We start from the raw sequence: 57,671 nt of genomic DNA, 5'->3' as shown, positions 1-57,671 counted from the left end.
GCCGACGAGGGCCCGGCGACCGACTCGCCCGGGGAGGTCGCCGAACCGGCCCGGAACGCCGCCGGCCTGCCGCGGCAGGTGACCGACCTGCCGGCCTACCCCTGGCAGCGGCAGCGGTACGCCCCCGGCCGCCCCTCCACGTACGAGATCGGCTGGGCTGTCCGGGAGGTCGCGGCGTCGGTCGACACCGCCGCCGTGACGCTGTCGGGAGACGACCGCGAACTCCTCGGCCTGATCGAGTCGGCGTGTCCCGACGCCGTCCGCGCCGACGCCGGCGGACCGGTGCTCCTGGCGATGCGGGCGTCGCCGATGCCGGCGGGGGCCGATCTCTGCGCCGCCGTCACCGCCGAGGTGCGCGAGCTGGCGGCGCGACGGCCGGGCCGCCGGGTGTACGTGGTGACCCGCGCCGCCCTGCGCACGAGCGAGCGCGACCACGTCCCGGCCACGGACCACGGTCTCCTGCACGGCCTGGCGCCCGTGCTGGGGCTGGAGTTCGGCGACGCCTGGGGCGGCGTCGTGGACCTGCCCGGCGAGCCCACCCCCGAGGACGCGCGGGCCCTGGTCGAGTTCGCCGCCGCCGGCGGCGACGAGGACCTCGCGGCCGTCCGCGACGGACGCGTCCTGGTGGCCCGGCTGCGGCCGGCGGACCGGCAGCCGTCGCACCTGACCGTCCGGGACGACGCCACCTACGTCGTCACCGGCGGGCTCGGCGCCGTGGGCCGGGAACTGGTCGGCGACCTCGTCCGGCGCGGCGCCCGGCATCTCCTCGTCGTCGGCCGCCGCGCGCCCGGCGAGCTGACCGGGGAGGGCTCGGCCCTGCTGGCCCGGCTGCGGCGCGACGGGGTGCGCGTCGTCTACCGGGGCGGAGGCTGCGACACCCCCGAGGCCCTGGCCGCGGCCTGCGCGCCGCTGGGCGACATGCCCGCCGTGCGGGGAGTGATCCACGCGGCAGGCACGCTCGGCCGCGCCCCGGCGGCCGACCTGCGGGCCGCGGACTTCGAGGCGGCGCTGCGGCACAAGTACGGCGGAGCCTGGTGGCTGCACCAGGCCGCCCGCGTCTGGCCGCTGGATTTCTTCGTCCTGGTCTCGTCGGTCTCCGCCGTGTGGGGCACCAAGGGCTGCGCCGCGTACGCCGCCGCCAACGGCGGCCTGGACGCCCTGGCCGCCCACCGGCTGTCCATCGGGCTGCCCGCCGTGAGCATCGCGTACGGCCCGTGGGCCCTTGACGGCGCCGGACTGGCGGACGACGTCACGCGTGAGCGCTCGGCCCGGGTGGGGGTCGGCGAGCTGGACCCGGGGGCGGGCTGTGCGGCGCTGGCCGACCGGGTCTCCGGGCCGGCCGGGCACCTGGTGGCCTGCCCGCTCGACGTGGACCGCTTCGGGCGCACCATGTCGGGCCTGCGCCCGCGCGGCCTGTTCGCGGAGCTGGCCGGGGGCGCCGCCCGGCGGGAGGCGGCCTCCGGACCGGCGCCGGAGGCACCGGAGGCACCCGAGACAGCGGAGACGGAGGAGGCGCGGAGGGCGGGGGGCCTGCCGGACCTGCGCGGCCTGCCGGAGCGTGAACGGGAGAGCGTGGTCCGGGCCCACGTCGCGCGGCTGCTCGCCGTGCAGCTCGGGCACGACGACCCCGCGGCGCTCCGGGACGACGCCGGGTTCCTCTCCCTCGGGCTCGACTCGATCATGGCGGCCGACCTGGCCGTCACGCTGTCGCGGGTGTTCGGGACGCCGGTGCGCCCGGCGGACCTGTTCGACCACCCCACCATCGCCGAACTGTCCGGCTTCCTTCTCGGCGACGGTGACGGCGACGGCCGGTCCGCCGCGGACCCGGCGCCTGCACCCCGGGACGTACGGCCGCACCCCGTCATCCATCCCGCCGCCGTCTCCACCGAGCCGGATCCGGTCACCGAGCCCATCGCCATCGTCGGCATGGCGGGACGCTTCCCCCAGGCCGACTCGGTGGACGAGCTGTGGGAGCTGCTGCGCGAGGGGCGCGACGGCGTCACCACCGCACCCGAGGACCGCTGGGACGCGGCCGCGCGCGGCCGGATGACCACCGACCAGGGCGGCTTCCTGCGTGACATCACCCGCTTCGACGCGGCGTTCTTCGGCATCCCGGCCCGGGAGGCCGACAACCTGGACCCGCAGCAACGGCTGCTGCTCGAGTCGGCCTGGCATGCCCTGGAAGACGGCGGCATCGACCCGCGGACCCTGCGGAACACCCGCACCGGCGTGTTCGTCGGCATCAGCTACGGCGACTACGCGCGTGTCCTGGCGGCGGGCGGCGCCGAGGCGGTGGACGCCTACTACGGCACCGGCACGGCGCTGAACGCCGCGGCCGGGCGCGTCGCCTACACGCTGGGGCTGACCGGGCCCGCCCTCGCCGTCGACACGGCGTGTTCCTCGTCCCTGGTGGCCGTGCACCTCGCGGTCAGGTCCCTGCGCTCCGGAGAGTCCGACACGGCCCTCGCGGGCGGCGTCAACGTGCTGCTCGATCCCATGTCCTCGGTCGCGGTGAGCCAGGCCCACATGCTCGCGCCGGACGGCCGCTGCCGGTCGTTCTCCGCCGACGGGAAGGGGTTCGTCCGGGCCGAGGGATGCGGCGTCCTCGTCCTCAAACGGCTGAGCGACGCGCGTCGCGACGGCGACCCGGTGTACGCCGTGATCCGGGGCACGGCGGTGAACCAGGACGGAGCGTCGTCCGGGCTGACCGCGCCGAACGGAACGGCGCAGGAGGCGCTGCTGACCGCGGCCCTCGCCGACGCCGGAACCGACGGCGCCGATGTGTCCTATCTGGAGGCGCACGGCACCGGGACGCCGCTGGGCGACCCGATCGAGCTGGGCGCGGCCTGGCGGGTCCTCGGACGGCGGCGGTCCGGTCCGCTCCACGTGGGCTCGGTGAAGAGCAACATCGGCCACAGCGAGTCGGCCGCCGGTGTGATCGCCGTCATCAAGACCGTCCTCGCCCTGCGGCACGGCACCATCCCCGCGAACCTGCACTTCAGCGCGCCCAACCCGCAGATCGCCTGGTCGGAGACGGACCTGCGGGTCGTCGCGGCCCCGACCCCGTGGCCCCGCGGAGAGCGCCCGAGGGTGGCGGGGATCTCGGGGTTCGGCTTCACCGGGACCAACGCGCACGTGATCGTCTCCGACGCCCCGCCGGACGGCGAGCCCGTCCCGCTCCCGTCGTCCGGCCCCCATCTGATCCCACTGTCCGCGCCGGACGCGGCGGGCCTCGCGAGGCTGTCGTCGCTGTGGGAGCGCCGCCTGTCGGCCGCGGCCGACGGGGAACTGCCCGCGCTCGCCGCGGCGGCGGGCGCCGGGCGCGCCCACTTCCCCCACCGCCGCGTCCTGCTGGGCGGCGGCCGGGAGGAGCTCCTCGCGGCGCTCCGGGAGGACCCGCCCGCCGCGCCGGCCACCCGGCCGCCCCGCGTCGCGTTCCTCTTCTCGGGGCAGGGCAGCCAGTACTTCGGCATGGGCCGCGACCTCTACGAGACCGAGCCGGTCTTCCGGCGCGTCTTCGACTCCTGCGACCGCACCCTGCGGCCGGTCCTCGGCGTCTCCCTCGCCGAGGCGATGTTCCACGGTGACGACCGGCGGCTGCTCGACGAGACCAGGATCACCCAGCCCGCCCTCGTCACCCTGGAACTCGCCCTCGCGGCCCTGTGGGAGTCCTTCGGCGTCACCCCCGCCGTGGTCATGGGACACAGCGTCGGGGAGATCGCGGCCGCCGTCCACGCGGGCGTGCTGGAGCGCTCGGCGGGCCTGCTGCTCGTCGCCGACCGCGCCCGGCTGATGCAGGCGACCCCGCGTGGCGCGATGCTGTCCGTCGAGGCCCCCGCCGACCGGGCCGCCGCCTGGGCCGGCGACTTCGGTCTCGACCTCGCCGCCCGCAACGGCCCGCGGGCGAGCGTGCTGTCCGGCGCTCCGGAGGGCGTGGACGCGCTCGAAGCCGCCCTGCGCGCCGAGGGCGTACGCCATCGCCGGCTGAACGTCTCGCACGCGTTCCACTCCCGCCTGCTCGACCCCGCCGTCGAGGAGTTCGCCGGGCTGCTCGCCGGGGTGGAGTTCCACGACCCCGAGGTGCCGATCATCTCGAACCTCACCGGGTCGCCCGCCGGTCCCGGGACGTACGACGCGGAGTACTGGTGCCGGCACGCCCGTGAGCCCGTCCGGTTCCACGACGGCCTGCGGTGGCTGACCGCGCTCGACGTCGACGTCTGCCTGGAGGTCGGCCCCGACCGGACCCTGGTGAACCTGGTCCGTGCCGGGGGATTCGCCCCGGGCGCGGTCTCCTCCCTGCGCAGGGGAGCGCGCGACCACGCCTCCCTGCGCGCCGCCCTCGCCTCGCTCTACCTGCTGGGCCAGGACGTCCGCTGGCGGGCGGCCCGGGGACCGGGCGGCGTCCCCCGCTCCGGCGCGCCGCTCTATCCGTTCGCGCCCACCCGGCACTGGGCGCGGGCCAGGACGGCGGCGCCTCCCTGGGGCACTCCGCTGCGCTCACCCGCCTTCCGCGGCCGGGTCTTCCGCACCGAGCGCACCACGGACTACCCGCCGCACCTCGACGACCACCGCCTCTACGGCACGGTCTCGGTGCCGGGCGCCTCCCAGATCGCGACGGCCCTGTCGGCGCTGGCGCCCCAAGGAGCCCCCGTCTCCCTGGAGGACCTGCACTTCCCCCGGGCGCTGGTGATCCGCGAGGGCGAGCGCTACGAACTGCAGACCGTCGAGACCGAGGCCGGCGACGGCAGGCGGACCGTCAGCGTGCAGAGCCTGGTGGAGGCCGACCGCTGGCAGGAGCACCTGACGGCCAGGCTCGTCCCCGGCGCCCCCGCTCCCGCGCGCGGCGCGCCCGACCCGGACGCGTTCATGGCCGGGGCCGCGACACACCTCACCGGCGAGGACTTCTACCGGCACCTGCGCGGGCTCGGCTACCACCTCGGCCCGTCCTTCCGGTGGATCGACCAGGTGTGGATCCGCGGCGCCGAGGCACTCATCCGCTTCACCCGGCCGCCCGCGATGAGCGAGGACCCCGGGGACTACGAGATCCACCCCGGGCTGCTCGACTCGTGCCTGCAGTCCGCCGTCGTCTTCGCGGTCGCCGGCGCCCGCGGGGACACCGCGACCGAGAGGCAGGACCTCGCGATCCCGTTCGCGGCCGCCGCCCTGTCCTTCCCCGGCCGTCCCGCACCGGGCGGGGACCTGTGGGGACACGTCAGGGCCACCCTCGACGGCGAGACCGGCCCGGACGGCGACTTCCGGCGGATCGCCTCCGCCGACCTCCACATGTTCGACGCGCACGGCGCGACCATCCTCACCGTGGACGGCTTCCGCTTCCGCATGGCGCCGCGCGCGCTGCTGCGCCGGTCGCTGCGGGCCGGCGCGGCCAACGCCTACGAGCTGACCTGGACCGGCTGGGCGGCGACGGCCGGCCCCGGCGACCGGGTCCGTCACATCGCCGTCCTGGGCGCCGGCGGCGGGATCGGCGAGGCGTGCGAGCGGCTCGGGCACCGGACGCGGGCGCTCGGCCGCGACGCCGCGCTTCCCGATCCGCCCCCCGATCTGCCACCCGGCCTGGCGACCGATCTGATCCTGGACACCCGGTTCCTCACCCCGCCCCCGGCGCCCGCCACGTCGGACGACGCGCTGACCGCCGTCCAGGCCCTCGCGGACTCCCTCAAGGCCGCCCCGCCCCACGTTCCCTACGTGGTCGTGGCGGCGGCGGACCACCGCGTGGCACCGGTCCGCGAGGCGCTGTGGGGCATGCTCTCGTCCCTGGAGACCGAGCAGCGGGAACGGCGGCTGATCAGGGTGACGCTCGACGCCGGCTGGGAGCCCGCCCACGTCGCCGCCGCCCTCACGCGACTGCTGGACGAGGGCGTCCCGGAGACGAGGCTCGCCGTCGGGCCGGCGGGCGTCCGGGCGGCGCGGCTGACGCCCCGGCGGCGCGAGCGGACGGACTCTCCGCCGGCCGGCGTCGCGGCCCTGATCACCGGAGGACTCGGCGCGCTGGGCCTGAGCGCCGCCGCGATCCTGGCCCGCCACGGCGTCCCCGCCGTCACGCTCATGGCACGCTCGGCCCCCGGCGCCGCCGCCCGCGCGGTCATCGCCCGCCTGACCGCCGAGGGCGTCCGGGTCCGCGTCGTCCAGGGCGACGTCACCGATCCCGCGGCCTGCCGCCGGGCCGTCACCGAGGCGGGACGGGACGCCCCGCTGGGGATCGTGCTCCACCTCGCGGGCACGACGGACGACCGGGCCTTCGACCGGATGACCGGCTCCTCCTTCCGCGAGGTCTTCGCGGCCAAGGCCCGGGGCGCCGACACCCTGGCGGCGGTCCTGGACCCGCGTACCCTCAGGTCCTTCGTGCTGTTCTCCTCCGCCTCGGCCGTGCTCGGCTCCGCCGGTCAGGCCAACTACGCGGCGGCCAACGGTTACCTCGACGGCCTCGCCGAGTCGCTGCGCGCCCGCGGCGTCCCCGCCACGAGCATCGGCTGGGGGCCCTGGATCCCGGAGGACGCCGGTGGGCTCGCCGCCTCGGCGGCGACGGAGCGGGCCTCCGCGAGAAGCGGGGTGAGCCCGCTCAGCGACCGGGAGGCGGAGGACCTGCTCCTGGAGGCCCTGGCCGACCGTCCCGCCCGGCTGGTCGCCGTACGCCTGGACGAGGAGCGCCACGCCTCCCACCTGGACGGGCATCCGGCCGCGGCGCTCCTCCCCGGCGCGTCGCCTCGTCCCGTCCCCCCGCCCGCCGGTCCGGTGGTCTCCCGGCGCCGTCCGCGTGGCTGGCTCCGGGACGAACTCGCCACGCTCGACCCCGCGTCGCGGGACGGGCTGCTCAGGGAGACCGTCCGCGCCGCGGCCGCCGGCGTGCTCGGCGAAGGCGCGGAGATCGACGACGAGCTCGAGTTCGCCGTCATGGGACTCGACTCGATCATGGTCATCGACCTGCGCACCGTGCTCTCCGAGGCGCTGGGCGCCGACCTCCCCTCCACTGTCGCCCTGGACCACCCCTCGGTGGCGCTGCTGTCCGCCCACCTCTCCGGCCTCTTCGCCCTCGAAGGAGTCCCCTCATGACCACGGCAGCGGACCGCACCGCCATCGCCCCGGTCCTCGACGGCCCGCGCGGGCTGCCGCTCCTCGGCAGCCTCCCGGAGTTCGCCAGGGACCCCCTCGCGTTCCTGAGCCGCCTGGCCTCCTACCCCGCCGACCAGGTGCGGTGGCGGCTGGGCCCGACCCCCGTCGTCTTCCTGAACAACCCCGAGATGATCCACGAGGTGCTCGCCGGCCGCGAGTTCACCTTCCGCAAGCCCGACCTCGGCTACGCCTTCAGGCACCTGCTGGGCGACGGGTTCATCACGTCCCGTGGCCCCGAATGGCGGCGCAAGCGCGGCATGGTGCAGCCCGCCGTACGCCCCCGGCAGGTCCGCGCGTACGCGGAGATCATGAGCGCGGCGGCGCAGGAGCTCACCGCGCGGTGGGCGCCCGGCCGGCGCGTCGACGTCACGGCGGAGATGCTCGCGCTGAGCCAGCGCATCACGGTCCGCACGATCTTCGGCACCGACTCGGGGGTGCGCGAGGAGGTCATCGCCGACTCCATGCTCATCGCCCAGCACCAGATCGGCGTCGAGTTCCGCGGTCTCGGGCCGATGATGCCCGACTGGATGCGCACGCCCGGACGGCGCCGCCTCAAGCGCGCGGTCGACGTCCTCGACACGGAGGTGCGCCGCCTGGTCACCCTCCGGCGTGAGTCGCCGACCGAACGGGACGACCTGCTCACCAGACTCCTGGCCGCGCGGGACGCCGCGGGCGCGCACCTCACCGACAAGGAGATCCGCGACGAGTGCGTCACCATGTACGTCGGGGCGCACGAGACCACCGGCACCGCGCTGGCGTGGGTCTGGTATCTGCTCTCCCGCCACCCCCGGGTCCGGGAGAGGCTCACCGATGAACTGCGGCGGGTCCTGAACGGCCGTGTCCCGGGCTACGAGGACTACGCGCGCCTGCCGTACTGCGAGCAGATCGTCAAGGAGGCGCTGCGGATGCGGCCGCCGGTCTGGATGATCTACGCGCTGGCGGACGAGGGAGCGACGCTGGCGGGCCGGCCCCTACGGAAGGGCACCCAGGTGTGGATGAGCCCGTGGGCCACCCACTTCGACCCGCGCTGGTTCGGGAACCCGCAGGAGTTCTCTCCGGAACGGTGGGCGCGGGACGCCTCGTCGGCCGGAACGGTCACCGAGAGTGCCTGGTTCCCCTTCGGCGGCGGCACTCGCGTGTGCATCGGCGTGCGTTTCGCCATGGTCGCCTCGGTCCTCGTCCTGGCCACCATCGCCCAGCGCTTCCATCTGGAGGTGGAGCCGGGTGAGTTCGCACCGAAGATCGGCCTCACTCTCCAGCCCGAGGGCACCATGCACGCGTCGCTGCACCCGGTGACGACGGACTGACGGCGGCGTGACCCGCCCGTCTCCGAAAGGCCTCCGCCAACGGCGGTCGCGGGGCCTCGACGTGGTGTCCGCCGGGGTCCCGGGGACGAGCCGACGCAGGCATGCCCCTCGGATGATTGTTAACGCTAACAACTTGCCCTCGTCTTCGCCCTCCTCCACATCGACAGACCAACCGGTGGTGGTGGGGCGGAGCAAAGCCGAGGCGGGGGCACGGTGTCAAGTGGCGCTGTGCGTCCGGCCGCGACCGCGGAAGGGCGCGGAAGCGGCCGAACTGCCGCATCAGAGGCTCCGCGGGGCTCACCCGAGAAGACGCCGGGGTGAAACGTTCATCCGATGACTTCGCTCCCGGACCACCGGCCGGCTGTGACGATGCCGGGATCACAAGGCGGTTTGCATAGATCGGGGGTTTCGCTGCGTCACCCTACCCTTGACACATTTCGGTGAGGTTTCCACACTGAGCCCCGAGGCGGTCTCCCGCTGTCCGGTGGTGGTGCGCGGGGCGGAGGGCCGCCCTTCGCGACGCCCTCATGGTGTGCGCTCCCCTGCCCGGGAGCACGGCGTCCAGCGCTGAATGCCCCGCGTTCCCCCTTTCTCTGGTTGCAGTCATGGAGGCTCAGGCATGGGCGCACACGTCGTTCCGCCGCCGGGAACCCGGCGACCATCCACGCCCGCGTCCGAACCCGGCTCGCGGAGCCGGTCGCTCCGGCGCGCGATGGGCCGGGCGATGGCGGCTGCGGTGGCCGTCATCGGGCTGTTCTCGGCGGCCATCGCGACCCGGCCGGCATCGGCCGCGGACAATCCCTACCAGCGCGGGCCGAACCCGACCGTGGCGAGTGTCGCGGCGACCAGGGGGACCTTCGCGACCGCGCAGACCAGCGTGCCGGCCGGCAACGGCTTCGGCGGCGGAGTGATCTACTATCCGACCGACACCAGCCAGGGGACGTTCGGCGGGGTCGCGATCGTGCCGGGCTACTCCGCCCTGTTCGCCAACGAAGAGGCCTGGATGGGCCCCTGGCTCGCCTCCTTCGGCTTCGTGGTGATCGGCATCGAGACCAACAGCCGCACCGACAGCGCGGACGCCCGGGGGACCCAGCTGCTCGCCGCGCTGGACTACCTCACCCAGCGCAGCTCGGTACGCGACCGGGTCGACCCCAACCGGCTGTCGGTCGTCGGCCACTCGGCGGGCGGCGCGGGGGTCCTCAGCGCGATCCTCCGGCGGCCCACCCTCAAGGCCGGGATCGGGCTCGCGCCCGGCTCGCCCGTCGGGGACTACGGCCTGTCCAACGACCGGGTGCCGACGATGTTCATCTCCGGCCAGCGGGACACGACGGTCACGCAGTCGTACCTCAACGGGCTGTACACCACGATCCCGGCCTCGACGCCGAGCGCGTGGGTGGAGATCACCGGGGTGGACCACCTGTTCGCGACGCGGGCCAACACGACCGAGATGCGGGTGCTGATCCCCTGGCTGAAGATCTGGGTGGACAACGACACCCGGTACACCCAGTTCCTGTGCCCGCTGGCGGACTCCAGCAACATCTCGATGTACCGCAACAAGTGCCCGTACGTGCCGCCGGGCCAGTCGTCGCCGAGCGCCTCCCCCTCGGCCAGCCCGTCACAGTCGCCCTCGCAGTCGCCGTCACAGTCGCCCTCCCAGTCGCCCTCGCAGTCGCCGCACACCAGTCCGTCGCCCCCGCCGCCGGGCGCCTGCGTGGCCGAGTACCAGCCGCAGAACTCGTGGCCCGGCGGCTACCAGGCGTTGGTCACGGTGAAGGCGGGCAGCTCGGCGATCAACGGCTGGACCGTCAGGTGGACGCTCGGCAGCGGCCAGACGATCACCCAGGCGTGGAACGGCACGCTGAGCACGAGCGGTTCCGCGGTGACGGTGAAGAACGCCTCCTACAACGGCTCGCTCCCGGCGGGCGGCTCGGCCACCTTCGGGTTCCTCGCCACCGGCACGCCGTCGACCCCCACCCTCACCTGCACCAGCCCGTGACCGGCCGCGGCACGCTGTGCCGACCGATGTCCCGTTGACTCCGGAGAGGGCCGCACAACGACCCTCTCCGGGCTCCGGCAGGGCCTCTTATGGCGGTGGGAGGCCCTGCCGGAGAGAACTTCACCCCTACCGCCGCCTCCCTCAGAGCCTTCGGGCCGCAGGTCATCCCCCCGGACACCCGCCGCGTCTCGCCCGGAGCCGAACTCCTGGTCGAAACGATTCCGACGTGTCCGTACCCGCCGTGGACTTGGAGAAGTGAATTGTCTGATTTCACCCGAAGGCAAGCGCTGCGATTCGGCGCGGCCGGAGCCGGAGCCGCGCTGTTGCCCCTGCAGTGGACGGCGGCCGCGCGAGCCGGGTCGGTGGCGCCGGCGCAGGTGCTCGCCGCGAACGATCTGGCGCTGTGGTACGACGAGAGCGCCGGGACGGACTGGCTGCGCGCGCTGCCGATCGGCAACGGGCGCCTGGGCGCGATGGTGTTCGGCAACGTCGACGTCGAGCGGCTCCAGCTCAACGAGGACACCGTCTGGGGCGGCGGGCCGTACGACCAGAGCAACACGCGCGGCGCGGGGGCGCTGGCGCAGATCAGGCAGCTGGTATTCCAGAACCAGTGGAGCCAGGCCCAGACCCTGATCGACCAGAACATGCTGGGCAGCCCCGCGGGCCAGCTCGCCTACCAGACCGTGGGCAACCTGCGGCTCACCTTCAGCGCCGGCTCCAGCGGAGTCTCGGGGTACAACCGGCTGCTTGACCTGACCACGGCCACCACGGTGACCACGTACTCGCAGAACGGCGTCAACTACCGGCGTGAGACGTTCGCCAGCGCGCCCGACCAGGTCATCGTCGTCCGCCTGACCGCCGACCGGGCCGGATCGATCACCTTCTCCGCGACGTTCGACAGCCCGCAGCGCGTCACCCGCACCAGCCCCGACGGCACGTCGGTGGGTATCGACGGCATCTCGGGCAACTTCGAGGGCAAGACCGGCTCGGTCAAGTTCCTGGCACTGGCCAAGGCCGTCACCGACGGCGGCACGGTCAGCAGTTCCGGCGGTACGCTCCAGGTGCGGGGCGCCAACAGCGTGACGCTGCTGATCTCCATCGGCTCCAGCTACGTCAACTACCAGAACGTCGGCGGCGACTACCAGGGCATCGCCCGCAACAACCTCAACTCCGCCGTCGCCCGCAACTTCGACGACCTGCGGTCCCGGCACGTGGCCGACTACCAGAACCTGTTCGGGCGCACGACGCTCGACCTGGGCCGGACGTCCGCGGCCGACCAGCCGACCGACGTGCGGATCGCGCAGCACGCGAACACCACCGACCCGCAGTTCTCGGTGCTGCTGTTCCAGTTCGGCCGCTACCTGCTGATCTCCTCCTCGCGCCCCGGCACCCAGCCGGCCAACCTGCAGGGCATCTGGAACGACTCGCTGGCCCCGCAGTGGGACTCGAAGTACACCATCAACGCGAACCTGCCGATGAACTACTGGCCGGCCGACACGACGAACCTGTCGGAGTGCTTCGACCCGGTGTTCAAGATGATCAACGACCTCTCGGTGACCGGCGCCCGCACCGCGCGGGTGCAGTACAACGCCAGTGGCTGGGTCACCCACCACAACACCGACGCGTGGCGGGCCACGTCGGTCGTCGACGGCGCGTTGTGGGGCATGTGGCAGACCGGCGGCGCGTGGCTGTCCACCCTGATCTGGGAGCACTACCAGTTCACCGGCGACGTGAACTTCCTGCAGCAGTACTACCCCGCCATGAAGGGCGCCGCGCAGTTCTTCCTCGACACCCTGGTGACCGAACCGAGTCTCGGCTATCTCGTCACGAACCCGTCGAACTCCCCGGAACTGCCCCACCACTCGGGCGTCAGCGTGTGCGCCGGCCCGACGATGGACAACCAGATCCTGCGCGACCTGTTCAACGCGTGCGCGCAGGCGAGCCTGGCGCTCGGCACCGACTCCGACTTCCGCACCCGGGTCCTCGCGGCCCGCGACCGGCTCGCGCCGATGAAGGTCGGCTCGCGCGGCAACATCCAGGAGTGGCTCTACGACTGGGTGGAGACCGAGCAGAACCACCGGCACATCTCCCACCTGTACGGCCTGCACCCCAGCAACCAGATCACCAAGCGGGGCACCCCGACGCTGTACAACGCGGCGCGCCGAACCCTGGAGCTGCGCGGAGACGACGGGACCGGCTGGTCGCTCGCCTGGAAGATCAACTACTGGGCGCGAATGGAGGAGGGCGCCCGCGCGCACAACCTGATCCGCCTCCTGGTCAGGACGGACCGGCTCGCGCCGAACATGTTCGACCTGCACCCGCCGTTCCAGATCGACGGCAACTTCGGCGCCACCTCCGGCATCGCCGAGATGCTGCTGCAGAGCCACAACGGCGAGCTGCACGTGCTGCCCGCGCTGCCCTCGGCGTGGCCGAGCGGGAAGGTGCAGGGCCTGCGGGGGCGCGGCGGCTACACCGTCGGCACGACCTGGAGCTCCGGTGTGGCCACCGAGATCCTCGTCAAGTTCGACCGCGCCGGCACCGTCAAGGTGCGCAACCGGATCTTCACCGGGACCTACCAGGTCGTCGACAGCGAGACCGGTGAGGCCGTCACCGTCACCAAGCCCGAGGCCGACGTCGTCGCGCTGACCGGCCAGGCCGGCCGCACCTACCGCCTGACCGGGTCCGGCAGCACCTCCTCGCCGTCGGCGTCACCGTCGGCCTCGGCGTCACCGACGCCGCCGTCGACCTACGTGCGGATCGTCAACGCCACCACCGGCCTGGTGCTGGACAGCGGCGGCAACGTGGCGTCGGGGTCGAACGTCAAGCAGTGGAACTGGGACGGCAGCAACAACCTGCAGTGGCAGCTGGTCGACCTGGGCGGCGGTTGGTACCGGATCGTCAACCGCACCAACGGCATGGTCATCGACAGCTGGGGCAACACCGCCAACGGCGCCGTCGCCAGGCAGTCGGCCTGGAACGGCGGCAACAACCAGCAGTGGCGCCTCAACGACGTCGGCAACGGCCGCTCCCAGATCATCAACCGCGGCACCGGGACCTCCCTCGACGGCATGGGCTACACCAGCGCCGGCTCCAACGTCGGCATGTGGACGCCGAACAACAGCACCAACAACCACTGGACGATCACCGGCGTGTGACCCGGCCGATCCGGGCATGATGGAAAGGAGTGTCGGGGCGGCGGGGGATCGCCATGAACACACGACGGGGCATACGGCGGGTCACACGACGGCTGACCAGGCGGGACTTCCTCAAAGGATGCGCGGCGGTCACGCTCGTGGGGGCGCGCGGCCCGGCGGGACCCACCCGCCGGCCGGCGCCCGCCGGGCCCTCGCTGCTCGACGCCGCGTCCGTGCCCAAGTACGTGGCCGCGCTGCCCGTTCCCGCCGCGATGCCCACGGTGATGCCGGCCGCGCCCACGGGTGACGGCTCGCTCGACCGCTACGTCATCGGCGTGCGCCGGTTCCGGCAGCAGATCCTGCCGCCCGGCGCACCGCCCACGACCGTCTTCGGCTACGGCTCGGCCCCGCACCGGGGCACGTTCGCCGTTCCGGGACGCACGATCGAGGCCCGGGTGGACCGTCCCGTCCAGGTGACCTGGGTGAACGAGCTGGTGGACCGGTGGGGTGATCATCTCTCGCACCTGCTGCCCGTCGATCCGACGCTGCACTGGGCGAACCCGCCCGGCGGCCCGCCGGGCCGCGACGGCAGGCCCGCGTTCGCCGCGACCCCAGGGCCCTACCGGGGGCCGGTCCCGGTGGTGACCCACCTGCACGGCGGGCACAGCCCGGACGACAGCGACGGATACCCCGAGGCGTGGTTCCTGGCCGCCGGGGACACCCCGGCCGGCTACGCGCGGGAGGGGTCCCGGTACGCGGGCTTCGCCACCGCCTTCGAGGGCCGGACGGGCGTCGCCTGGTACACCGGGTCGGCCGTCTACCGGTACGGCAACGACCAGCACCCGGGCACCCTCTGGTACCACGACCACGCGCTCGGGGTGACCCGGCTCAACGTCTACGCCGGCATGGCCGGGTTCTACCTGCTCCGGGGCGGCCCGGCCGACCTGCCGTCCGGCGTCCTACCCGGGCCGGCGCCGGGGGCGGGCGATCCGGCGGGGACCCGCTGCCACGAGATCCCGATCGTGATCCAGGACAGGACGTTCACCGCGGACGGCTCGCTCCACTACCCCGGCAGCCGGGCGGCCGGCGGGTACGGCGGCCCGTACGTCCCGAGCACCGACGTCCCGCCCATCTGGGTGCCGGAGTTCTTCGGCGCCGCCATAACGGCGAACGGCCGGACCTGGCCGCTGCTGGAGGTCGAGCGGCGCCGTTACCGGTTCCGCTTCCTCAACGGCTGCAACGCCAGGGTCCTCGCCCTCGGCATCGCCGGCTCGCCGGTGGCCCGGCCCGTCCGATCGGCGCTGCCGTTCTGGCAGATCGGCGCCGACGGCGCGTTCCTGCCCGCGCCGGTCGCGCTCGACCGGCTGCTGCTGGCCCCGGCCGAACGCGCCGACGTGGTGGTCGACTTCACGTGCGTTCCGCCGGGCACCCCGCTCTACCTGGTGAACGAGGGGCCCGACGGGCCGTACCGGGGGGAGACCGCGGCCCCGCCCGCCGATCCCGCCACCACCGGGCAGGTGCTGAAGTTCCTGGTACGGCCGGCCTCCGGTCGTGACCTCAGCGTGCCGCCCGACCAGCTGGAGCTCCCCCAGGCCGCCCGGCTCGGCCCGGCCGTACGGACGAGGAGGCTCGCCCTGCTGGAGCAGGGCTCCGCCGTCCGGGGGGCGGGTCCCGTCACGACGCTGCTGGGCGAAGCCGCCGGGCAGGGATGGGCCGCGAGAAGGTGGCACGACCCGGTCACGGAGAACCCGGGCGTCGGCGACGTCGAGATGTGGGAGTTCCACAACCTCACGCCGGACGCGCATCCCATCCACATCCACGAGATCCTTTTCGAGGTGGTGGACCGCACGCCGTTCCACGGTCCGGCACGGCCGGCGCGGCCGTGGGAGCGGGGACGCAAGGACACGGTCATCGCCCTGCCCCGGGAGGTGACCCGGGTCAAGGCCCACTTCGACCGGGCCGGGCTCTTCGTGTGGCACTGCCACATGCTGGAGCACGAGGACAACGAGATGATGCGGCCCTACCGCATCGGAGGCCGGCAGCGCGAGCCCGCCCGCGAGGCCGGACGAAACCCCGGAGACTGACCCACCCTCGGCGACGGAGGTCCCTCGGTTACGGGACCTCCTGCCCTAAGCGGAAGGCGCGGCCCGGGCCACGCTGGAATGGCAGCGACGGGGGAGAAGGGGGCGTACATGAAAGCGGCAGTGGGCGACCGGTTGATCATCGAGAGCCTTCACCTGGACGGACCTCGCCGTACGGGCGTCATCACGGCCCTCCACCACAGCGACGGGTCCCCGCCCTACGTGGTCCGGTGGCTGGACGAGGAGCACGAGACCTTGATCTTCCCCGGCCCGGACGCCCACGTGGAGCCCCGCCGGGAGCATGGCGAGCACCGCGGGATGGAAGCGGCCCGCCCGGCCGCCCGGTGACGCGGTGACGGAACGCGGCACGCGCGGGTCAGCGCAGCCGGGCCGCCGTACGGTGGCGCCCCGGCATACCGGCTCCCGAGCCTCCCGAGCCGCGTACGACGTCACGGCGTAACGACACGTCTCCCCCAGCCGACAGACAGGCGACGGGAGGCGATGGGATTGACGGACTCGTTGAGTCTCGCGGCGCTGGGGGCGGTGGCGCTCAGCGAGGGGATCACGTTCCTCTACGACGAGGCACGTGAACTGCTGAAACGGTGGCGGGAGAGACGGGACCGCGACGTGGTCGAGGTGCCCGGCTCCGCCGCCGGGGTGCTGGACGCCCCGCTGTCCGCGGCCGAGGTCGCGGACAGCGTCGTCGCTCGGAACGCCGAGTCCCTGACGTCGCTCCGCCGCGCGCTGATCGAGTACGCCGAGGAGGGACGCGTCCCCGACCCGGGCGACCGCGGCCTGCTCGACACGGTCGACGCCCTGCGGCGGGTGCTGGAGGTCGCGTACGGCCAGCGGATCACATTCAGGGGCGAGCGGCGGGAGCCGACGGGCTCGGGGATCGACGTGGCCGTCGAGGCGGACGTGGTCGAGGGATACCTTGCGGGTCTGCGGGCGCGGGGCGGGCTCCACCCCGGTATGGAGGTCCGTGCCGAGATGAGGATCGGCCGGGTGTCCGCGGGCGGCGAGGCGGTCGGGGTCGACCTGGACGGCCGGAGCGGTTGAGCGCCGGGCCTGCCGAGGTGCCCGGGCGTTCCCTCGTGCCCGACGTCGCCGGGCTCGTGCCCCGGCCCTGGATCACGGCCAGGCTGGACCGGTGGCTGCGCACGGAGGACACGCGGATCTTCCTGGTCACCGGTCCGCCGGGCACGGGGAAGACGGTGTTCGCCGCCCGGCTCGCGGCGCCGGAGGACGAGCACGACGCGGGAGGGGGCACCCGCCCGGGACGGCCGGACGTGGTGCTGGCCCACTTCTGCGACGCGAGCGACGAGCGCACACTCGACGCGCTGGACTTCGTCCGCGCGTTGTCGGGCGCGCTCGCCCGCCGCATACCCCGGTTCGCCGACGCGCTGGCCGCGTCGGCCGCGGGCGCAGCCGCGGTCATCACGATCAACAGCACGCAGACCATCGGCACGGTGGAGGCGGGTGCGCGGGTCGCCAACGTCCAGATACGCGTGTCCGGGAGCGTGCCGACCCGGCAGGCGTTCGCGCACCTGGTCCGGCGCCCTCTGGAAGCCGCCGTGGCGGACGGGTGGGACGAGCGGCTTCTGGTGGTCGTGGACGACCTGTCCGCCGGGTACCGCTACGACTCCGAGGACACGATCGCCCACCTGATCGGCGTCGTGGCCGGCAATCCGGCGGAACTGCCCGACGTGCTGCGCTTCGTCGTGACCGGCAGGCCTGATCCCTGGGTGCTGCGCGACCTGCCGCCTCCGGCTCTGGACCTGCGGGCCGACCGGCCCCCCGGCGAGGACGACATCCGGCGGTACGTGCGCCGCCGGCTGCCCGCCGCCGGGGCGGCGTGGCGGCTGTGGGCCGATCGCATCGTGGCGGCGGCCGACGGCAACTTCCTCTACGCCCGGCACGTGGTCGAGCGCCTGCCCGCCGGAGGCGAGGTCCCGCCGGATCCGCCCGCCGACCTGCCCGAAGGGCTGACCGGCCTGTACCGGGCCTGGTTCAGGGCGGACATCGCGCGTTCGCGTGACCTCTGGTGGGACCTGTACGAGCCGGTGCTGGCCGCCCTCACCGTGGCGCGCGGTGCGGGGCTCACCCACGAGCAGCTGTGCGGCATCACCGGCCTGCCGCGCTCGCGGGTGCGCCGTGTGCTGGAGGAGTGCGCGCAGTTCCTGCTCGGCGCCCCCCGGTCGGGGCCCATCCGCCTCTACCACGACTCCTTCCGTGACTATCTCGCCGAGGAGGAGGTGCAGGTCGAGGAGGCACACCACGCCGTGCTGCGCTACTTCGTCCGCAGCCACGGCGACGACTGGCTCGGCGCGGCGGAGTACGCCCGCGACCACCTCGCCACCCACGCCGCGGCGATCGGCGAACTCGCGATCCTGGTGAACCGGCCGGACTTCCTCGTCGCCGCCGAACCCGGAGGCGTACTGCGCGCGCTGTCCAGGCCGGGCGGCGCGGGCCGGTACGCCGAGGTCTACCGGCGTGCCGGCCGGCTGCTCGCGGACCGCGACCGGGGCGAACGCGCGTCCTACCTTCAGATGGCGGCGTACGAGCTGGGCGAGGCGGAGGCGGCGGAGGCGTTCGCCGGGCTCCCGCCGGAGCGCCGGTGGACCCCGTTGTGGGCCTCGATGCTCCGCCATCATCCGGGACGTGTCGTCGGCGCGCACCCGGGCGGTGTGCTCGCCATGCTGTCGTCACCGCGTCCGGACGGCACGACCGTCGTCACCGCGGGCCCGGACGGCACGGTGCGGTTCTGGGACCTGCGCACCCACACGGTGCTCGGCGTCCTGACGCTGCCGTCGGCCACGCCGGCCGCCCGGCTCGCGCTCCTCGGCACCGGAGACGAGGCGGTGCTGGCGGTGGCGGCGCTCCACCAGGTGTGGCTGGCCGACCCGGAGCGGATGGAGGTGACCGGCTCCGTGGCCGCACGTCCCGGCTCGCCGGTGACCGCGATGTCCCCCACAGTGCTGGAAGATCGGGCGGTCGTCGTGCTCGGATACGCCGACGGGGTCGTCCAGGCGGTCGACCCGTTCACCGGCGAACCGGTCACGGAACCGGTGCCCGCCCACGAAGGCCCGGTGCTGTCGCTGACGGGAGGATTCGACGACGGCGTGCTGTCCTGTGGAGCCGACGGCGCGGTGATCCTCTGGGGGCTGCGCGGAGAGATCGACCGCCAGCCGGTGATCCGTCCGCCGGATCCGCCCGCCTGGTGCGGCGCGAGCGCGTTCCTGAGCGGCGACACCGGACGCTTCGCGCTCGCGGCGGGCTACAGCGACGGTATGACGGACCTGATCGTCGTCGGTGACCACGACTCGGAGATACGTACCGGCATCGGCGGCCACGAGCCGGCCGCCTGGCAGCTCGACACCGCCTTTCTCTCCGAGGGCCTTCTCTGGCAGTCGAGGATGCACCGGCGGGGCCGGAACGGCTATGCGGACGCGCTGCGGGAGGTACGCGAACTGCACCTCCGCGGGCTCAATCCCGACGACGGGCCGCCCGAGTCCCGCCAGATCGTCCTGCTGTCCGGCGGGGTGACCTCCGTCGATCTCCTGGAGGTGGACGGCCGCCTCCACCTGGCGACGGGCGGGCAGGACGGCAAGGTCAGCCTGGTAGGCCGTCCCGACGAGGACGAGCCCGCGGTGGAGTCCCTGTTGCCGTGGGGGGAGCCGGTCTCCTCCGTCATGTTCTCGGAGCTGGACGGAGGCCTCGTGCTGGTGTCCGGGGAGTCGGCGGTGGGCGGCATGATCCGGGAGTGGCCGTTGCGATCCGGAGTGGACCTGCTCCCGCCTCCGGTCGGTGAGCTGGCCGCCCCGGCGATCGACGTCGACGCGCTTGCCGACGAGTCCGGCCGGCTGGTCGTCGCGGCCGTGCTCGCCGACGGCTCCGTCGTGCTGCGTGAGGAGGGTCGTACGCGACCCCTGGAGACGGGAGAGCTGATCACGGCGGGTGTCCGGCTGTGGCGGTGGAGGCACCGGACCTGCGTGGCCGTCTACGGGCAGCGAGAGACGGAGGCCGCCCTGCGGTTGTGGACGCCCGGCTCCTCCGGGGAGACGGTCGTGACCGATGTGCGCCTCGGCCGTCCCGGCGCCGTCCACGAGGTCACGGTGGTGGGTGACGGCGGCCGGTTGCTCGCCGCGGGCGACTGGGAGGAGCCCGTGCTGTGGACGCTGACCGCCGACGAGGACCGGTGGGGCGGCGACCCGCTGCCGGTGCCCGGCGTGCACCCCCTCGCGGTCGGCACGAGCAACGTCGTGCAGTGGATGACGCCGGTGGCCGGTTCGCAGGGGCACGAGGTGTTCGTCGGTGGTGTGGCGCTCGTCCACCACCTCTCCGCCCAGGGACAGCGGATCACCGGGCACCTGCTCGTCGTCCAGACGAACGCCGTCTCGATCCTGCACGAGGGCGGGCGGGCGCTGGTCGTCGGAGCCGGGCCCTCTGTGCGGGTGGAGAACCTGGACGACGACGAGGCCTCCACGAACCTCGACGCCCCACCGGACAGCGAGGTCCTGGCGGTGGCGGCTCTGGAGGACGGCTCGCTCCTCGCCGCGGGCACGGGCGACGGCCGGCTGCTGGTGTGGAGCGGGCAGGACCATCCCGAACATGTCGTACAGTTCGGCTCCCCGATACGTCAGATCGCCGTGCCCACGCCCGGCATCGCCGTCGTCCGTACCGACATGGGACTCCAGGCCGTCCGGTTCTCGCACTCATAAGTGCCGCATCTGCTGTCAGCAGACAAACCGGCGGTTCGCGGGGGCGGGGCGGATACAAAAGCGGCATGCCTGTTTCAGCGAGCACGAGTTACCGGGATCGGTTGAACGAGAAGCTGTTCCAGCAACGGACACTGCTGTTGACCGGAGAGGTCGACGACGAGATGGCCGAGCGGGTGTGCGCCGAGATGGTGCTGCTGGCCTCGGCGGACCCCGAACGCGACATCATCCTGTACATCAACTCACCCGGCGGGTCGGTGCTGGCCGGCCTCGCGATCTACGACACGATGAAGCTGGTTCCGAACGACGTGGTCACCGTCGCGCTCGGGATGGCGGCGAGCATGGGGCAGGTGCTGCTGGCGTCCGGCACGCACGGCAAGCGGATCAGCCTCGCGCACAGCCGGATCATGATGCACCAGCCGTCGGCCGGGATCGGCGGCACGGCGATCGATATCGCCATCCAGTCCGAGAACCTCAGGTACATGAAGCGGCAGTCCGAGGAGATCCTCGCCGCCGAGACGGGCCGGAGCGTCGAGGAGATCGCCGCCGACAGCGACCGGGACCGCTGGTTCACCCCGGAGCAGGCCCGCGACTACGGGATGATCGACGAGATCGTCGACTCCTTCCGCATCCTCGCGCCGTACGCCGCGCCCAACCGGACGGGGTTCTACTCATGAGCCAGTACACGATCCCGTACGTGATCGAGAAGACGCCGGTCGGGGAGCGGTCGTTCGACATCTTCAGCCGCCTGCTCAACGAGCGGATCATCTTCCTCGGCACCGAGATCGACGACGGCGTCGCGAACGTCGTGATGGCACAGTTGCTCCACCTGGAGGCGGACAGCCCGGACCAGGAGATCAACCTGTACATCAACTCCCCCGGCGGGTCGTCGACCGCGATGCTGGCGATCTACGACACCATGCAGTTCATCCGCGCGAAGGTCGCGACGTACTGCATGGGCCAGGCGGCCTCGGCCGCCGCGGTGCTGTTCGCCGCCGGAGCCCCCGGACGGCGGTTCGTGCTGTCGCACTCCCGCGTGCTGCTGCACCAGCCGTCCACCCAGGGGCAGGGGACCATCTCCGACCTGGCGCTGCAGGCGGCCGAGGTGATGCGGATGCGCATGCAGACCGAGGAGATCCTCAGCCGCCACACGGGGGTGGACGTCGAGCGGCTGCGCAGGGACACCGACCGGGACCGGATCTTCAGCGCCCGCGAGGCCATCGAGTACGGCCTGGCCGACGAACTGATCGCGACCCGCGGGTAGCGCTCACGCCGCCAGCAGCAGCGTCGTGCCGGACGCCCCGTGCCCGGCGATCCGGCGCGACGCCGTGATCCGCCGTACGGCGCGGGTGAGCAGGTGCTCGATCGGCAGCCCGAGCGCGTCGCACACCGAGTGCAGCATCTCCGACGACGGCTCCTTGCGGCCGCGCTCGACCTCCGACAGATACTGCTTGGACATCCCGACCGCACGCGCCACGTCGTCGAGCGTGCGGTCCTGGTCCAGCCGCTCGTCGCGGAGGATCTCGCCGTACACGCTGCGCAGCAACGGGTCGGGGCCGTCGGGGATCTCCGGGCCGCGCTTCTCGCCTGCCCGGCGCGTCCGGATGTCGACGACGACTGGTCGGCCGGAAGCTGCCATGCCTGGAAGTCTGACACGGCCGGATCTCCGGCGACACGCCTGTTCGCGCAGAGAGGAGCGGCCTCCTCTGGAATTCAGGAGCGGGTGGCGGGAGGGCGGACGGCGTTCACGTAGTAAAGCACCGGCCCCACGGTGCCCGTGCTCTCGACGCGGAGACCGGCGCCGGGCACCAGGGTGGCGAGCAGTTCCGGCAGGGTGGGCCGTACCGCCGGACCCGCCACCATCTCGGCCAAGCGGACGGCGAGCGGGTTGACCGGCGGGCGGAACTCGGCGATCAGCAGCCGTCCGCCCGGCCGCAGGACGCGGAACATCTCCCGCACGGCGGCGCCCCGGGCCGAGCGCGGCATGTGGTGCACCGCGAAGCTGGAGACCACGATGTCGAACGAGACGTCCGGGAAGGGCAGCGCCTGCCCCTCGCCCACCTCGTAGGAGCAGTTGCCGGGTGAGCGCCGGCGCGCGTGTTCGAGCATCGGCGGCGACGGGTCGACGCCGATCACCCGCCCTTCGGGGCCCACGAGAGGAGCCAGCATCCGGCTCCAGTAGCCGGTGCCGCAGCCGACGTCCAGAATCCGATCGCCCGGCCCCGCGCCTGACAACGCGGCCAGACGGGCGAAAACGCTGCGGCGACGCCCGGCGAACCCGATTTCGGCCAGAATCTCATAACCCCGCGGATAATTGATCACGCCACCCCCGTCATCGTTTTCCGAGTGACGGTGCATGAGCTTTTCCCTGGCCACAGGCCTCCCCCTTCTTGTTTCGGAACAACCTGTTCGGTTATAAATGATCGATTCACCGGCCCGGAGTGGTCAACAAGCAAATCGATCAGGCTGTGCCGTACTGGACAGAAGGGGAAACGTGTTCGGAAACCAGCGGCGGGAGAGCACCGACCGCCGGGTACGGCGCACCCGGAAAGCCGTTCAGCAGGCGTTGATCGAGCTGGTCCTGGAGAAGGGCTACGAGGCGGTGACGGTCACGGACCTGATCAACCGCGCCGACGTCGGCCGCTCGACCTTCTACGCGCACTTCGCCGACAAGCAGGACGTGCTGTTCAGCAATCTCGACGAGCTCCACGGCCTCCTTCGCCTCGCCCCCGCGGCCAGGCCGGGCACGTTGTTCGCCTTCGGCCTGCCGATGTTCGAGCACCTTCACGAGCAGCGCCGGCTCGCGCGTGCGCTGCTCGGGCGTCGAGGGGGCAGCGCCGTGATCGCGCGCGGAGAGCAGATCCTGGCCACGGTCGTACGCGACGAGCTGCTGGCGGCCCTCCCTCCGCGAAGCACGCCGCCGCCCTCGCTCGACCTGATGGTGACCTGCGTCGTGGGGGCGTTCATGGCGCTGCTGCGGAAGTGGGCGGACGGCGAGATCAACGCCACCCCCGCCGAGATGGACGCGGCGTTCCGCGCCGTGGTGACACCGGGTGTGGAGACCGCCCTCGCGGCAGGCGCCGGCCGGCCGTAGCGCACCACCGTCTCCAGCGCTCCCGGCTCGTCACCGCCGAAGGCGCGTGATCGGGCGGGCGGCTTGTCGGATGTGGTCGATACGCTGACCGGATGAGCGACGCCACGGAGAAGATCGAGCGGATCAGGCCGCAGCAGTTCCACGAGATCGGCGGCCTGGAGGACTGGCGAGTGCTGGGCGAGGGGGCGTGTGCCTACTTCCGTACCGGGTCGTTCGCGGCCGGGGCGGCCCTCGTGCAGGCCATCAGCGAACTGCCCGGCGTGGGCAGCGGTCACCCCGACGTCGACCTGCGCCACGAGGGCGTCACGGTACGGCTGATCACCATCGCGGACTTCTACGGGCTGACGGACCGGGACGCCGAACTGGCCCGGCGGATCTCGGCGGTGGCCCGCGCGCTCGGCGTCCCCGCCGATCCCTCGGCCGTGCAGAGCGTCCAGGTCACCGTCGACGCCCTCTCCGGTGCCGAGGTGGTGGCGTTCTGGCGGGCCCTGCTCGGCTACGAGGACCGGGCGAACAGCCCGGAAGACCTGATCGACCCGCACCGCCGCGGCGCGGCGTTCTACTTCCAGCAGATGGACGAGCCGCGTCCGCAGCGCAACCGGGTCCACGTCGACGTCTGGGTGCCGTACGACCAGGCCGAGGCGCGGATAGCGGCGGCGATCGCCGCCGGCGGCCGCCTGGTCTCCGACGCGTACGCGCCTTCGCACTGGGTGCTGGCCGACCCCGAAGGCAACGAGGCGTGCGTGGGCGCGGCCGGCTGGATCGGGCCCGACCCGCGCACCCGGTAGGAGTCGTCCGCCGTCGCGCCCGGGTACCCGCGGTCGGGGGTTCAGCCCGGTGCCATCCGGGGACGCCGGAACCGCCGTGGCACGCCGGCCCAGCGGGCGTGGATCGCCGTCATCGCCCGCTCCAGTGTCCGTTCCGGGGGCGCGTCGGTGTCGATCTCGGTCGCGCCGGGCCAGGGGGTCTCCGTCGCCGTCATCGCGGCGGCGATCGCCCGGTCCGCGTCCGATATCCCGCCGGTGCGGCGTGCGAGGCGTTCGGCGGTGACCCGGGGAGGGGCGACGCAGCGCAGCGCTGTGAGATGGGTGGAGGTACGCCGGGCCAGGGACGCCGCGGCGGCGCGGTGCGCGGTGTCCGTCCAGGACGCGTCCACGACGACCGGCTCGCCGAGACCGAGCAGCCGCTCGGCCCTCGACAACAGCTCGGCGTAGGTCCGTTCCGTTGACTCCGCACAGTAGATGCCCTCGCCGAAGGGGGCGGCCGCGGGCTGGTGCGGCGACATGCCGGCGAGCTCTTTACGGAGGCGGTCGCTGGTCAGCAACGTGCAGCTGAGCCGGTCGGCGACAGCGGCGGCCAGGGTCGACTTTCCGGTCCCCGGGAGCCCGCCGACGAGGACCAGGGTGACCGCACCCGCCTGAAGGTGGCCCAGCGTGAGCTCGGCCAGGCTCCGGGCCTCCCACGCCGCCGCGGAGTCCCCTTGTCCATGGCGCAGGCACGCGACCTTGGCGCGGACGAAGGCCCGGTAGGCGACGTAGTGATGCCACAGCGAGGGCGGTGAGGGGTCGCCGGAGAACTCGGCGTACCAGCACAGGAAGAGCTCCGCCAGGCGAGGAGCGCCCAGTCGCTCCAGGTCCATGGCCAGGAAGGCGGCGTCGTCCAGGCCGTCGACGAAGCGGAGCCGGTCGTCGAACTCCAGGCAGTCCAGGATCCGGGGCCCGTCGTCCAGGCAGAAGACGTCGTCGGCGAGCAGATCGCCGTGGCCGTCCACGATCCGGCCTTCCGCGATCCGGACGGCGAAGAGCGGTTCCCGGCCGTCGAGATAGCGCAGCGTGAGCCGTTCGACGTCGCCGAGGATCTCGGAGTCGAGGACCGCCTCGGGCAGCGCCCGCACCTCACGGAAGCTCGCGGTCCAGCGGGATCGCAGCGCCTGCCCGCTCCCCTGTTCGTCGATGCGCGGGCTGTGCGGGGATCGGGCGTGCATGCCCGCGACCACCCGCGCGACCTGGCGCAAGGCGCCCTCCACCGGTGCTCCCGACCGGACCAGCGCGGACAACCGGCGTTCGTCCGGCATCCGCCGCATCACCACGAGGTGCTCCCGGACCCGTCCGTCCGGGCCGGACACGTCGGCCACTCCTTCGTAGACGTCCGGCGCCAGCCGGCGGTTGAGCTCGACCTCCTTGTGGCACATCGCCCGCCGGGCCTCCAGCGTCGTGAAGTCCAGGAAGCCCAGATCGACGGGCTTCTTCAGCTTGAACGCGTGATCTCCAAGGAGGATCACCACCCCGGCGTGCGTCTCCCTGACCTGCGCCCACGGCCTCATCGAGGTGCCCCCGTCCCCCGTCGGTGCCAGGCGGCGACCAGGAGCCGCCGGACACCGTCTCCATGTCCGCTTCCTGGAGACATTCCCGCGCGCGGACTCCTCCCCTCGCAGGCTCGGCCTGCCCGTCACGCCCAGCGGCCGACGGGCGTCCCGTGGCGGTGTGGTTGGCTGGAAGTGCTGGTGAGGAGGGGAGGACGCATGCGTATCGCCAACGTTTACCGTCCCCTGGTGTTCGGGTGCCCGGTGACCGCGAAACTGCCCGAGGTGGCGCGCCAGATGACGGAGAAGAACATCGGGGCACTCGCCGTGCTCGAAGCGGACCGGGTCACGGGAGTGATCACAGAACGGGACCTCGTGACGGCGCTTGCCACAACCGCCGACCCCGCCGCCCTGAGCGCGGGGATGTGCGCGTCGTCGGACATCAAGACCGCCACTCTGGACGAGGACACGCGCGAGGTGGCCCGGCGCATGCTCGACCACGGCATCCGTCACATCCCGGTGGACCAGGACGGGCGCCTGATCGGCATGGTGTCGATGCGCGATCTTCTCGCGCTGGAGACGCTCACGCCTTGACCCGCCCTCTCGACGCCGGCGATCCGCGCCGATCGGATCGACCGGGGGCCGGTTCAGGAGGAGCCGCGTCGAATCCGTGGTCGCTGACTTACGAGGGGTTCGATCCCGGTCACGAGGGGCTGCGCGAGGCGCTGTGCACGCTGGGCAACGGCCGGTTCGCCACGCGAGGCGCGGCACCGGAGGCCGGGGCCGGCGCCGTCCACTACCCGGGGACCTACGTCGCCGGATGCTACGACCGGCTCACCTCGGACATCGCGGGTCATCGGCTGACCAACGAGGACATGGTCAACCTGCCGAACTGGCTGCCGCTGACCTTCGCGACGCCCGGCTGCCCGTGGTTCTCCCCCGGCACGGCGGACCTGCTCGGGTACCGGCAGGACCTGGACATGCGCCACGCCGTCCTGCACCGGCTGATCCGGTTCCGGGACGCCGACGGCCGCGTCACGTCCGTACGGCAGCGCCGCCTGGTCTCGATGGCCGACCCCTACCTGGCCGCGCTGGAGACGACCTTCACGGCGGAGAACTGGTCGGGGCCTCTCCGCGTACGCTCCGGGCTCGACGGCCGGGTGGCCAACACGGGAGTGGCACGGTACCGCGACCTGCGGGGCGACCACCTGACAGGGCACGCGACGGGGATCCGGGAGCCCCTGACGTGGCTCCGCGCGCGGACCCGCTCCTCCGGCATCGAGGTCGCCCTGGCCTCGCGGGTCGACGTCTCCTCCGGCGGCGGAGGCGGGCCCGAGGCCGAGCGGCACGACGACCATGTCCAGGAGACACGCGTGCTGCCGCTGGACCGTGGCCACCCCGTCGCGGTCGTCAAGACGGTGGCACTCACCACGTCGCGCGACCTGGCGCTCTCCGACGTGACCTCGGCCGCGCTGCGCCGGGCCGGACTCGCGCCCGGCTTCGGCGAACTCCTGGAACAGCACGAGATCGCCTGGCGTGACCTGTGGGAACGGGCCCGGCTGGAGGTGACGGGTCCAGACACCCAGCGGGACATCCGCCTGAGCACCTTCCACGTGCTGCAGACCCTGTCGCCGCACACCGCCGACCTCGACGTGGGCGTGCCCGCGCGCGGCCTGCACGGCGAGGCCTACCGGGGACACGTGTTCTGGGACGAGCTGTTCGTGCTGCCCTGGCTGACCCTGCGTTTCCCGGAGACCGCACGCGGGGCGCTGCGCTATCGCCTGCGGCGGCTGCCGGAAGCCCGGGCCGCCGCCCGCGCGGCAGGCCTGCGGGGGGGCGATGTTCCCCTGGCAGAGCGGCAGCGACGGACGCGACGAGACCCAGCGGTTCCACCTCAACCCCCGCTCCGGGCGGTGGACGCCCGACCACACCCACCTTCAGCGGCACGTCGGGCTGGCGGTCGCCTACAACGCCTGGCAGCACTACGCGATCACCGGCGACGTGGAGTTCCTCGCCGGGACCGGCGCCCACCTCCTGGTCGAGATCGCCCGCTTCTTCGCCTCGGTGGCGCGGCTCGACCCCCTGTCGGGCCGCTACGAGATCAAGGGGGTGATGGGTCCGGACGAGTATCACGACGGCTATCCGGGCGCGGCGTCCCCGGGCCTGGACAACAACGCGTACACCAACATCATGACGGTGTGGCTGCTGCTGCGCACCCGTGAGGCGCTCGACCTGATGCCGCGACGCGCACGGGAGGATCTGCGCCGCCGGCTCGCTCTGACGGACGTGGAGACCGAGCGGTGGGAGGACATCACCCGGCGGATGCGGGTGGACTTCCACGACGGCGTCATCAGCCAGTTCACCGGATACGAGCACCTGGCGGAGCTGGACTGGGATCGTCATAGGGGCGTGCGCCGGCTGGACCGGGCCCTGGAGGCCGAGAACGACAGCCCCGACCGCTACCGGGCGTCGAAGCAAGCCGATGTGCTCATGCTGTTCTACCTGCTCACGGCCCGGGAGGTGCGGCAGATCCTCGACCGGCTGGGCTATCCGGCGGCGCCGGGCCTGACCCGCCGCACCATCCGCTACTACCTCTCCCGCACCTGCCACGGCTCGACGCTGAGCGCCGTCGTCCATGCCTGGGTGCTGGCGCGCTCGGACCGCACCGGCTCATGGCGCTTCTTCACGGAGACGCTGACGGGCGACATCACCGACGTTCAGGGAGGGACCACCGCCGAGGGCGTCCACCTGGGCGCCATGGCCGGGACGCTGGACCTGGTGCAGCGCTGCTACCTCGATCTGGAGGCCCGGCCCGACGGCCTGCACCTGAACCCGGTGCTCCCCGAACAGCTGACCACGCTGTCGCTGTGCCTCCGCTACCGGGGCGCGGAACTCGTCGTCGACGCCGACCCGGCCCGCGTACGGATCGCCCGGGCCGACGACGGCCCCACCGCCCTGGACCTCGTGGTACACGGCCACCACGCCCGGCTCCGGCGCGGCGACAGCCGTACGTTCCCCCTGCCGGAGCCGAAGCGCGACGGGTGATCGGAGGCCGCGGGGAGACGCCGTCAGCTGGGCTGCCACAGCTCGATGCGGTTGCCCTCGGGATCGTTGACCCAGCCGAACCGGCCGACGCCCTCCATCTCCTCGGTCTCCTTGGTCACGTCCGCGCCCTTGGCACGCAGCTGCGCGAGCATCGCGTCCAGGTCGCGGACCCGGAAGTTGAGCATCGTCCGCTGGGCCCGGGAGCCGAAGTACTCGGTCTCGGACTCGAAGGTCGCGAAGACCGTCACCCCGGCTTCCTGACGCCACATGCCGTTCTCGTCGGCGTCCAGGCCCAGGCACTCGCGGTACCAGGCGCCCAGGGCCGCCGGGTCGGCGGCCCGCAGGAAGTATCCGCCGATTCCAAGCACACGTTCCATGTCGCTCATTCTGCCAGGACGGCGATCACCCGCCACACCCCTCGCCATGGCCGCGTCATCTCCGCGCGGTACGGATCGTGATGCTGCCGTAGGGAAGGTCACCGGTGATCTGGACGTGCAGCCGGCCCGGACACCGGCGGCCCGCCGCCTTGGACGTCACCCTGCCCCAGCCGATGCGCACCCCGTCGGCGTTCGCGCTCGCGCCCGCGGGCAGGGTGATCGTGGCGCCGCCGTACGCGAGCCGGAGCTCGATGTCGATTCGCGGATACGGGATGTGCGCCTGGGACAGGTCGAGCTTAACCCTGCCGTACTCGGAGTCGATGCGCAGCCGGCGCGGGACGTGCCAGTCGCCCACCCGCTTGACGAGCCCTCCCGTGGAGGCGATGCGCACCACTTCGTCGTCTTCGTCGTCGGCCAGGTCGGCGACCACCGGCTCCAGCTCGCCCGAGGCGGTGGCGGTGAGCGCCAGTTCCAGCCGCCGTTCCAGCTCGGCGGGGCCGAGCCGGCCGTCCGCGTACGCCTGCTGGACCAGCTCCACGGCCCTGTCCCGCTCCCGGTCGGGGACCTGTCCCATCGCGTGGCTCATCGGCTGACGGCTCTCTTGTACAGCCGCGTGGCCAGCGGCACGAACACGACCAGGAGCACGGCCGTCCACAGCAGCGACACGGGCACCGCGTGCCGCAGCGGCCAGGCGCCGGGCACCGGGAGGGCCGGGCTGGTGTTGCCGAACAGTTCGCGCGCCGCCTGGACGAGCGTCGAGACCGGGTTCCATTCGGCGATCGGCTTCAGCGGCCCGGGCAGCCGGGCGCTGTCGACGAAGGCGTTGGACAGGAAGACCAGCGGGAACGACATGATGGTGGCGATGTTGTTGAAGACCTCCGGCGTACGCAGGGCCAGCGCGACCGTGGCCGTCACCCAGGAGAAGGCGTACGCGAACAGCAGCAGCATCAGGAACCCGAGGGCGGCCTCGAACGGCGAGCCGTGGACGCGCCATCCGACGAGCAGCCCGACGACGGCCATGGTGGCGATGCTGGTGACGTTCATGATCAGGTCGCTGAGGGTCTGACCGGTCAGCACCGCGGAGGGTGACATCGGCAGCGTGCGGAACCGGTCGAAGATGCCCTTCTGCAGGTCCTGGGTCAGCGTGTATCCGGTGATCTGGGCGCTGGTGACGATGGCCATGACGAAGATCCCGGGCAGCAGGTACTCCCCGTACGACATGCCGGGCAGGCTGATCATGCTGCCGAAGACGTAGGTGAACAGCAGCACGAACACGATCGGGAGCATGACCACGCCGCCCAGCAGGTCGGGAGCGCGCCGGATCTTCAGGGCGTTGCGCTTGGTGATCGTCACGCCGTCGGCGACGGCCAGCCGCAGGGTGTTCATCACGCGGTCTCCTTGCTCTTCTCGTCAGCTTTCTCGTCGGCCTGGCGGCCCGTGAGGCTCAGGAACACGTCGTCCAGGGTCGGGCGGCGCAGACCGGCATCGCGTACGGTGATCCGCTCGGCGGCCAGGTGGCCGAGCGCCTCGGTCAGGGTGGCCGCGCCGCCGGTCACCGGGATCGTCACCCGCAGGGCCGCGGTGTCGATCAGCACATCCCCGACGGCCAGCGGCGCCAGCGTCCTGGCGGCGCTCTCCAGATTCGCCGTGCTCGTCACCGAGAGCTGGATCCGGTCGCCGCCGACCTGGTCCTTGAGCTCGTCGGCCGTGCCGAGCGCGATCACGCGGCCGTGGTCGACCACCGCGATGCGGTCGGCAAGCCGATCGGCCTCCTCCAGGTACTGCGTGGTGAGCAGCACCGTCGTGCCTCCCGCGACGAGCTCGGCGATGACCTCCCACAGCCCGATCCTGGCCCGGGGGTCCAGGCCGGTGGTGGGCTCGTCGAGGAACAGCACGGGCGGTCCGGCGACCAGCGCGCCGGCCAGGTCGAGCCTGCGCCGCATGCCGCCGGAGTAGCCGTGCACGGGGCGGTCGGCCGCGCCGGTCAGGTCGAAGCGGTCCAGCAGCTCGCGGGCGCGCTCCCTGCTGCGCCTGGTGCCCAGGTGGTGGAGGCGGCCGACCATCTCCAGGTTCTCGGCGCCGGTGAGGTGGTCGTCCACGGCGGCGTACTGGCCGGAGACGCCGATGCGCGCACGCAGCCGGTCGGCGTCACGGACGACGTCGAACCCGGCCACCGTGGCGCGGCCCGCATCCGGTTTGAGCAGTGTGGTGAGGATTCGCACCGTGGTGGTCTTGCCGGCGCCGTTCGGGCCGAGCAGCCCGAACACCGTCCCCTCGGGGACGGTCAGCCCCATCCCGTCGAGGGCGGCGACGTCGCCGTACCTCTTGACCAAGCCCTCGGCCACGATCGCGTCTGGCATGAGAATCTCCCTGGGGTCAGGAACGGTGGACGACGATGTCGCCGTAGGTGGTGTGGGTACGCACCTCGACGATCCGGTCTGTCCGTCCGGGATCGTCGCCGGGGTCGTCGCCGGGGTCGAGGGAGACGTCCACGGTGCCGTACGTGGAGGCCACGTCCAGCCAGGCGGCGGTGCCCTCCCGGATCCCGACGTCCAGGCCGCCGCCGGTGGTCTCCATGGCGATCGAGCCGGACACCGCCTCGCCGATCCGCAGACTGGCGTACGCGGTCTTGGCGGCGACGCCGGCCAGGGCGCGGTCGACGGCGATGTCGCCGTGGGCGCTGTTCAGCCGCAGTTCGCCGGTCACCTCGCGGATGCGGACGGCGCCGTGGGAGGTCCTGACCGCGGCGGTGCCGTCGACCTCGCCGATGTGGATGCCACCGTGGGTCGTGGTGACCTCGGCGTGCCCGGAGGCGCGGACGACCGAGATGTCGCCGTGGGTGCTCTTCACCCGGAGCCGACCGGCCTGTTCGACCCGGATGTCGCCGTAGGAGGTGGTGAGCGTCACCTCACCGAGCGGCCCGCGGCACAGGATGGCCCCCGCCGTCTTGGCGTCGACGCGGGAGCCGGCCGGCAGATCGATCGTCACGTCGGCCGAGCCCGGGCCGAGCAGCAGCGAGCGTGCCCAGCTCGCGGGCGACTCGACGAGCCTGCCGAGCGAGAGGCCCCAGCCGGAGGCGGAGCCCGCGTGCTCCCTGTCGGTCCGCACCAGGAGCCTGCCGTCGGCGTAGTCCACCTGGATGTGCCGGGCGGCCTGCACGTCGGCGTCGTTGAGTTCGTCGCTCGGGCGGACGTCGACGACGGTGTCGGTGCGGCCGCTCGCGTTGATCCGGACGGTGGCGGTCGCGATGTCGAGGACGACGAGGACGGGCTGCGGGGTGTCGAAGGTCCGCGTCCCGGCCTTCTTGTCGGCGCTCATCAGCGCACCCAGCCGCTGTAGCGGTTGCCGGTCCGTTGCGCCGCACCCCGGCCGGAGCGGCGGTCGGCGGTGCCGGGGTCGAGCGCGGCGGCGACGGCGCGGACCAGCCAGGCGTTGACCGACAGCCCCTCACGTGCGGCCGCCTCCTCGATGCGCGGCTTGAGGTGCTCGGGGACCCGGAGCGAGATCCGGGACGTCCCACCCTCGTCGGCGTCCGAGGGGGGCGGCGGTGCGGGCGGCCTCTCGGCCTGCCCGGTCTCGCCTCCTCCCTCGTACGGGCGAGGGCTCTGCGGCGGTGGCGTCACGACGAAACCGGGGTCACGCCCGCGTAGCCGCACCTCGACCGAGCCCGGCGCGAGGTCCTGGGTGATCTCGTCGGCGGCGGCCGACAGAGCCTCCAGCAGCGCGAGCCGGGTGGCCGATTCGAGCGTCGCGGCGAGGCGCTCGGCGAGCGCACGGACGTCCTCGCCGCCCGCCCCGGCGACCATCGCGAGCTCACGCCGCAGGTGATCGACATAAGGTGCAAGGTCCATGACGTCAGCATGGCATCACATTGACGTCATAGCAAGCCGGAAGATCGCATGAAGTAGCGTCATTAAAGACGCCACATGCGTGGCGGTGGCCGGGTGACAGTGCCCCTGAACAGATCCCCCGCCGGGGAAAGGCGCGTCTGCCTGCGGCTGCCCCGCCTCACGGCCGGCGGTGGACGATCACCGGCAGAAGGAGGAGCCGGGCGGCACAGCAACGAACCTGACCGGCAGGGTGAATCCGAGCTGCGCCTTCACTCCGAAGCAGCCACCCAGGGCGTAGGCCTCGTTCAGGCGGTTCCTGGCCCTGTTGTACGGGTAGAGCAGCGCGATCGAGCACCCCAGGGCGACGAGCCGGTTGGGAACGCGGGCGCAGATGATGTCGGTGGTCGGCCCGGACAGCCAGTCCGCCCGGTCGGCCGCCCTTTTCATCGCGGCCGTGGTCGTGGAGGTGAAGTAGAACGAACAGCTCGACACCGTGCAGCCGCTCCACCGGGCCGCGGCGGAGGCGGTGGTCGCGGATGCGGTGCGGGCGGGCGTCGTGACGGCGGCGAGGGCCACCGCGCACGCGAGGGTCGTGGTGATCAGGCGAGCGGGCATGAACGCCTCCGGAGGGAGAGTCTGGGGTCGCCGCCCACAGTGCGAGCCCCTCCGCCCGTCCGGCCAGAAGGACCGGACGGTTATGGGGCGGCGCCCTCGTTCGCGCTGTTCAGACCGTGCTCGGCGGTGGCTCACTGGTGTCCGGAGGTCCGGACACCTCAGGCGCAGGTCGCCACAGGGTCTTCACCGGGCGCGAACTGGTTCCACTCCTGCGACGTCATGGCCCGTCCGGCCAGGGCGCACACGGCGCGGTACGGGTCGGCTGGCAACGGTATGGGCCAGCGCGTGATCGTGCCGTTCTCCGCGACGGCCAGCACGGTCGCGCCGTCCGCACCGAACGCCAGACCGTACGGCCGCTCGGCGTCTCCGGTGGGCTGTGCCACCGCGATCTCCCGCCGGGTCCGCAGGTCCCACAGGCGCAGAGTCCCGTCGGTGTCCCCGGTCGCCAGGTAGCGGCCGTTCGAGCTGACGGTCATGGCGACGACGGAGCCAGGGCTGGAAATGCTGCCGATCTGGCTCCAGTCGCCGATGCGCCACATGTGGATGACACTGCCGGTGCTCGCTCCGTTGGTCTCGGTGGTGATGACCAGCCTGCCCGTGGAATCGAAGACGGCGGCGACGACGTGGTCGTCGTCGGGGTGGCTCAGAACAGGTGAGGCCGCGATCCGCCGCAGCGTCGTGGTGCCGAGCAGGACGATCCTCTCTCCGACCGTGGCGATCACACTGCCGTCGGCACTGATGGCGGTGGCACTGATCGCATCCGGATAGCGGTCGATCGCACCCTTCCGGCGGCGCGTGGCCAGGTCGACGATCACGAGCTGGCCGTCGTCACCGGCGAAGGTCGAAACGCCCCGCTCGTCGTCGGTGACATGGATGGCGTGGACGACCAGGAGGCGACCGTCGTGGCTCAGCACCATCCCGTTGGGAGGCACATACATCTGATCACGCAGGCCGAGGCCCAGCCGGTCGCCTGTCGGCCGGCCGGTGACGGCGTCCAGCGGCCGCACCTCCGGTTCGATGTCACCCGGCCGGCCTGTCCACTCGATGACGGCCACGGCCCGTCCGTCGCCGCTGATCGCGGCACCGAAGGCGGACTGCTCGGCGCTGCGCGCGGGGCCGGGTGTCTGCGCCCAGACCGTGGTGTCCCAGATGCGGGCGCTCCGCTCATAGGCCGTGGTGACCAGACGGGTGCCGTCGGGGGAGTAGGCCAGGTCGGCGATGTAGGTGGAGTGGCCCCTCAGCACGGCACCCGTCTGCCGGAGGGTGCGGGTGTCGAGGAAGCGCACCGTGCCGTCGCCGCAGCCGATCGCGACGGTCCGGCCGTCGGGACTGTAGATCGTCGAGTAGACCGAGACGCCGACGCGCACCGGCTTGCCGAGCTTCGATCGACCGGTCAGGCGCCATCGCTGGACCAGGCTGCCCTCCTCGTTGAAGTTCCAGTACGCGGTCGTCATCGTCCGGCCGTCCGGGCTGAAGGCGAGCGCTCTCGCCGAGATGGGCGGCCCGAAGCTCCGGCGGCCGGCCAGGTCCCAGACCTGCCAGGTGGAGGAGTTGCTGAAGCGGTCGGTCTGGACGGCGATGGCTCTGCCGTCGGGGCTCAGCGTGGTCCAGACGTCGCTGCCATGCCGGAACGGGCCGATGGGCTCACCCAGACGGCGCCACGTGCGGGTGTCCCAGCGCTGGACGATCTGATGGTCGTCCGCCGTGACCAGCTCCGCGCCGTCCCGGCTGAAGACCATCGAGGTCAGCTGGCCCTTGTGTCCGGTCAGCGGCGTGGTGAGAGGGCGTCCGGTGGCGACGTCGCGCACCAGGATGATCCCGTCGTGCTCCTCGTCGCCGTCACCGGAGGTGATGACGCGGTCGTCCGGGCCGAACGTCACCGGATAGACGCCGGAGTGATGGCCGGTGAGCGGCGGGCCCTTGGGCCGGCCCGTGGCATCCCAAAGACGCACCGTCCCGTCCATTCCTCCCGTCGCGACCATGCCGGTCCGCCCGACGGCGACCGCGGTGACGTCGGTGGACGAACTGTTCAGCACGGACCGCAGCGGTGTGGCCAGCGCCGCCAGCATGCCGTACGTGGCCTCGTCGGTGTGCGCGTGGCGCCAGGCGGCCGCGGAGAGCAGGCCGGAAAGAACCGGGTCTGCTGTACGCATCACGTCGGCACGCGCCGACAGCAACCGCGAAAGGATCTCGCGGCGCTGCGTCTCGGTCCGGTCCGCCGCGCGCACCGCCAGCACTCCGGCGGCCGAGGCGGCCAGAGCCAGAGCCGTCATCAGGACCAGCGCCCCCCGGGCCAGCCGCCGCCGGCGCCTGACCGTGCGCCTGGCCTCGGCGGCCGCGTTCTCGGAGGCGGCCAGGAAGGCGGGCGTGGCGGAGCCGTCGGCGGGGTGCTGCCACGAGGCGGCGGCGTAGGCCTCGCGTGCCGCCTGCAGGCGGTTGCCGGCGTACAGGTAGGCCGGGTCGCGCCCGCTGTGATCCCAATCGGTCGCGTCGGCCTCGAGCCGCTGCAGGACCACCAGGTCGGCGCGGTCCTCCTCCACCCAGGTGCGCAGCCGCGGCCAGCCGCGGATGAGCGCCTCGTGAGTGATCCGCGCGCTCTCCGCGTCGACGGTCACCAGGCGGGCCTGCGCCAGCCGGTCGAGCACCTCCTTGACACGCGGGTCGTCCGGCAGTTCGGCCAGCGGCATCCGCCGGGCCGTGTCCGCGGCGTCGACTCCCAGATGGACCAGCCGCGTGAGCAGCCGGCGGGCTGTCCGGCGGGAGGCCGGGTCAAGGGCGTTGACGGTGGCGTCCGCCGTCTGCGCCAGGGACCGGATGACGCCCCCGGACGCCCGGTATCCGGCCAGTGTCAGGCGCGTCCCCTCTCGGTGCGTCCACGTCTGGCGCAGCACGTGCGACAGCAGTGGCAGCACTCCGACGGCATCGGCGTAGTCGCGGTCGCTGTACAGATCCTCGAGCAGCAGCTCGGCCAGGCCCTCCTCAAGGGTCAGGCCGGCCAGCCGCGCCGGGCCCCTGATGACCCGCAGCAGGTCGTCGCGCGTCATCGGCGTGACCACCACCGGCCGCTCGATCGCCGCGACGAGCTCCGGGTAGCGGGTGCAGTGGCCCAGGTAGTCGGCCCGGACGCCCAGGACGACCTCCAGTGGGCCCGCGCGCCCGCCGGCCCCGGACCCGGTGGCCAGGGCCGTCACGACCTCGATGAACCGCCCGCGGGCACTCTCGCGCGCGGAGGTGAACACGTCCTCGAACTGGTCGACGACGACCGCCCGGCCGGCCCATCGTCCCCTGAGGATCTCACTCAGCTCGTCCGTGCTCACGTCGTGGCCGGCCCCGGCCAGGCCGCGGAGGGTACGCAGCGGGTCGGCGCCCGGTGTGAGGACGACAGGGGAGGTGGCGGCGTCCCGGGTCAGCGCGGACACCAGACCGGCCCGCAGCAGCGAGGACTTGCCGGAACCGGACGGCCCCAACACGATCAGCAGGCCGCCGGTGCCGGTCATCCGATCCAGCAGGGCGGCCGTGAGCGCGTCACGTCCGAAGAAGTAGTCGGCGTCTTCGGGGCCGAAGGTCTCCAGGCCGCGGTAGGGCGCCGGCGGCTCGGCCGGGCGGGGAGCGCGGACCGCCGCCGGGCCGCGTTCCTCGGTCTGCTCGCGCAGTTCCCGGTACGCCTCGTCCCACGCCTCACGCTCGCCGAGTCCGTCGGGCAGAACCCGTCCCGCCGCGGCCGCCACCCTGAGGCAGGTGTCGACGAAGACTTCGAAGTTGTGCTGTTCGGGCAGGCTCGGCGAACTGGGGCTGGTCATGCCGCCCACCGTGCCGCGGGGCAACCGGATCGGCCGCTGTCCCGTACGGCGGCGAGGCGTCCGGGCGCTGGCCACTTCCAGCCCACGCACAGAGAGCCCGGAGGCATCCATCAACGCCCGTAATCGCCGGGCGAACCCGACCCTGGCGTCCTCCATGTGGCGAGTGTAGGTTCGGCGCCCTGGCTCCGCAGGTCTTCGGACGCGTGAGGCGACGCCTCCGTACGGAGGACGGTCCGACCGACGCCGGCCGGTGCCCGTCCGGTCTGTTTCAGGTCACCAGGCCTCTGCGGTAGGCGTAGACCACCGCCTGCACGCGGTCGCGCAGGTCGAGCTTGGTGAGAATGCGGGACACATACGTCTTGACCGTCTCCTGGCTGATCACCAGTGCCGCGGCGATCTCGCTGTTGGACCGGCCGTCCGCGATGAGGCGCAGCACCTCCAGCTCACGCGGGGTCAGCGCGACGTCGTCCGGTGTGCCCGCGGCGGGACGGATGCGCGCCGCGTATCTGCCGACGAGCTGCCGCGTCACCTCGGGAGCCAGCAGCGCGGCACCGGTCGCGACGGTGCGGATGCCGTGCAGGAGCTGCGCCGGCGGGGCGTCCTTGAGCAGGAAGCCGCTCGCCCCCGCGCGCAGCGCCTCGTAGACGTACTCGTCCAGGTTGAACGTCGTCACCACGAGCACCTTGACGGGGTCCGCCACCCCGGCGCCGGCGAGCAGGCGGGTCGCCTCGATGCCGTCGAGCACCGGCATCCGTACGTCCATCACCACGATGTCCGGGCTCAGCCGACGGGCCAGATCGACCGCGGCGCGACCGTCGCCGCACTCGCCCACCACCTCCAGGTCGGGCTGGGCATCGATGATCGTCGCGAACCCGGTGCGGATCAGCGCCTGGTCGTCGCAGACCAGGACCCGGATCGGCGCGGTCACGACGGGCTCCCCGCGGGGATCCGCGCCCGTACGACGAAGCCGCCGTCCGTCCGCCGGCCGGCGCTGAACTCGCCGCCCAGGGCGTCGACCCGCTCGCGGAGCCCGGCCAGGCCCCGCCCGCTTCCGCCGGGCGAGCCGGCCCGGGAGGCGGAACCGCCGGTACTGACCTCCACGAGAATCTCCTCCTCGCCATAGCGCACGCGGACCGCCGTGGGGCTGCCGTGGGCGTGCTTGAGTGCGTTCGTCAGGGACTCCTGCACGACCCTGTAGGCCACGAACTCGGCGCTGCCGGCCGACTCCGCCCGCCTGCCGTCCTCGGCGAACTCCACCGGCTGCCCGGCCCGGCGCGTCTGCTCCACCAGCGTGTGGAGCTCACCGACGGACGGCATCCTGACGTCGGTGTGGTCGGGGTTGAGCAGGTCGAGCAGGTGCCGCAGGTCGGCGATGGCCCGCCGGCCGGTGTCGGTGACCGCGCTCAGGGCCGCGTCGAGGCGATCGGGCGCCGCGGTCAGGTAGCGCGCGGCCTCGGCCTGCACGACCATCGCCGTCACATGGTGGGTCACGACGTCGTGCAGCTCGCGGGCGATCCGGGTGCGCTCCGCGGCACGGGTGGTCTCGGCGACATGGCGGCGGCGTTCCTCCTCGGCGGCCCGGGCGGAGCGCAGCCAGGCCCCGATGCCCCACGCGAGGGCCAGCGCCAGGTAGAACACCGCGTAGCCTTCCACCTTCTCGGTCGCGCCGATCCGCCCGAGCTCGAACGCCAGGGGCACGTACGCCGCGGAGAGGAGGACCACGGTGACGCGCCGGTGGTGCTTCAGATGGATGCCCGCGCTGATGAGCACGATGGGCATCGCGTTGCTCGCGAACACGTGGTAGGCGCGGATCTGGTCCAGGACGAAGCCGAGCGACACCAGAGCCAGACACACCGCCGGCCAACGCCGGCGCACGGCGAGCGGAAGGCATTCCAGGGCGATCACCACGTACGCCAGCGCGTCGAAGGGACGGATCGGCAGGTCCCCGACCTGCGTCCCCTTGCCGTAGAGCGCCGGCATCAGCGACACGACGGCCAGCAGCAGCCCGAACGGTGCATCCCGGACCACGACGTCGCACCGCCGCCACAGGTCGGTGACCCGCCGGAAGTCGATCACTGGGTGAGCGTAGCGCTCGCATCCGCCCGGGCGCCGGGCCGCATGGGGACCAGGTTGCCGCGCCGGCGGGCCAGCCACATGAAAGCGATCGTCAGCAGCGCGCCGAACACGACCGCGTACGTGCTCGCCTCCGGCCCGAAATCGCCGCCGGTGAGCGCGGCCGGACCCGACATCACACCGTGCAGCAGCCCCTGCGTCGCGCCGTTGCCGGAGACCTCGGTGCTGAAGACGCCGCCCTCGACGAAGTTCCAAGCGAAGTGCAGGCCGATCGGCAGCCACAGGGTGCGAGTCGCGGCGTAGGCCGCGGCGAGCATGCCGCCCGCCTCGATCGCGATGGCGATCGCGCCCCACAGGTTGGCGTTCTGGTTGCCCAGGTGCATCAGGCCGAACACCAGGCCGGTCAGTCCCAGCGCGATCCACGTGCCGGTCCATTTCTCGACGATCCGGAACAGGATGCCGCGGAACAGCAGCTCCTCCGTCACCGCGGCGGCGGCACTGAAGCCGAGCACCCCGACCGCGCCCGTCACCGAGCCGAAGCCCTCGATCCGGTAACCGCCCACGAGAGCGATGTTCACGATGACGGCCGTGAACGCCCCGGCACCGATCAGCATCCCGCGGCCGACGGCGGAGGCGGCGCCTTTCCCGGCCACCTCCACCGGCGCGCGGCGCTCCGACCACCGCACCGCCCACGCGTACACGAGCACCGCGAGGATGGCTGTGGCGACACCGAGGACCAGGGTGAGAAACGCGTTCCCCTGTACTGCGCCCATGCCCAGGTTGCCGGCGAAGGCGACCAACGCGACGGCCACGAACTGCTTCAACAACCGCATGACGACTCCCTTTTACGTGGGGGACTCCGCGACGGAGAGCCGCGGCTACGTCGGGAAACGCTAGGGATTCGACGGCCGGGAATCGTCCCCACGCAGTGGACACTCGCGGGTAGCTCGCACGGGGGACAGGCGCAAGCGGTACTCCCCCGCGAAGCCGGTCCCGCCGAGCGAACGAAAAGGCGGGGCCGAAAAAGGTACGCCCCCTGGTCTTAATAGGGACAATCCTGTGGACTGCGTCCTTTTGCCTGGAACGCCGACAAGCTTCCCGCGATTATCCGATTGACAGGTCGTCGGAGTGGGGGATCGATGGAAGTGCTGCTCGGCAACAGGCCCGTCTTCGCCAGCACCGATCTCGACGAGGTCCGTGACGAGGTGGCGAGGATCTTCTGCCCGCATCGGCTGGACCTCACCGGCGCGGCGTCCCTGCTGTCGGCGCGGTTCAACTCCATCCGGCTCGGCTCGGTCCGGATCAGTTACCTCGACTACGGGGCCGACGTCCGCATCGAACCCGGCGACCTCGGCACCTTCTTCCTGGTGCTGATCCCGCTGGCCGGGCGCAGCCTGATCCGCAGCGGGAGCCAGGAAGTCGTCTCGACCCCGACGACGGCCACCCTCCCCTCTCCGACGCAGCATCTCGACATGCGGTGGGCGGCGGGCACCCCCAAGCTGATCGTCAAGTTCGAGCGCACGGCGGTCGAGCGTTCGCTGGAGCAGATGCTCGGCGAGCCGCTCGACCGGCCGGTCGTCTTCGACCTGGGCATGGACCTGACCGCGGGATGGACGCGCGCCTGGCGGGGGATGGCCGACCTGATCGTCCACGAGGCCGAGCACGACGACGGGCTGACCACGCAGCCGCTGGCCGTCGCCCACCTGGAGAACGCGCTGCTCACCTCCCTGCTCACGATGCAGCCCTCCAACTACCGGGAACGGCTGGCGGCGCCTCGGCCGCCCGTGCTTCCCAAGGTGGTGCGCCGGGCGCTGGAGTTCATCGAGCAGCACGCCCACCTCCCGATCACCACGGAGGACGTCGCGCGGGCGGTGGCGGTCAGCGGCCGCTCGCTCCAGGAGGGCTTCCGCGTCCACGTGGGCCGCACGCCGATGGCGCAGCTCAGGGAGGTACGGCTGACCAAGGTGCACGAGGAGCTGGCCGCCGGGGATCCGGCCCGCCACACCGTCACGAGCGTCGCCGCCCGCTGGGGCTTCCTCCACCAGGGCCGGTTCGCCGCGCTCTATCGCCAGAAGTACGGCCGGCACCCGTCGGAGACCCTGAGACGGGGCTGAGGACGGGGCTGAGGCGAACTCCGCGCCGGCTGGACGGAATCCGCGCTGAGTGGATGGTTCGCCGGGCCACCTCGCCCGTAGTTTCTGCTGAAACCCCTACTTTCAGCGGAAGGAAACACCCTCATGCGCAGAATCCTCGTCGTCGGTGCCGGTCAGGCGGGTCTGCACCTGGCCATCGGCCTGCTGCAGAACGGCTACGACGTCACCGTGGTCTCCAACCGCACCCCGGAGTCGATCCGCGACGGCCGGGTGATGTCGGGCCAGTGCATGTTCGGCACCGCCCGGGCACATGAGCGCGCGCTCGGCCTGGACTGGTGGGCGGACGTCTGCCCGCCCATCGAGGGCATCGAGTTATCCGTCCCGAGCCCCGCGGGTGGCAAGGCTCTCGGCTGGGCGTCCCGGCTGAGGACTCCCGCCCTCTCGGTCGACCAGCGGGTGAAGATGCCGGCCTGGCTGGACGAGGTCGAACGGCTCGGCGGCAAGCTCGTCGTCCACGACGCCACTCCGCAGGATCTGGAGACCTACGCGGCCCAGTACGACCTGGTCCTGGTCGCCGCGGGGAAGGGGGAGATCGCCTCCCTGTTCGAGCGGGACGCGGAGCGGTCGACGTACAGCACCCCGCAGCGGGCGCTGGCGGTCACCTACGTCAACGGTCTCACCCCCCGGCCCGAGCACTCCGCGGTCTGCTTCAACCTGCTGCCCGGCGTCGGGGAGTACTTCGTCTTCCCCGCTCTGACGCACGGCGGCCCGTGCGACATCATGGTGTTCGAGGGTGTGCCGGGCGGGCCGATGGACTGCTGGGGTGACGTGCGCGGCCCCGCCGAGCACCTGGCGCGCAGCCGCGAGATCCTGGAGACCTTCTTCCCCTGGGAGGCGGCACGCTGCTCCGGGATCGAGCTCACCGACGCCAACGGGGTGCTGACCGGGCGCTTCAGTCCCACCGTGCGCCGCCCGGTCGCCGTCCTGCCGTCGGGCGCCCCGGTGCTCGGGGTCGCCGACGTGGTGGTGCTCAACGACCCGATCACCGGGCAGGGCAGCAACAACGCCGCCAAGTGCGCCGCGGCCTACCTCCAGGCCATCCTGGAGCACGGCGAGCGGCCGTTCGACGCGGCCTGGATGCGGCAGACGTTCGATCGCTTCTGGGCGCAGGCCCAGCACGTCACCCGCTGGACCAACGCGCTGCTGGCCCCGGCCGAACCGCACCACCTGGCGCTCCTGGGCGCCGCCGGCCAGGTGCCGGAGATCGCCGCCCGCTTCGTCAACGGTTTCGACGACCCCGCCGACTACGCCGAGTGGTTCATGGACGCCGGCAAGGCACAGGCCTACCTCGACCGGGTCGCGTCATGAGATCGCTGCGCGACGCGTTGGGCCAGTTCGCCACCGGGGTCGCGGTGGTCACCACCGCGACCCCGAGCGGGGAACGGGCAGGAGTCACGGTGAACTCCTTCAGCTCGGTCTCGCTCGATCCGCCGCTGGTGCTGTGGTGCCTGTCGGACCGCGCTCCCAGCGCGCCCGTCTTCCTGCGCGCGGGGCGTTTCGCGGTCAACATCCTGGCCGCCGGCCAGGACGAGCTGTCGCGGCGGTTCGCGACTCCGGCGCCGGACAAGTTCGCCGGCGTGGACGTGCTCGCCACCCCCACCGGGCTGCCCATGCTCGCCGGAACCCTGGCCACCTTCTCCTGCCGTACGGTGTCCGTCCACGCCGGCGGCGACCACCACATCTTCGTCGGCGAGGTGGAGCACCACCAGCGGTCAGGAGGGGAGCCGCTGCTCTTCCACTCCGGCCGCTACCGCGCGCTCGCCTCCTCCCCGGGATGACGAGGAACGGACGCGTTCCTTCCGCCTCCCACGAGAGCCGGCGCCCCGGCCCTGTGGCGGCCGGGGTGCCGGTCTGAAATTTCAGCGTCGTATCGGACCGGGACGCGACCCACTCCGGCACGGAACGTGCGCGCTACCACGGCGACTCAGTCCTCTCACGAATCACCTTGCCACGTATCGCATTACTCGCAATACGCCGCCTTTGACACGCATATTCACTGCGAGATACCTGTATGTGGAACACAGGAAGGGCGCAAATCTCCCTGCCGAACTCGGACCACGATGGCGTTGATTCGCGTCACTTTCCGAGGCGTCGCGGCCGTTTTGGCCGGCCGTTTCGACCCGGATAACCGAGGAGGAAAGATGCGTGGCGAAAGAAGGGTAACCGGGAAATCCGGCTCCGGCGCCCTGTGGCGCGTGCCGGCGTGGCTGACCGCCGTGGTCGCACTGCTGACCAGCCTGGTGGTGACCAGTTCACCGGCGGCGGCCGGCCAGCCGTACGGGCCGTACACCTGTGCGAGCGGGTATGTGTGGCGGGAGGCCTACGCGGGCGACCAGGTCTGCGTGACGCCGGCGATTCGCACCCAGACCGCGACGGAGAACGCACTGGGCCCGTCCCGCCGGGAGCCGAACGGCGGCCCCTACGGGCCCGACACCTGCAAGCAGGGCTACGTCTGGCGTGAGACGCGGCCCTCGGACCACGTCTGCGTGCCGCCGGCGAGCCGCGACCAGGCCTACAGCGACAACTCCAACGCCGTCCTGCGACTGGCGGACCCGGGCGGGACGCCGCACGGCGGCGTCAGCATCTCCACCTCGCTCAACCAGACCGGTGGCCGCCTGTACGCCAACGGCAGCGGGCTCACGCCCAACGGCACAATATGGTTCTACGCGGTCGGGATCGGCACGACCGGGCCGTTCGTACTGGGTACGCGGACCGCCGACGCCTCCGGCAATCTGCCGGGATGGCAGTACGTCGCGGACGTCTGGTGCCGCAGCTACCAGACGGGGCCGGCCCCCATCGTGGTCCTCGACGTGAAGGCGGGCCTCGTCACCACCGCGGGCACCACGACCGCGTTCCTCCACTGCGGCTGAGCCCGCGCGACATCACTGGCACGACCAGCGCGTACAGGCGGGCACGGCACCTTCCACGGTGCCGTGCCCGCTGCGCCGCGCCGGATTTCACACCGTGCGCAGGCGAGCGGCGACCGGCGATTGAGCGGGAAACAAGGCATAAAGCGGCTGGGAAACGAGCCTTCCCCGACCGGGTCCGCAGCGCTCATAATGCCATCAGGCCTGCGCCCGGGATCGGCAAGCGCGGGCCCGGTCACCGTGGAGGTTTCGTGGCTCCCGAGAACGTCGGCCGTCTGCAGGAACCCGAGGAGCAAGAGCGCCTGATCGAGACGATCACCCAACTTGTGTCCAGTCGCGATTGGGACGAAGCCGCGGCGACGGTTCAACAGAATCCCATTTTGTACGATCCAGAAGTCGATATGTGGTTCGCCGAGTTGATCAAGCACTCGGAGTCGATGGGCTATCACGAATTCGCGAAAAAGCTACCGTTGTGGCGTGATTTCCTGCAGATATGCAGAGAATTCGGCATCGTCAACGCGGTCGAGGCCGCGGGCGGCAGCCTGGTCACCGCCCCCGAATCGGTGGAGCCCCTCGTGCGGCGGGCGGCTGAACTGGAGCAGCGGCATTCCGCGGGTGACCGTACGGCCCTGGAAGAACTGGCCGCCCTGTGGGCGAGGGTCGCGGAGGACCCGGCGGTCCGCCGCGACCACCTTCTGTTGCGCGCGGTGGCTCAGTACAACATGGGCGGTGCCCTGAGGCGCATGCCCGGCCAGGCGGCGAGGGCCGCCGCCGTGATCCGGACCGCCATCCGGCTCCTGCCCGCTTCCTCGGCGTACCGGTCGGCGTTCATGATCGGCCTGGCCCAGGCGCTGGCCGAGGAGCATGACCTGGCCGGGCTGCGGGAGGCCGTGGCGCTGGTGGAGGAGGCGGCACGGGCGGACCCCGGCACCGCCGCACTGGGGGGCGCGGCGCTGCACGACGTCGGGGTCGGCGCCCACGACGTGGGCGAGATCGAGTCGTCCCTGGAAGCGATCGACCTGAGCCTCACCGCTTTTCGGCTGCTGCACGAGGGGGTCTACCCGGATCCGGAAGAGCCTGGCGGCGCGGCGAGCGCGATGGTCCAGATTCTCCGCAGCCGGCATCGGCTCTCTCGCGACCCGGACGACTTGTCCATGGCCGTTTCCATGGCCGAATGGGCCGCCGCGCAAGTGCCCACGGAGTCGGCGGAGTGGGCGTCGAGGCGCAACGGGCTGGCCGTGTGCCTGCGCGTTCGCTACGACGAGGCCGGCGACCCCGCGGACCTCGATCGGGCGATCGACATACACCGGGATGCCCTCGACCGGGTGGCGCCGGACGCCGAGATCCGCCCTTACCACCTGCATGGTCTCGGCGTGGCCCTGCGCCGGCGGTACGTAGCGCGCGACACCCCTGAGGATCTCACCCTCTGCTCGCGGGCCCACGAGGAGATGCTGGGGCTGGTCCGGCCCGGCGATTCCCTCTACTCGACCGCACTGGAGGGGTATGGCCACACTCTTCGTGTGCTGTACCAGGCGAAGGGTCGCATCGGCGACCTCCGCCAGGCCGTGGCGCTGCACCGCGAGGGCCTGGCGTACGAGACCGGCCCGGGGCGGGTGTCGATGGTCTGCAACCTCGGCATCGACCTGCGGCAGTTGTACATGAGCACGGGGGACGTCGCGACGCTGGAGGAGGCGATCGACCTCCTGCGTGAGGCCACCGCGGGGCGAAGGTCATCCACCGGGAATGACACGGCGCTGTTCACCCTGGGTTCGTGCCTCATGGACAAATATCAGGCTTTCGGCGACTCTGCGGTCGGTGCGGAGGCGATCCGGATCCTGGAGGACCTGCTGACCCACACGCCGGAGAACTCCCCTGACCGCGAGGTCCGGCTCGGGAACCTCGCGGCAGCCCTGATCCTGCGGCACGTGCACGAACCGGACACACACGTCGAGGATTTCCTCGACCGCGCCGAGCGACTCCTGGAAGAGGCGGTCAGCCGGAGCAAGGGCCTCGACAGGGCCCGTCATCTGGTCAACCTCGCCCAGTGCGTCATGCAGCGCTCCGGCCACGAGAAGTCCGAACCCGGCATGCGCCGGCTTGTGGGGCTCATGGAGGAGGCGTGCGCGCTGTGCCCGGTCGAGGCGGCCAACGGCGCGGCGTATCGGATCAACCTCGCTATGGGTTACGCCAAACTCTACGAACTCACCGCGGATCCCGCCGCCCTGGCCCGCGGGCTCGGGCTGCTGCGGGAGGCCAGTGCCGCGGGCGTCGACCAGTATCCGCTCGCCGTCATGCGCTTGGCGCGGGGCTGGGGGGACCAGTCGTCCCATCGGGGTCGCTGGGACGAAGCGGCGGAGACGTACGGCTATGCCCTCGACGCGCTGGACCGGCTCGTCGACGAGAGTTCCGTGCGGGAGCACAAGCAGCAATGGCTGAGGCAGGCCGAAGGGCTGGCCGCGGCGGCGGCCGCCGCACACGTGCGCGCGGGCGACCCGTGGGGTGCCGTCGTCGCGCTGGAACGCGGCAGAACCCGGCTGCTGGCCGACGCGCTCGGTGAGGACGCCGCGGAGACCGACCGGCTCGCGCGGGCGCACCCGGCACTCGCCGAGGCGTACCGCTCGGCGGCCGCGACGCTGCGCGGAATGCAGAGCCTGAGCCTGGAGCCCATGCCCGGAGACGACCGGCCGCCGGCGCACGCGTTCGCCGAGGCGAGGCGGCACCGCGAGGAGGTGCTGCTGCGCATCAGATCCGTGCCCGGATTCGAGCGCTTCCGCCTGCCCGACGCCGCCCGGGACGTCTCGAACGCGGCACGGCTCGGCCCGTTGCTGTACGTGGTCCCCGGCATCGAGGCCGGCTTCGCGTTGCTGGTGATCGGCGAATCGGTCCGCGTCCATGCCCTGCCCGCGCTGACCTGGGCTGAGCTCCGCCCGCGCATGACACGGTACTTCCAGGACTACGAACGTGCGGCCACCGACCTCCACCGCTGGCACCGGGCCCTCGACGACACCACCGCCTGGATGTGGGAAGCGATCATGGAGCCGCTGCTCGATTTCGTGCCCGACTGCGCCGAACTGACGCTGATCCCGACGGGGATGATCGCCTCGCTGCCGCTGCACGTCGCCTGGACCCCCGACGCCGAAACGGCGACCGGCCGCCGTTTCGCGCTCGACCACCTGCCCCTCGTCTTCGCCCCGAGCGCCAAGGCCCGTGCCGCCGCGGACCGAGCCGCTTCGACGGCCGTCCCGGCGCCTGCCGCACTTCTCGCCGTCGAGGACCCGCAACCGGTGGCCGCGGCCCCGCTGCGGTACTCGCGGTACGAGATCGACGCCGGCTGTGCGAGATTTCCGGAGGGCAGTCGCCTGACCGGGGAAGAGGCCTCCCGGCAGGCGGTGCTGGCCGCGCTGGACGGCCACACGGTGCAGCACTTCGCCTGCCACGGCTACGCGGACTGGGGGCAGGTCCTGGACAGCTACCTGTTGCTCGCCCACGATGAGCGCCTGACCCTGCGCGACCTGCTCGCCAGGCCGGCCGGGACACGCCGGCTCGTGGTCCTGTCCGCGTGTGAGACGTCGCTGCCGCACGTGGAACTCGCCGACGAGGTGGTCGGTATCGCCACCGGCTTCCTGCAGGGCGGCGCCGCCGGAGTCATCGGGTCGATGTGGCGAGTGCCGGATGTGAGCACCGCGCTGCTGCTCAGCCGGTTCTACATTCTGTGGCGGGACGGGGCCCATCCGGCCGAGGCGCTGCGTACGGCACAGCGCTGGCTGCGCGACGCCACCAACCGCGAGCTGCGGTCGGCCTATCCCGAGATCATGGACAGGTACGCCCCGATTCCGGAGCCGCTGCGGGAAGTGTGGGGCACCGGGCGAGACTTCGCCCACCCCGCGTACTGGGCCGCCTTCACCTACATGGGGGCGTGATGACCGGCCACGCGCGCTCGGTCGTCGACCTGGCGAAGGCCATCAGGCCGGAACTTCCGGCGCTGCTCGGTGCGGAGGCGGAGGAGGTGGACACCGCCCTCGGCCGGCTGCTCGCGCGGAGCACGGAGGTCGAGCAGGAGATCCTGACCCTGCTGCAGCGGTGGCCCGCCACCCGCGAGTGGGCGTATTCCTACCTGGGGCGGACACACGACGGCGGACTACGCGATCCCGGTGCCGCGTACTACCCGCTGACCGGCACCGGGGGCGTTGTGCACTCCGAGACCTACGTCTGCCCGGAATGCGATCATCGATGGCGCCGCCGTGCCGTGGGGCAGGCCGTTCCCGCGTGCCCGGAACACGACAAGCCTCTCGTCCGTACGCCGGATTCGGAGACATAGGTGGTGGACGGTCTGTGGAAGGGCCTGACGGACAGGATCGCGGAACGGTGGGCGAATGTCGTCCTCCTGCCGGCGGCGCTGTTCTGGCTGGGAAGCGGGCTGGTCTGGCTCTTCCGCAACGGTTGGGGGCCCCAGGCGGCCGAGCGATGGATCACGCAGCACGTGACTTCGTGGTGGACCGCGTCCGTCCTGGTGGTGGTGCTGCTGTCAGGGCTGCTGGCCAGACGCCTGACGGATCCGGCGCTCACCCTTCTCTCCGGCCGGTGGCTTCCCCGACTGGGCTGGGTGACGCGCCCGATGGCGCGCAGGTGGGCCAGTCGCGTCGCCCGGCGCGAGGCGCGCTGGCAGGTGCTCGCCTCTCGTAACCGCGCCTGGGCGGAGGAGCAGGAGTTCGTGACGTTGGACGCGTGGCTGCGCACCATGCCGATCGACCCACAGCGGTGCCTGCCGACCCGCCTGGGCAACGCACTGGCCGCCGCGGAGCGATGGCCCAGGGAGAAATACGGGTTGGACCCGGTGCGATGCTGGTCCCGGCTGTGGCTGGTGATGCCCGAAGACACCCGGCAGGAGCTGGCCAGGGCGCGCGGGCGGCTGGAGGCCCAGGTCACCGCCTGGCTTTGGAGTGTGGCGTTCGTCGCCTGGACACCGATGGCGTGGTGGGCGGCCCCGGTCGGCGTGCTGGCGGCCTGGCTCTCGTATCGGGGCGCCGTCCGATGCGTGATCGAGCTCGGCGACCTGCAGGAGGCGGCCTTCGACCTGCATCGGACCGCCCTCTACCGCCAGCTGCGCTGGCCCCCGCCGGAGAACGCCGCCGCCGAGCACTCCACCGGCCGCCGGCTGACGGCGTATCTGTGGCGTGGTTCCGACGAGGCGGTTCCGCTTTCCCTGGATTAGGGCACGTGGCCGCGCACCCATACCGAGGATGGGATCGTGATGCTGCCCTGCGGTGGATCCGGAACGGGTCCGGATCCACCATGCCGGTGCCCGCTCATCGGCCGAACCTGCTCACCACAGCAGGCTCGGCCGGCGGCGGGCCGAGCGCGAGCGGCCGGCGGCGTCAGGACAGCAACGTCTCTCCGATCCACCCCTCCGGGCCGCAGCCGGGAGGAACGGCGAACACGGCGGAGCCGATCGGCGTCGTCCACTCGTTCAGCAGGTCCGCCTCGGCCAGCCGCTCCTGAATCGGGATGAACTGCCGGGCGATGTCGGCCTGGTAGGAGGCGAACAACAGCCCGGTGTCGGCGGTGCCGTCGGCGGAAACCCCCTCGTCGTAGTTGTAGACACGACGGAGGATGCGCGCGCCCGGGTCGGCCACGTGCGCCCGGCGGATATGGGCGTACTCGGAGATGACCGGCAGCCCGGCGGGGGTGAGACGCGCGAGGTCCGGTTCGTCGTGCTCGCGGGCGCCGGTGAGCGGAGCGCCGTCGGTGAGGCGGCGGCCGATCGTGAACTCCTTGGCGACGGTGTCGGCGGCGTCCCAGGTCTCCATCTCGGCGCGGATGCGCCGCAGTACCAGGGTGGTCCCGCCCCGCAGCCACTCCTGCTCCCCGGCGAACCAGACCGCCCGATCGAAGTCGGGTGTGCCGGCAACGGGGTTGACGGTCCCGTCGAGCTGTCCCATCACGTTGCGCTGTGTGGTGTGGGGCTGCTGGGAGTGCGCGGCCCGCCGGAAGCCCCGCTGGGTCCAGCGGACCTTCGCGAACGACCGGGCGTCCTTGACGAGCACCCGCAGCGCGTGGGTGACGGTGAGCGGGTCGTCCGCGCAGATCTGGACGAGCAGGTCGCCGCCCGTCCACCGGTCCTTCAGCCGGTCGATGCCGAACGCGGGGAGGGGAGCGACGGACTCCGGCCGCTGATCAGACGTCTTGGTGGCCGCGAACAGACCCGGTCCGAAGCCGAAGGTGACGGTCAGCCGGGCGGGCAGCACGGCCAGATGGGGCTCGGTGTCGGCGAGCGCGGGCTGTCCCTGGGTGATGCGCCTGGCGTCGTCGGTGAGCACGCGCATCAGCCGCGCCACACTCTCCCGGTCCGAGCCCGACCGCAGGTCGAACGCCACGAACGCGGCGTGCGCCTGCGGCGCCGTCGCGACACCGGCCTGGTGGGCTCCGTGGAACGGCTCCACCGCCGTCGCCCGGGGCGAGTTCCCCTCCGGATCGACGGTACGGCCGGCCGTACTCGTGTCGTCGGCGCTCGCCCGCGCCACGACGGCCCCGCTCGTCGCGGCGGCGGCCACCACGGCGCCGCCGGACAGCAGAGCCCTGCGGCTCAGGCGCGGGCGGGGGAGACGCTCCGCCTCGTCATGCCGCTCACTCATCCATGCCGCCCATGTCGGCGCCCGGCTGGTAGTTCTCCTTGGCGCCGGCGAAGTCCTTGCCCAGAGCCGTGAAGGTGTAGGTACCGCCCCCCTTGAGCTCCAGCGTGAACGGCACCTCGGACCCCGGCTTGATCTCGGAGGGCACGTCCATGACCATGATGTGGTCGCCGCCGGGCTGCAGGACGTGGGAGCCGTGGGCGGGAACCACGAAACCGCCCTTCTTCGGCCGCATCACCATCTTGCCCTTGGACTCCACGACCTCGTGCAACTCCACCATGGGTGCCGCGGGCGTGCTGCCGGCGATGACGGTGACGTCCGAATCGGAGTTGTTGACCAGCGTGCCGAAGGCGGCGGTCATCCCCTTCTTGGCGGTCTTGACCCACGGGTCGGTGATGCTGAGCGCGGCCGGGGCGGATGACGGAGAAGCCGCCACCGCCGACGGCGACGCCGCCGAGGCGGAGGACGGCTCCTCGGAACCGCAGGCCGCCGTGGCCGTCACTGCGCCCAGGCTGAGAACGACGAGCATGACACGGGAGAACATGAAGATCCCTTCACCCGGCTGAGCCGGTGACTGGTACCGCTGCACTGAACGATTTCGGCGTACGCGAGCGCACGTCGGACGCACCCGCCGCTGAGGGGGGGGTGCCGGTCACATCAGAGAGAGCCCGCCGACCAGGTGACGGTCAGGCAGGAACAGTGCGAACGGTGCCAGGAGGGCCGCGCCGGCCCACCGAATGGCCGAGCACGACCGGCCGAGCGACCACCCGGCGCTCGATCACCGGGACGACGACCGCGCCGTACGCCGGGTCCGGGAAGACGGCGAGCACGATGCGCAGCCGGACGGCCAGCCGGCGCAGCAGCGCCCAGAGCAGGGTCTCGCCACGCGCCAGCCACGCCGCCGTCAGCGCGACCGCCCAGCCGTGCATGACCAGCATGCCCAGGCCGGGCACCAGCCCGGAGTGGACATGCCCGCCGTGCATCGTGGAGCCGGCGGTGACCGGTTCCAGGGTGTGCGCGAACGAGAACAGCAGGTGGAGCGCCGCCTGCGAGGCCGCCAGGGCCGGCAGGATCACGGCCAGCGTCCGCTCACGCCGCGCGAGGGCGTGCGCGGGCAGGAAGGCGACGAGCAGGGCCACGAGAACGGCGAGCGCGGAGACCGACCCGCCGCCGACAGCATGCGCCCCGACGCCGAGCGCCACCGAGACCGCGGCGAACGCGGCGGCCCGTACGGCACGGAAGGGCATGCTAGCTGTCATGGCGCCGCAATCATCGCACAACGCCTCCCCGCCCCCCAGTGCGTACGGTGACATACGCCACGACCGGGTCGAATACGTCCTGAAAGAGCGCGAGCGCCGGTGAGAACGAAAGGGCCTGTCGCCCGGCACCGCGATTCCGCCCTCGTGCAGTGGCCCGAGCCCGTCATGAACGAGCGGACGGCGTGGTATCGGGGCTGACCAGCCTCTGTGCGATAGTCGTTTTCATCATGCGCGCCGCCTTACCCCTGCGACTCGCGCGGTCGGCCGCCTTCACGGTCGTCTGCGTGCTCCTCGCCGTAGGCGCGCACTGGTTCGCCGGCGGGGCCGCCCCGCCTCTCCCCGCCCTTCTCGTGGGCGGAGCGGCCGTCATGGCCACCGCCACGGCGATGGCGGGCCGGGAGCGGTCGCCATGGGTCGTCATCGGCCTGCTCCTGTCAGCCCAGGCATTCCTGCACGAACTCCTCGCGTCCCTCTCGCCGTCGGTGGAGTCGGCCGTGGCGCACTCGCACCGGCTGGGGGTGGGCGCCGGGATGCTCACCGCGCATGTCACCGCGGCGTTGGTCACGGGGTGGTGGCTGTCGCGGGGCGAGGCGGCGCTGTGGTCGATCCTGCGCAGGATCGGCACGGGAGCGATCCGCTGGCTCCGGGCCGTGCTCGCGGTGTTCCACGTCTTTGCCCGCCTACGCCCCCGCCCCCGGCTCGCGTCGTACGACCTCGACCGCGAGCCCCGGGGCGCGGCTGTCCTGCGACACGCCGTCATCCGGCGCGGACCGCCGGTTCTCGTGTTCCTGTGATTTTCTCCGAGCCCTTCTGAGGGTTCCTTCGCGCGGCCTACTCGCTTGGACGTCACGCCTGCCCGCGAAAGCGGCTCGCCTCGACGCCCCGCGGACCGCTCATGCCGGTCCGTGCGGCCCGCGCGCCCGCAGGTACTCGCACACGATGACTGGAGACTCCCGATGACACCGCTGTCCGCCGTTACACGCCGGGCCACGGCCTCCCCATATGCCTGGAGCCTGTCGTGAAGCGTCCCTCACCCAGAGCGGTTCTCCTGTTCGGCATCTCGTGCCTCTTCGCGGTGGTTCTCGCCGCACCCGCGTTCGCACACGACAGCCTGAAGAAGAGCACACCCGCCGCGAACGCCGTCGTCTCCGGGCTCGACGAGATCAAGCTGGAGTTCAGCGCGCATGTCAGCTTTCCCGTGGTCGTCCTGCATGACGCGACCGGACGCCGCTTCGAATCGGGGACTCCCCGCGTCAGCGACTCCACGGTGACGGAATCGGTCGCAGGCCCGCTTCCCCCGGGCGGCTACACCATCGCCTGGCGGGTCGTCTCCTCCGACGGCCACCCCATCCAAGGGGAGATACCGTTCGTCGTCCGATCGTCATCGGTGGCATCGGCCGGAGGCACGGCGCCGGCCGCCACCCCGGTGGCCGGAGGGGACCGCCCGGACCAGGAGACCGGCACACCGGGCTGGATCTGGGTGGTCGCGACCGCGGTTCTCGGGGCAGCCGCCGTCCTGGTGGCGCGGGCCAGGAAACCGGCGACACCACCCCTCCCGGGCAACTCGGAGGACCGCCCATCGGGTCACGAGAACGGTGAGGGCGAGTGACAGGGAAACCAGCCAGAGCGTTTCTGCTCCTCGGCCTTCTGTGGGCCGCCCTGGGAGTGTTCGCCGCACCGGCGCTGGCACACGACACCCTGCGATCGAGCACACCCGTCAGCAACGCCGTGGTCTCCGGCCTCGACCTCGTCGAGCTGGAGTTCAACAACGACGTGCGCTATCCCGTCGTGCTCCTGCACGACGCGGCCGGGCGGCGCTTTCCGTCCGGCACACCCCGAACCCGCGGCGCCAAGGTGCTCGTGGACGTCGACGAGCCGCTTCCCTCCGGCAGCTACACCGTCGTCTGGCGCGTCGTCTCCGCCGATGGCCGTCCCATCGAAGGAGAGATCCCGTTCACCGTGCGGTCATCGACGGCTCCACTGCAGACCGCCCCCGTGTCCAGCGCCCCCGTGTCCAGCGCTCCGGCGCCGTCACGTACGCCTGCGAGCGCGATGGGCGAGACGGACGAGCAGGGCGGCCTCTCCGGCTGGACATGGGCGGCCATGGCAGGGGTGGCACTCGCCGGAGCCGGGGCACTGCTGATGTGGTGGAGGAGACCCGCTCACAAAAAGTGGTCCTGACAGCGGGTGACCGTCGGACGATCCCGGCGAAGGATTGGACGATTTCGTCTAGTTTGTGGTGGTATGTCAGTAATTGTCAAGGCCGTTCCTCCGGCATGGCTCCAGCGGGCCGGCGCGCCGGAAGGTGGGGTTCCACATGGCCGTTCGAAGGCCGGGGAATGATTCTCCGCGGCTCACCGCCCGCGGGGCGGCCACTCGCGCGCGCATCGTCACGACCGCGGCGAACCTGATGTTCCGGCAGGGGGTGACGGCGACGACCCTCGATCAGGTGGTGGACGCCTGCGGCGTCAGCAAGTCGCAGCTCTATCACTACTTCCCGGACAAGGAAGCACTGATCACCGAGGTGATCGCGATGCGGGAGAACCACCTGGTCTCCTCTCAGAAGCCGCAACTCGACCAAGTGCGCTCGATGCGGGATCTCGAGAGATGGCGTGACTCCATCGTGACGGGCCATTGGGAGCGCGAAGTGCCCTACAGATGCCCCATCGGCTCCCTGGCCACCGAACTCGCCTGCCGCTACGACGACGCCCGCCAGTCCCTGGCGGCCGTCTTCGCCAGGTGGCAGGAACTGCTCGCGGACGGCCTCGCCCGCATGCGGGAGAGCGGCGAGCTCGACCCCGGCGCGGACCCCGCGAAACTCGCCGTCGCCTTCATCGCCGCCATGCAGGGCGGCTACCTGCTCGCCGAGACCATGCAGGACGAACGACCCCTCGTCGTCGCCCTCGACATGGCACTGGACCACATAAAAGCCCAGGTCAAGACCCCTGTCGCCAGCTTGACACAAGCGGACAACTGACCCCAAGGTGGACGAAATCGTCCAATTTGCCCATGGTGGTGGTCCACCGGGTGCGGCAGGAGAATGGTGAAGCAGATGCCGTCTCTGCACTCGATGCAGACGTACTACACGACAGCGGCGACGATGCTGCTGCTCCTGCTCACGGTCCTGGGCGGCGTGAGCCTGGACCTGGCGATCCGATACAGGGTCGAAGACCAGGTGTTCTTTGACGCCGAGCAGGTCGCCGCCCAGTGGAGCGCGCAGGTGCGCGGCGGCGTGCTGCCGAATCCCGACTCCGTCTCCGGCACTGTCGACCTGGTCCAACTGGTGGACGCACGCGGCAGGGTCGTGGAGGCAAGCCCGGGCGCGACGGAGCGGCCACGGCTGAGCACGTTACGGCCCGCACCCGACGACCGGCTCCAGCGGCGGGTCGAGTGCCACCCGGGCGAGCCGTGCCTCCTGCTCATGGCCAACCGCGTGTCACCGGCCCCCGAATCTCCCGTCGTCTACGCCGGCACGGTCGAGCGGCCCCTTATCGCGACGCACCGACTCGAATACCTCATCGCTGGGGCCGCATTCCTCGTCATCCTGCTGGGCGGCCGCCTCATGTGGTGGATCATCGGCCGGGCGCTGCGCCCGGCCGAGCAGCAGCGCCAGCTCGCCTCCGTCACCTCCCACGAGCTCAGGACACCGATCGCCGGGCTGCGGGTGCAACTGGAGGAAGCACTGCTCCACCCCGATCACGTCGACCCCCGCGACACCATCCGGGGGGCACTGTCGGCCACCGGCCGGCTGGAGGCGATCGTGCAGGACCTGCTGACGATGGCCGGACTACGCGGAGGGCAGCCGGCGCCGCACGAGCCGATCGACCTCGTGGCGCTGGTCACCGAGGAGGTGGACGCCCACTTCGGCGGCACGCCGGTGGAGCTCTACGCCACCGGGGACGTGTGGGCGCACGGCTCGAGGATCCAGCTGATCCGGCTGGTCGGCAACCTGCTGAGCAACGCGCGGCGGCACGCGGCGACCGGCGTCACGGTCTGCGTCGGATCCGCCGACGGCCAGGCGGTCCTCTCCGTGACCGACGACGGGAACGGCATCGCCCTCGCTGACCGTGAGCGGGTCTTCGAGCGATTCACCCGACTGGACGAGGGGCGGCGCCGGGACGCCGGCGGCACCGGGCTGGGGCTCGCCATCTCTCGCGACATCGCCCACGCCCATCGGGGAAGCCTGCGCATCGAGGACTCCCCGCGCGGCGCGCGGTTCGTCCTCCGGCTGCCACTCCTCGTCCGGAACGCGATCGGCGAGCGGAATCTCACCCAGCGGGCGTGATGCTTCCCCTGGAGCTGACCGGCTCGGACCGCCGGGCATGGATCAGGATGCCGTGCAGGTGAGGGTGGGTGTGCCGCTGGTTCCGGTACCGAGGAGACCGAAGGTGGTGCCGGTTCCCGCGCCGAGTGCGCCGTTGTATCCGAGGTTGCGGGCGTCGATGGTCGATCCGCTCGTCGTCAGGGTGGCGTTCCACGCCGAGCTGACCTTCTCGTCTCCGGCGAAGGTCCAGCCGACCCTCCAACCGTTGATCGCCCTGGATCCGGCCACCACACGCACCTCCGCCTGGAAGCCGCCGGGCCATTGCGAGACGACTCGGTAGGTGGCCGAGCAGCCGAGCCCAGGGTCACCGCTCGGGGACGAGCTGGGGCTGGGGCTCGGCGACGGGCTGGAGCTCGGTGACGGGCTCGGCGACGGCGACGGCGACGGGCTGGAGCTCGGCGACGCAGACGGGCTGGGGCTGGGTGACGGGCTCGGCGAGGGGTTCCCACCGCCGGTGAAGTTGACGTCACTGCAGAAGTAGTACGACTGGTCGAGGTGACTGGCCTGCCAGAGCGTGAAGACGATGTGGTGGCCGGTGCGGCCGGGCGCGTACACCTGCACCGGCGTCGTGGTCCCGGTAGGCATCCTGCCCGTCTCGGTGACCAGTTCCAGGTCGCTCCAGTTCAGCCGCTGAGTCAGCGGGTCGAACCCCTGCTTGGTCACGTACACACGGATGAAGTCGGCGCCGTGGGACGATCCGTCCAGCAGGTTGAGGGTGAACCGGTTCGGCTTGTCCACCGTCTTCCACGGTCCCGGTTCGTCCATCGCGGCGTACCGGCCGTTGAAGGTCAGGCCGCCGCTGCACAGCTGCCCGTCGGGGACGGCGGTCTGGTAGTCGCCGCCGACGCCGTCGCGCAGCAGCCCGTTCCAGTTCCACATCGCGGAGGGGTCGGCCTGCCAGGCCTTGTAGCACATCGGATCCTCCGTCGCCATCCGCGG

The 57,671-nt window shown here is 72.2% G+C and carries 44 protein-coding genes and 1 pseudogene (2 of these 45 cut by a window edge); 27 read left to right on the top strand and 18 right to left on the bottom strand.

Translation table 11 applies throughout. From position 1 onward, the window contains the following. The 10 genes from HHX40_RS19875 to HHX40_RS19830 all read left to right on the top strand — a co-directional run. On the top strand, positions 1-7,068 hold the 3' portion of the coding sequence (locus tag HHX40_RS19875; protein WP_182881806.1) for a type I polyketide synthase. It extends 1,569 nt beyond the left edge of the window; 7,068 of the gene's 8,637 nt are visible here — the last part of the coding sequence; its start codon lies off the left edge, out of view; the stop codon is at positions 7,066-7,068. Continuing rightward, entirely contained in the window at positions 7,065-8,435 is a 1,371-nt protein-coding gene (locus HHX40_RS19870; RefSeq protein WP_182881805.1) for a cytochrome P450, read from the top strand. Before HHX40_RS19875 ends, HHX40_RS19870 begins: the two co-directional genes overlap by 4 nt. Before the next feature lie 724 nt (positions 8,436-9,159). After that, on the top strand, positions 9,160-10,431 hold the full coding sequence (locus HHX40_RS19865; protein ID WP_182881804.1) for a cellulose binding domain-containing protein: 1,272 nt from the start codon (positions 9,160-9,162) through the stop codon (positions 10,429-10,431). A gap of 260 nt (positions 10,432-10,691) precedes the next feature. Further along, positions 10,692-13,586 carry a glycosyl hydrolase family 95 catalytic domain-containing protein gene (locus HHX40_RS19860; protein WP_182881803.1) on the top strand — a complete coding sequence of 965 codons (2,895 nt, stop codon included), beginning with the start codon at positions 10,692-10,694 and terminating at the stop codon, positions 13,584-13,586. Between the two features lie 53 nt (positions 13,587-13,639). Then, the gene (locus tag HHX40_RS19855; protein ID WP_182881802.1) at positions 13,640-15,649 is read left to right on the top strand and encodes a multicopper oxidase family protein; all 2,010 of its coding nucleotides are present in this window, start codon (positions 13,640-13,642) and stop codon (positions 15,647-15,649) included. A gap of 108 nt (positions 15,650-15,757) precedes the next feature. Next, entirely contained in the window at positions 15,758-15,994 is a 237-nt protein-coding gene (locus tag HHX40_RS19850; protein ID WP_182881801.1) for a DUF1918 domain-containing protein, read from the top strand. A gap of 153 nt (positions 15,995-16,147) precedes the next feature. Continuing rightward, positions 16,148-16,705, top strand: coding sequence for a hypothetical protein (locus tag HHX40_RS19845; protein WP_182881800.1), 558 nt, complete (start codon positions 16,148-16,150; stop codon positions 16,703-16,705). Next, positions 16,702-20,367 carry a WD40 repeat domain-containing protein gene (locus tag HHX40_RS19840; RefSeq protein ID WP_182881799.1) on the top strand — a complete coding sequence of 1,222 codons (3,666 nt, stop codon included), beginning with the start codon at positions 16,702-16,704 and terminating at the stop codon, positions 20,365-20,367. Before HHX40_RS19845 ends, HHX40_RS19840 begins: the two co-directional genes overlap by 4 nt. Before the next feature lie 65 nt (positions 20,368-20,432). Continuing rightward, the gene (locus HHX40_RS19835; protein ID WP_182881798.1) at positions 20,433-21,041 is read left to right on the top strand and encodes a ClpP family protease; all 609 of its coding nucleotides are present in this window, start codon (positions 20,433-20,435) and stop codon (positions 21,039-21,041) included. After that, the gene (locus HHX40_RS19830) at positions 21,038-21,628 is read left to right on the top strand and encodes an ATP-dependent Clp protease proteolytic subunit (protein WP_182876016.1); all 591 of its coding nucleotides are present in this window, start codon (positions 21,038-21,040) and stop codon (positions 21,626-21,628) included. The genes HHX40_RS19835 and HHX40_RS19830 overlap by 4 nt, the downstream gene beginning before the upstream one ends. A gap of 3 nt (positions 21,629-21,631) precedes the next feature. On the opposite strand, the gene HHX40_RS19825 is transcribed toward HHX40_RS19830, so the two are convergent. Together HHX40_RS19825 and HHX40_RS19820 are read right to left on the bottom strand one after the other, a co-directional pair. Beyond that, complete coding sequence (locus HHX40_RS19825) at positions 21,632-22,003, bottom strand: helix-turn-helix domain-containing protein (RefSeq protein ID WP_182876017.1); 372 nt, start codon at positions 22,001-22,003, stop codon at positions 21,632-21,634. 74 nt (positions 22,004-22,077) lie between these two features. Then, positions 22,078-22,686 carry a class I SAM-dependent methyltransferase gene (locus HHX40_RS19820; RefSeq protein ID WP_220499347.1) on the bottom strand — a complete coding sequence of 203 codons (609 nt, stop codon included), beginning with the start codon at positions 22,684-22,686 and terminating at the stop codon, positions 22,078-22,080. Between the two features lie 172 nt (positions 22,687-22,858). Between HHX40_RS19820 and HHX40_RS19815 the strand changes: the two genes are divergently transcribed. Next, the gene (locus HHX40_RS19815; protein ID WP_220499346.1) at positions 22,859-23,458 is read left to right on the top strand and encodes a TetR/AcrR family transcriptional regulator; all 600 of its coding nucleotides are present in this window, start codon (positions 22,859-22,861) and stop codon (positions 23,456-23,458) included. A gap of 92 nt (positions 23,459-23,550) precedes the next feature. Next, positions 23,551-24,246 (top strand): VOC family protein, encoded by a 696-nt coding sequence (locus tag HHX40_RS19810; RefSeq protein WP_182876020.1) that lies wholly within the window; start codon positions 23,551-23,553, stop codon positions 24,244-24,246. Between the two features lie 41 nt (positions 24,247-24,287). Here the strand turns inward: HHX40_RS19810 and HHX40_RS19805 are convergent, their stop codons facing one another. Then, the gene (locus HHX40_RS19805; protein ID WP_182881795.1) at positions 24,288-25,781 is read right to left on the bottom strand and encodes an AAA family ATPase; all 1,494 of its coding nucleotides are present in this window, start codon (positions 25,779-25,781) and stop codon (positions 24,288-24,290) included. Positions 25,782-25,979: 198 nt separating this feature from the next. On the opposite strand from HHX40_RS19805, the gene HHX40_RS19800 reads away from it, so the two are divergent. The 3 genes and pseudogenes from HHX40_RS19800 (at position 25,980) to HHX40_RS37760 (ending at position 28,805) form a co-directional block, all read left to right on the top strand. After that, positions 25,980-26,354, top strand: coding sequence for a cyclic nucleotide-binding/CBS domain-containing protein (locus HHX40_RS19800; protein ID WP_182881794.1), 375 nt, complete (start codon positions 25,980-25,982; stop codon positions 26,352-26,354). Continuing rightward, positions 26,351-27,550, top strand: a pseudogene (locus HHX40_RS37765) (glycoside hydrolase family 65 protein); the annotation flags it as partial. The gene HHX40_RS19800 and the pseudogene HHX40_RS37765, both read left to right, overlap by 4 nt. Positions 27,551-27,599: 49 nt before the next feature. After that, the gene (locus tag HHX40_RS37760; RefSeq protein ID WP_310738194.1) at positions 27,600-28,805 is read left to right on the top strand and encodes a glycosyl hydrolase family 65 protein; all 1,206 of its coding nucleotides are present in this window, start codon (positions 27,600-27,602) and stop codon (positions 28,803-28,805) included. Between the two features lie 23 nt (positions 28,806-28,828). On the opposite strand, the gene HHX40_RS19790 is transcribed toward HHX40_RS37760, so the two are convergent. The 11 genes from HHX40_RS19790 to HHX40_RS19740 form a co-directional block, all read right to left on the bottom strand. Further along, positions 28,829-29,182, bottom strand: a complete 354-nt coding sequence (locus tag HHX40_RS19790; RefSeq protein ID WP_182881793.1) for a VOC family protein — start codon at positions 29,180-29,182, stop codon at positions 28,829-28,831. Between the two features lie 55 nt (positions 29,183-29,237). Beyond that, positions 29,238-29,756, bottom strand: coding sequence for a DUF1707 SHOCT-like domain-containing protein (locus tag HHX40_RS19785; protein WP_259403753.1), 519 nt, complete (start codon positions 29,754-29,756; stop codon positions 29,238-29,240). An 8-nt stretch (positions 29,757-29,764) separates the two neighbouring features. Next, entirely contained in the window at positions 29,765-30,568 is an 804-nt protein-coding gene (locus HHX40_RS19780) for an ABC transporter permease (protein ID WP_182882013.1), read from the bottom strand. Next, positions 30,568-31,542: an ATP-binding cassette domain-containing protein gene (locus HHX40_RS19775; RefSeq protein WP_182881791.1), complete on the bottom strand. Its 975-nt coding sequence runs from the start codon at positions 31,540-31,542 to the stop codon at positions 30,568-30,570. Before HHX40_RS19775 ends, HHX40_RS19780 begins: the two co-directional genes overlap by 1 nt. A 16-nt stretch (positions 31,543-31,558) precedes the next feature. Next, complete coding sequence (locus HHX40_RS19770) at positions 31,559-32,500, bottom strand: DUF4097 family beta strand repeat-containing protein (protein ID WP_182881790.1); 942 nt, start codon at positions 32,498-32,500, stop codon at positions 31,559-31,561. Beyond that, the gene (locus tag HHX40_RS19765) at positions 32,500-33,033 is read right to left on the bottom strand and encodes a toxin-antitoxin system HicB family antitoxin (protein WP_182881789.1); all 534 of its coding nucleotides are present in this window, start codon (positions 33,031-33,033) and stop codon (positions 32,500-32,502) included. Before HHX40_RS19765 ends, HHX40_RS19770 begins: the two co-directional genes overlap by 1 nt. A 177-nt stretch (positions 33,034-33,210) precedes the next feature. Next, positions 33,211-33,627 carry a hypothetical protein gene (locus HHX40_RS19760; RefSeq protein ID WP_182881788.1) on the bottom strand — a complete coding sequence of 139 codons (417 nt, stop codon included), beginning with the start codon at positions 33,625-33,627 and terminating at the stop codon, positions 33,211-33,213. 158 nt (positions 33,628-33,785) lie between these two features. After that, positions 33,786-37,427: an AAA family ATPase gene (locus tag HHX40_RS19755; protein WP_182881787.1), complete on the bottom strand. Its 3,642-nt coding sequence runs from the start codon at positions 37,425-37,427 to the stop codon at positions 33,786-33,788. A 268-nt stretch (positions 37,428-37,695) separates the two neighbouring features. After that, positions 37,696-38,355, bottom strand: coding sequence for a response regulator (locus HHX40_RS19750; RefSeq protein ID WP_182876031.1), 660 nt, complete (start codon positions 38,353-38,355; stop codon positions 37,696-37,698). Further along, positions 38,352-39,503, bottom strand: coding sequence for a sensor histidine kinase (locus HHX40_RS19745; RefSeq protein ID WP_182881786.1), 1,152 nt, complete (start codon positions 39,501-39,503; stop codon positions 38,352-38,354). Before HHX40_RS19745 ends, HHX40_RS19750 begins: the two co-directional genes overlap by 4 nt. Then, positions 39,500-40,333 carry a CPBP family intramembrane glutamic endopeptidase gene (locus HHX40_RS19740; RefSeq protein ID WP_182881785.1) on the bottom strand — a complete coding sequence of 278 codons (834 nt, stop codon included), beginning with the start codon at positions 40,331-40,333 and terminating at the stop codon, positions 39,500-39,502. The genes HHX40_RS19745 and HHX40_RS19740 overlap by 4 nt, the downstream gene beginning before the upstream one ends. A 306-nt stretch (positions 40,334-40,639) precedes the next feature. Here HHX40_RS19740 and HHX40_RS19735 point away from each other — a divergent pair, with 306 nt between their 5' ends. The 7 genes from HHX40_RS19735 (at position 40,640) to HHX40_RS19705 (ending at position 49,732) form a co-directional block, all read left to right on the top strand. After that, on the top strand, positions 40,640-41,614 hold the full coding sequence (locus tag HHX40_RS19735; protein ID WP_182881784.1) for an AraC family transcriptional regulator: 975 nt from the start codon (positions 40,640-40,642) through the stop codon (positions 41,612-41,614). Positions 41,615-41,737: 123 nt separating this feature from the next. Continuing rightward, entirely contained in the window at positions 41,738-42,961 is a 1,224-nt protein-coding gene (locus HHX40_RS19730) for a styrene monooxygenase/indole monooxygenase family protein (RefSeq protein WP_182881783.1), read from the top strand. Beyond that, positions 42,958-43,431, top strand: a complete 474-nt coding sequence (locus HHX40_RS19725) for a flavin reductase family protein (RefSeq protein WP_165900614.1) — start codon at positions 42,958-42,960, stop codon at positions 43,429-43,431. Before HHX40_RS19730 ends, HHX40_RS19725 begins: the two co-directional genes overlap by 4 nt. Before the next feature lie 363 nt (positions 43,432-43,794). Next, complete coding sequence (locus HHX40_RS19720; protein ID WP_182881782.1) at positions 43,795-44,523, top strand: hypothetical protein; 729 nt, start codon at positions 43,795-43,797, stop codon at positions 44,521-44,523. 377 nt (positions 44,524-44,900) lie between these two features. Next, positions 44,901-48,440 (top strand): CHAT domain-containing protein, encoded by a 3,540-nt coding sequence (locus HHX40_RS19715; protein ID WP_182881781.1) that lies wholly within the window; start codon positions 44,901-44,903, stop codon positions 48,438-48,440. Further along, complete coding sequence (locus tag HHX40_RS19710) at positions 48,440-48,838, top strand: hypothetical protein (protein ID WP_182881780.1); 399 nt, start codon at positions 48,440-48,442, stop codon at positions 48,836-48,838. The genes HHX40_RS19715 and HHX40_RS19710 overlap by 1 nt, the downstream gene beginning before the upstream one ends. After that, positions 48,839-49,732: a hypothetical protein gene (locus tag HHX40_RS19705; protein WP_182881779.1), complete on the top strand. Its 894-nt coding sequence runs from the start codon at positions 48,839-48,841 to the stop codon at positions 49,730-49,732. 163 nt (positions 49,733-49,895) lie between these two features. Here HHX40_RS19705 and HHX40_RS19700 read toward each other — a convergent pair whose 3' ends face one another. The 3 genes from HHX40_RS19700 to HHX40_RS19690 form a co-directional block, all read right to left on the bottom strand. Further along, complete coding sequence (locus HHX40_RS19700; protein WP_182881778.1) at positions 49,896-51,152, bottom strand: Dyp-type peroxidase; 1,257 nt, start codon at positions 51,150-51,152, stop codon at positions 49,896-49,898. Further along, on the bottom strand, positions 51,145-51,693 hold the full coding sequence (locus HHX40_RS19695) for a copper chaperone PCu(A)C (RefSeq protein WP_220499345.1): 549 nt from the start codon (positions 51,691-51,693) through the stop codon (positions 51,145-51,147). Before HHX40_RS19695 ends, HHX40_RS19700 begins: the two co-directional genes overlap by 8 nt. A 142-nt stretch (positions 51,694-51,835) precedes the next feature. Then, entirely contained in the window at positions 51,836-52,408 is a 573-nt protein-coding gene (locus HHX40_RS19690) for an MFS transporter (RefSeq protein WP_182881777.1), read from the bottom strand. 227 nt (positions 52,409-52,635) lie between these two features. On the opposite strand from HHX40_RS19690, the gene HHX40_RS19685 reads away from it, so the two are divergent. The 5 genes from HHX40_RS19685 to HHX40_RS19665 all read left to right on the top strand — a co-directional run bounded on the left by HHX40_RS19685 (position 52,636) and on the right by HHX40_RS19665 (position 56,693). After that, positions 52,636-53,202 carry an MFS transporter gene (locus tag HHX40_RS19685; protein ID WP_182881776.1) on the top strand — a complete coding sequence of 189 codons (567 nt, stop codon included), beginning with the start codon at positions 52,636-52,638 and terminating at the stop codon, positions 53,200-53,202. 224 nt (positions 53,203-53,426) lie between these two features. Next, entirely contained in the window at positions 53,427-54,017 is a 591-nt protein-coding gene (locus HHX40_RS19680) for a copper resistance CopC family protein (protein WP_182881775.1), read from the top strand. Next, complete coding sequence (locus tag HHX40_RS19675) at positions 54,014-54,589, top strand: copper resistance CopC family protein (protein WP_182881774.1); 576 nt, start codon at positions 54,014-54,016, stop codon at positions 54,587-54,589. Before HHX40_RS19680 ends, HHX40_RS19675 begins: the two co-directional genes overlap by 4 nt. A 136-nt stretch (positions 54,590-54,725) precedes the next feature. Then, complete coding sequence (locus HHX40_RS19670; protein ID WP_182881773.1) at positions 54,726-55,385, top strand: TetR/AcrR family transcriptional regulator; 660 nt, start codon at positions 54,726-54,728, stop codon at positions 55,383-55,385. Between the two features lie 75 nt (positions 55,386-55,460). After that, positions 55,461-56,693, top strand: a complete 1,233-nt coding sequence (locus HHX40_RS19665; RefSeq protein WP_182881772.1) for a sensor histidine kinase — start codon at positions 55,461-55,463, stop codon at positions 56,691-56,693. A gap of 42 nt (positions 56,694-56,735) precedes the next feature. Here the strand turns inward: HHX40_RS19665 and HHX40_RS19660 are convergent, their stop codons facing one another. After that, positions 56,736-57,671, bottom strand: partial view of a lytic polysaccharide monooxygenase gene (locus tag HHX40_RS19660; RefSeq protein WP_182881771.1) — the 3' portion only. The gene runs 207 nt beyond the window's last position; only the last 936 of its 1,143 coding nucleotides appear in the window; the start codon falls outside the window, past its right edge; its stop codon occupies positions 56,736-56,738.

Origin of the sequence: Microbispora sp. H10949 (genome assembly GCF_014161435.1) — a bacterium.
Taxonomy (GTDB): domain Bacteria; phylum Actinomycetota; class Actinomycetes; order Streptosporangiales; family Streptosporangiaceae; genus Microbispora; species Microbispora triticiradicis.
The sequence above is the reverse complement of the archived record's forward strand: the minus strand, read 5'-3'. Positions and strand labels throughout refer to the sequence as shown.

Bases quoted from the DNA above. Each gene is read 5' to 3' on its own strand.
- HHX40_RS19870 (WP_182881805.1), top strand. From the start codon at position 7,065: ATGACCACGGCAGCGGACCGCACCGCCATCGCCCCGGTCCTCGACGGC.
- HHX40_RS19865 (WP_182881804.1), top strand. From the start codon at position 9,160: ATGGCGGCTGCGGTGGCCGTCATCGGGCTGTTCTCGGCGGCCATCGCG.
- HHX40_RS19855 (WP_182881802.1), top strand. From the start codon at position 13,640: ATGAACACACGACGGGGCATACGGCGGGTCACACGACGGCTGACCAGG.
- HHX40_RS19850 (WP_182881801.1), top strand. From the start codon at position 15,758: ATGAAAGCGGCAGTGGGCGACCGGTTGATCATCGAGAGCCTTCACCTG.
- HHX40_RS19845 (WP_182881800.1), top strand. From the start codon at position 16,148: ATGGGATTGACGGACTCGTTGAGTCTCGCGGCGCTGGGGGCGGTGGCG.
- HHX40_RS19835 (WP_182881798.1), top strand. From the start codon at position 20,433: ATGCCTGTTTCAGCGAGCACGAGTTACCGGGATCGGTTGAACGAGAAG.
- HHX40_RS19830 (WP_182876016.1), top strand. From the start codon at position 21,038: ATGAGCCAGTACACGATCCCGTACGTGATCGAGAAGACGCCGGTCGGG.
- HHX40_RS19825 (WP_182876017.1), bottom strand. From the start codon at position 22,003: ATGGCAGCTTCCGGCCGACCAGTCGTCGTCGACATCCGGACGCGCCGG.
- HHX40_RS19810 (WP_182876020.1), top strand. From the start codon at position 23,551: ATGAGCGACGCCACGGAGAAGATCGAGCGGATCAGGCCGCAGCAGTTC.
- HHX40_RS19805 (WP_182881795.1), bottom strand. From the start codon at position 25,781: ATGAGGCCGTGGGCGCAGGTCAGGGAGACGCACGCCGGGGTGGTGATC.
- HHX40_RS19800 (WP_182881794.1), top strand. From the start codon at position 25,980: ATGCGTATCGCCAACGTTTACCGTCCCCTGGTGTTCGGGTGCCCGGTG.
- HHX40_RS37760 (WP_310738194.1), top strand. From the start codon at position 27,600: ATGTTCCCCTGGCAGAGCGGCAGCGACGGACGCGACGAGACCCAGCGG.
- HHX40_RS19790 (WP_182881793.1), bottom strand. From the start codon at position 29,182: ATGGAACGTGTGCTTGGAATCGGCGGATACTTCCTGCGGGCCGCCGAC.
- HHX40_RS19785 (WP_259403753.1), bottom strand. From the start codon at position 29,756: ATGGGACAGGTCCCCGACCGGGAGCGGGACAGGGCCGTGGAGCTGGTC.
- HHX40_RS19780 (WP_182882013.1), bottom strand. From the start codon at position 30,568: ATGAACACCCTGCGGCTGGCCGTCGCCGACGGCGTGACGATCACCAAG.
- HHX40_RS19775 (WP_182881791.1), bottom strand. From the start codon at position 31,542: ATGCCAGACGCGATCGTGGCCGAGGGCTTGGTCAAGAGGTACGGCGAC.
- HHX40_RS19770 (WP_182881790.1), bottom strand. From the start codon at position 32,500: ATGAGCGCCGACAAGAAGGCCGGGACGCGGACCTTCGACACCCCGCAG.
- HHX40_RS19765 (WP_182881789.1), bottom strand. From the start codon at position 33,033: ATGGACCTTGCACCTTATGTCGATCACCTGCGGCGTGAGCTCGCGATG.
- HHX40_RS19760 (WP_182881788.1), bottom strand. From the start codon at position 33,627: ATGCCCGCTCGCCTGATCACCACGACCCTCGCGTGCGCGGTGGCCCTC.
- HHX40_RS19755 (WP_182881787.1), bottom strand. From the start codon at position 37,427: ATGACCAGCCCCAGTTCGCCGAGCCTGCCCGAACAGCACAACTTCGAA.
- HHX40_RS19740 (WP_182881785.1), bottom strand. From the start codon at position 40,333: ATGCGGTTGTTGAAGCAGTTCGTGGCCGTCGCGTTGGTCGCCTTCGCC.
- HHX40_RS19735 (WP_182881784.1), top strand. From the start codon at position 40,640: ATGGAAGTGCTGCTCGGCAACAGGCCCGTCTTCGCCAGCACCGATCTC.
- HHX40_RS19730 (WP_182881783.1), top strand. From the start codon at position 41,738: ATGCGCAGAATCCTCGTCGTCGGTGCCGGTCAGGCGGGTCTGCACCTG.
- HHX40_RS19725 (WP_165900614.1), top strand. From the start codon at position 42,958: ATGAGATCGCTGCGCGACGCGTTGGGCCAGTTCGCCACCGGGGTCGCG.
- HHX40_RS19720 (WP_182881782.1), top strand. From the start codon at position 43,795: ATGCGTGGCGAAAGAAGGGTAACCGGGAAATCCGGCTCCGGCGCCCTG.
- HHX40_RS19710 (WP_182881780.1), top strand. From the start codon at position 48,440: ATGACCGGCCACGCGCGCTCGGTCGTCGACCTGGCGAAGGCCATCAGG.
- HHX40_RS19700 (WP_182881778.1), bottom strand. From the start codon at position 51,152: ATGAGTGAGCGGCATGACGAGGCGGAGCGTCTCCCCCGCCCGCGCCTG.
- HHX40_RS19695 (WP_220499345.1), bottom strand. From the start codon at position 51,693: ATGTTCTCCCGTGTCATGCTCGTCGTTCTCAGCCTGGGCGCAGTGACG.
- HHX40_RS19690 (WP_182881777.1), bottom strand. From the start codon at position 52,408: ATGACAGCTAGCATGCCCTTCCGTGCCGTACGGGCCGCCGCGTTCGCC.
- HHX40_RS19685 (WP_182881776.1), top strand. From the start codon at position 52,636: ATGCGCGCCGCCTTACCCCTGCGACTCGCGCGGTCGGCCGCCTTCACG.
- HHX40_RS19670 (WP_182881773.1), top strand. From the start codon at position 54,726: ATGGCCGTTCGAAGGCCGGGGAATGATTCTCCGCGGCTCACCGCCCGC.
- HHX40_RS19665 (WP_182881772.1), top strand. From the start codon at position 55,461: ATGCCGTCTCTGCACTCGATGCAGACGTACTACACGACAGCGGCGACG.